General features: G+C 40.3%; 51 protein-coding genes (2 of these 51 cut by a window edge). 36 read left to right on the top strand and 15 right to left on the bottom strand.

Annotation, left to right across the window (positions count from 1 at the left end; translation table 11 throughout):
- The 14 genes from BVC88_RS17275 to BVC88_RS17215 all read left to right on the top strand — a co-directional run.
- Positions 1-1,174 carry the 3' portion of a M81 family metallopeptidase gene (locus BVC88_RS17275; protein WP_075351970.1) on the top strand. Its footprint begins 383 nt before the window's first position, so 1,174 of the gene's 1,557 nt are visible here — the last part of the coding sequence; its start codon lies off the left edge, out of view; the stop codon is at positions 1,172-1,174.
- Positions 1,175-1,326: 152 nt separating this feature from the next.
- Complete coding sequence (locus BVC88_RS17270; RefSeq protein WP_075351969.1) at positions 1,327-1,956, top strand: TetR/AcrR family transcriptional regulator; 630 nt, start codon at positions 1,327-1,329, stop codon at positions 1,954-1,956.
- A gap of 145 nt (positions 1,957-2,101) precedes the next feature.
- On the top strand, positions 2,102-3,361 hold the full coding sequence (locus tag BVC88_RS17265; protein ID WP_075351968.1) for a TolC family protein: 1,260 nt from the start codon (positions 2,102-2,104) through the stop codon (positions 3,359-3,361).
- A 30-nt stretch (positions 3,362-3,391) separates the two neighbouring features.
- A complete protein-coding gene (locus tag BVC88_RS17260; RefSeq protein ID WP_075351967.1) occupies positions 3,392-4,291 on the top strand; it encodes an HlyD family secretion protein in 900 nt (299 codons plus the stop codon).
- A gap of 5 nt (positions 4,292-4,296) precedes the next feature.
- On the top strand, positions 4,297-5,217 hold the full coding sequence (locus BVC88_RS17255; protein WP_075351966.1) for an ABC transporter ATP-binding protein: 921 nt from the start codon (positions 4,297-4,299) through the stop codon (positions 5,215-5,217).
- A gap of 1 nt (position 5,218) precedes the next feature.
- Positions 5,219-5,965 carry an ABC transporter ATP-binding protein gene (locus BVC88_RS17250; RefSeq protein WP_075351965.1) on the top strand — a complete coding sequence of 249 codons (747 nt, stop codon included), beginning with the start codon at positions 5,219-5,221 and terminating at the stop codon, positions 5,963-5,965.
- A 2-nt stretch (positions 5,966-5,967) separates the two neighbouring features.
- Positions 5,968-7,074 (top strand): ABC transporter permease, encoded by a 1,107-nt coding sequence (locus BVC88_RS17245; RefSeq protein ID WP_075351964.1) that lies wholly within the window; start codon positions 5,968-5,970, stop codon positions 7,072-7,074.
- Complete coding sequence (locus BVC88_RS17240) at positions 7,071-8,192, top strand: ABC transporter permease (RefSeq protein WP_075351963.1); 1,122 nt, start codon at positions 7,071-7,073, stop codon at positions 8,190-8,192. Before BVC88_RS17245 ends, BVC88_RS17240 begins: the two co-directional genes overlap by 4 nt.
- 13 nt (positions 8,193-8,205) lie before the next feature.
- Positions 8,206-8,337, top strand: coding sequence for a hypothetical protein (locus BVC88_RS21685; RefSeq protein ID WP_262481242.1), 132 nt, complete (start codon positions 8,206-8,208; stop codon positions 8,335-8,337).
- Between the two features lie 106 nt (positions 8,338-8,443).
- A complete protein-coding gene (locus BVC88_RS17235) occupies positions 8,444-8,902 on the top strand; it encodes a nuclear transport factor 2 family protein (protein WP_075351962.1) in 459 nt (152 codons plus the stop codon).
- A gap of 12 nt (positions 8,903-8,914) precedes the next feature.
- Positions 8,915-9,847 carry an SGNH/GDSL hydrolase family protein gene (locus tag BVC88_RS17230; RefSeq protein WP_245803669.1) on the top strand — a complete coding sequence of 311 codons (933 nt, stop codon included), beginning with the start codon at positions 8,915-8,917 and terminating at the stop codon, positions 9,845-9,847.
- Between the two features lie 31 nt (positions 9,848-9,878).
- A complete protein-coding gene (locus BVC88_RS17225; RefSeq protein WP_075352014.1) occupies positions 9,879-10,475 on the top strand; it encodes an alpha-ketoglutarate-dependent dioxygenase AlkB family protein in 597 nt (198 codons plus the stop codon).
- Positions 10,476-10,540: 65 nt separating this feature from the next.
- Complete coding sequence (locus tag BVC88_RS17220; RefSeq protein ID WP_075351960.1) at positions 10,541-11,017, top strand: acyl-CoA thioesterase; 477 nt, start codon at positions 10,541-10,543, stop codon at positions 11,015-11,017.
- Between the two features lie 269 nt (positions 11,018-11,286).
- A complete protein-coding gene (locus tag BVC88_RS17215; RefSeq protein ID WP_075351959.1) occupies positions 11,287-12,831 on the top strand; it encodes a dienelactone hydrolase family protein in 1,545 nt (514 codons plus the stop codon).
- Between the two features lie 23 nt (positions 12,832-12,854).
- On the opposite strand, the gene BVC88_RS17210 is transcribed toward BVC88_RS17215, so the two are convergent.
- Positions 12,855-13,730 carry a DUF808 domain-containing protein gene (locus BVC88_RS17210; RefSeq protein ID WP_075351958.1) on the bottom strand — a complete coding sequence of 292 codons (876 nt, stop codon included), beginning with the start codon at positions 13,728-13,730 and terminating at the stop codon, positions 12,855-12,857.
- 111 nt (positions 13,731-13,841) lie between these two features.
- Positions 13,842-15,878, bottom strand: a complete 2,037-nt coding sequence (locus tag BVC88_RS17205) for a family 20 glycosylhydrolase (RefSeq protein ID WP_075352013.1) — start codon at positions 15,876-15,878, stop codon at positions 13,842-13,844.
- 269 nt (positions 15,879-16,147) lie between these two features.
- Between BVC88_RS17205 and BVC88_RS17200 the strand changes: the two genes are divergently transcribed.
- From BVC88_RS17200 to BVC88_RS21790, 3 genes are all read left to right on the top strand, one after another.
- The gene (locus BVC88_RS17200) at positions 16,148-17,479 is read left to right on the top strand and encodes a GntP family permease (protein WP_075351957.1); all 1,332 of its coding nucleotides are present in this window, start codon (positions 16,148-16,150) and stop codon (positions 17,477-17,479) included.
- Positions 17,480-17,614: 135 nt separating this feature from the next.
- Positions 17,615-17,797 (top strand): hypothetical protein, encoded by a 183-nt coding sequence (locus BVC88_RS17195; protein WP_075351956.1) that lies wholly within the window; start codon positions 17,615-17,617, stop codon positions 17,795-17,797.
- A complete protein-coding gene (locus BVC88_RS21790; RefSeq protein ID WP_075351955.1) occupies positions 17,785-18,081 on the top strand; it encodes a type II toxin-antitoxin system RelE/ParE family toxin in 297 nt (98 codons plus the stop codon). Before BVC88_RS17195 ends, BVC88_RS21790 begins: the two co-directional genes overlap by 13 nt.
- A gap of 138 nt (positions 18,082-18,219) precedes the next feature.
- Here the strand turns inward: BVC88_RS21790 and BVC88_RS17185 are convergent, their stop codons facing one another.
- The 3 genes from BVC88_RS17185 to BVC88_RS17175 all read right to left on the bottom strand — a co-directional run bounded on the left by BVC88_RS17185 (position 18,220) and on the right by BVC88_RS17175 (position 22,968).
- Positions 18,220-19,017 (bottom strand): SDR family NAD(P)-dependent oxidoreductase, encoded by a 798-nt coding sequence (locus BVC88_RS17185; protein WP_075351954.1) that lies wholly within the window; start codon positions 19,015-19,017, stop codon positions 18,220-18,222.
- A 193-nt stretch (positions 19,018-19,210) separates the two neighbouring features.
- Positions 19,211-20,287: a sugar phosphate isomerase/epimerase family protein gene (locus tag BVC88_RS17180; protein ID WP_075351953.1), complete on the bottom strand. Its 1,077-nt coding sequence runs from the start codon at positions 20,285-20,287 to the stop codon at positions 19,211-19,213.
- 32 nt (positions 20,288-20,319) lie between these two features.
- Positions 20,320-22,968 carry a DUF7133 domain-containing protein gene (locus tag BVC88_RS17175; RefSeq protein WP_245803668.1) on the bottom strand — a complete coding sequence of 883 codons (2,649 nt, stop codon included), beginning with the start codon at positions 22,966-22,968 and terminating at the stop codon, positions 20,320-20,322.
- 203 nt (positions 22,969-23,171) lie between these two features.
- Here BVC88_RS17175 and BVC88_RS17170 point away from each other — a divergent pair, with 203 nt between their 5' ends.
- The 3 genes from BVC88_RS17170 to BVC88_RS17160 all read left to right on the top strand — a co-directional run bounded on the left by BVC88_RS17170 (position 23,172) and on the right by BVC88_RS17160 (position 27,246).
- Positions 23,172-24,305 carry a DEAD/DEAH box helicase gene (locus tag BVC88_RS17170; RefSeq protein ID WP_075351952.1) on the top strand — a complete coding sequence of 378 codons (1,134 nt, stop codon included), beginning with the start codon at positions 23,172-23,174 and terminating at the stop codon, positions 24,303-24,305.
- Between the two features lie 92 nt (positions 24,306-24,397).
- A complete protein-coding gene (locus BVC88_RS17165) occupies positions 24,398-25,237 on the top strand; it encodes a metallophosphoesterase (RefSeq protein WP_075351951.1) in 840 nt (279 codons plus the stop codon).
- Between the two features lie 248 nt (positions 25,238-25,485).
- On the top strand, positions 25,486-27,246 hold the full coding sequence (locus tag BVC88_RS17160) for an arylsulfatase (protein WP_075351950.1): 1,761 nt from the start codon (positions 25,486-25,488) through the stop codon (positions 27,244-27,246).
- A gap of 260 nt (positions 27,247-27,506) precedes the next feature.
- Here the strand turns inward: BVC88_RS17160 and BVC88_RS17155 are convergent, their stop codons facing one another.
- The 3 genes from BVC88_RS17155 to BVC88_RS17145 form a co-directional block, all read right to left on the bottom strand.
- Positions 27,507-28,274: a family 16 glycoside hydrolase gene (locus BVC88_RS17155; protein WP_139316597.1), complete on the bottom strand. Its 768-nt coding sequence runs from the start codon at positions 28,272-28,274 to the stop codon at positions 27,507-27,509.
- Between the two features lie 39 nt (positions 28,275-28,313).
- On the bottom strand, positions 28,314-28,964 hold the full coding sequence (locus tag BVC88_RS17150; RefSeq protein WP_075351948.1) for an NADPH-dependent F420 reductase: 651 nt from the start codon (positions 28,962-28,964) through the stop codon (positions 28,314-28,316).
- A 101-nt stretch (positions 28,965-29,065) separates the two neighbouring features.
- Positions 29,066-29,674: a Crp/Fnr family transcriptional regulator gene (locus BVC88_RS17145; protein WP_175574442.1), complete on the bottom strand. Its 609-nt coding sequence runs from the start codon at positions 29,672-29,674 to the stop codon at positions 29,066-29,068.
- A gap of 287 nt (positions 29,675-29,961) precedes the next feature.
- Between BVC88_RS17145 and BVC88_RS17140 the strand changes: the two genes are divergently transcribed.
- Positions 29,962-30,333: a single-stranded DNA-binding protein gene (locus BVC88_RS17140; RefSeq protein ID WP_075351947.1), complete on the top strand. Its 372-nt coding sequence runs from the start codon at positions 29,962-29,964 to the stop codon at positions 30,331-30,333.
- Positions 30,334-30,554: 221 nt separating this feature from the next.
- On the opposite strand, the gene BVC88_RS17135 is transcribed toward BVC88_RS17140, so the two are convergent.
- Positions 30,555-31,586: a bile acid:sodium symporter family protein gene (locus tag BVC88_RS17135; protein ID WP_075352010.1), complete on the bottom strand. Its 1,032-nt coding sequence runs from the start codon at positions 31,584-31,586 to the stop codon at positions 30,555-30,557.
- 367 nt (positions 31,587-31,953) lie between these two features.
- Between BVC88_RS17135 and BVC88_RS17130 the strand changes: the two genes are divergently transcribed.
- Positions 31,954-33,252, top strand: a complete 1,299-nt coding sequence (locus BVC88_RS17130) for an APC family permease (protein WP_075351946.1) — start codon at positions 31,954-31,956, stop codon at positions 33,250-33,252.
- Positions 33,253-33,288: 36 nt separating this feature from the next.
- Entirely contained in the window at positions 33,289-34,173 is an 885-nt protein-coding gene (locus tag BVC88_RS17125; RefSeq protein WP_075351945.1) for a cation diffusion facilitator family transporter, read from the top strand.
- Here BVC88_RS17125 and BVC88_RS17120 read toward each other — a convergent pair.
- Together BVC88_RS17120 and pta are read right to left on the bottom strand one after the other, a co-directional pair.
- On the bottom strand, positions 34,170-35,366 hold the full coding sequence (locus tag BVC88_RS17120; RefSeq protein ID WP_075351944.1) for an acetate/propionate family kinase: 1,197 nt from the start codon (positions 35,364-35,366) through the stop codon (positions 34,170-34,172). The genes BVC88_RS17125 and BVC88_RS17120 overlap by 4 nt on opposite strands.
- A 184-nt stretch (positions 35,367-35,550) precedes the next feature.
- Complete coding sequence (pta, locus tag BVC88_RS17115; protein WP_075351943.1) at positions 35,551-37,641, bottom strand: phosphate acetyltransferase; 2,091 nt, start codon at positions 37,639-37,641, stop codon at positions 35,551-35,553.
- 510 nt (positions 37,642-38,151) lie between these two features.
- Here pta and BVC88_RS17105 point away from each other — a divergent pair.
- Genes BVC88_RS17105 through BVC88_RS17095 form a run of 3 tightly spaced genes read left to right on the top strand, consistent with a single transcriptional unit; the run spans position 38,152 to position 41,496 of the window.
- Positions 38,152-39,630, top strand: a complete 1,479-nt coding sequence (locus tag BVC88_RS17105) for an APC family permease (protein WP_075351941.1) — start codon at positions 38,152-38,154, stop codon at positions 39,628-39,630.
- Position 39,631: 1 nt separating this feature from the next.
- Complete coding sequence (locus BVC88_RS17100) at positions 39,632-41,080, top strand: aldo/keto reductase (RefSeq protein ID WP_075351940.1); 1,449 nt, start codon at positions 39,632-39,634, stop codon at positions 41,078-41,080.
- A gap of 53 nt (positions 41,081-41,133) precedes the next feature.
- A complete protein-coding gene (locus tag BVC88_RS17095; protein WP_075351939.1) occupies positions 41,134-41,496 on the top strand; it encodes a hypothetical protein in 363 nt (120 codons plus the stop codon).
- Positions 41,497-41,640: 144 nt separating this feature from the next.
- Here the strand turns inward: BVC88_RS17095 and BVC88_RS17090 are convergent, their stop codons facing one another.
- Entirely contained in the window at positions 41,641-42,528 is an 888-nt protein-coding gene (locus BVC88_RS17090) for a bile acid:sodium symporter family protein (RefSeq protein WP_075351938.1), read from the bottom strand.
- 142 nt (positions 42,529-42,670) lie between these two features.
- On the bottom strand, positions 42,671-43,807 hold the full coding sequence (locus tag BVC88_RS17085; RefSeq protein ID WP_075351937.1) for a DUF819 family protein: 1,137 nt from the start codon (positions 43,805-43,807) through the stop codon (positions 42,671-42,673).
- 147 nt (positions 43,808-43,954) lie between these two features.
- Between BVC88_RS17085 and BVC88_RS17080 the strand changes: the two genes are divergently transcribed.
- Together BVC88_RS17080 and BVC88_RS17075 are read left to right on the top strand one after the other, a co-directional pair.
- Positions 43,955-44,797, top strand: coding sequence for a VOC family protein (locus tag BVC88_RS17080; protein WP_075351936.1), 843 nt, complete (start codon positions 43,955-43,957; stop codon positions 44,795-44,797).
- 188 nt (positions 44,798-44,985) lie between these two features.
- On the top strand, positions 44,986-45,165 hold the full coding sequence (locus BVC88_RS17075) for a hypothetical protein (protein WP_075351935.1): 180 nt from the start codon (positions 44,986-44,988) through the stop codon (positions 45,163-45,165).
- A gap of 185 nt (positions 45,166-45,350) precedes the next feature.
- Here BVC88_RS17075 and BVC88_RS17070 read toward each other — a convergent pair whose 3' ends face one another.
- Together BVC88_RS17070 and BVC88_RS17065 are read right to left on the bottom strand one after the other, a co-directional pair.
- The gene (locus BVC88_RS17070; protein ID WP_075351934.1) at positions 45,351-46,640 is read right to left on the bottom strand and encodes a glycosyltransferase family 4 protein; all 1,290 of its coding nucleotides are present in this window, start codon (positions 46,638-46,640) and stop codon (positions 45,351-45,353) included.
- Positions 46,641-46,818: 178 nt separating this feature from the next.
- A complete protein-coding gene (locus tag BVC88_RS17065) occupies positions 46,819-48,273 on the bottom strand; it encodes an NADP-dependent isocitrate dehydrogenase (RefSeq protein ID WP_075351933.1) in 1,455 nt (484 codons plus the stop codon).
- A 213-nt stretch (positions 48,274-48,486) separates the two neighbouring features.
- Here BVC88_RS17065 and BVC88_RS17055 point away from each other — a divergent pair, with 213 nt between their 5' ends.
- The 8 genes from BVC88_RS17055 to BVC88_RS17020 form a co-directional block, all read left to right on the top strand.
- Complete coding sequence (locus BVC88_RS17055; protein ID WP_075351931.1) at positions 48,487-49,272, top strand: enoyl-CoA hydratase/isomerase family protein; 786 nt, start codon at positions 48,487-48,489, stop codon at positions 49,270-49,272.
- A gap of 15 nt (positions 49,273-49,287) precedes the next feature.
- Positions 49,288-50,793: a lipopolysaccharide biosynthesis protein gene (locus tag BVC88_RS17050; RefSeq protein WP_075351930.1), complete on the top strand. Its 1,506-nt coding sequence runs from the start codon at positions 49,288-49,290 to the stop codon at positions 50,791-50,793.
- 139 nt (positions 50,794-50,932) lie between these two features.
- The gene (locus tag BVC88_RS17045; protein WP_075351929.1) at positions 50,933-52,681 is read left to right on the top strand and encodes a tetratricopeptide repeat protein; all 1,749 of its coding nucleotides are present in this window, start codon (positions 50,933-50,935) and stop codon (positions 52,679-52,681) included.
- The gene (locus BVC88_RS17040) at positions 52,674-53,414 is read left to right on the top strand and encodes a DUF4292 domain-containing protein (protein WP_075351928.1); all 741 of its coding nucleotides are present in this window, start codon (positions 52,674-52,676) and stop codon (positions 53,412-53,414) included. The genes BVC88_RS17045 and BVC88_RS17040 overlap by 8 nt, the downstream gene beginning before the upstream one ends.
- A 5-nt stretch (positions 53,415-53,419) precedes the next feature.
- A complete protein-coding gene (locus tag BVC88_RS17035) occupies positions 53,420-54,667 on the top strand; it encodes a murein hydrolase activator EnvC family protein (RefSeq protein WP_075352009.1) in 1,248 nt (415 codons plus the stop codon).
- A gap of 99 nt (positions 54,668-54,766) precedes the next feature.
- Positions 54,767-54,964: a twin-arginine translocase TatA/TatE family subunit gene (gene tatA, locus BVC88_RS17030; protein WP_075351927.1), complete on the top strand. Its 198-nt coding sequence runs from the start codon at positions 54,767-54,769 to the stop codon at positions 54,962-54,964.
- Positions 54,965-54,981: 17 nt separating this feature from the next.
- Positions 54,982-56,409: an Asp-tRNA(Asn)/Glu-tRNA(Gln) amidotransferase subunit GatA gene (gene gatA / locus BVC88_RS17025; RefSeq protein WP_075351926.1), complete on the top strand. Its 1,428-nt coding sequence runs from the start codon at positions 54,982-54,984 to the stop codon at positions 56,407-56,409.
- Positions 56,410-56,415: 6 nt separating this feature from the next.
- On the top strand, positions 56,416-57,671 hold the 5' portion of the coding sequence (locus tag BVC88_RS17020) for a LysM peptidoglycan-binding domain-containing protein (RefSeq protein ID WP_075351925.1). 112 nt of this gene lie beyond the right edge of the window; only the first 1,256 of its 1,368 coding nucleotides appear in the window; its start codon is at positions 56,416-56,418; the stop codon falls past the right edge of the window.

The following is a 57,671-nucleotide window of genomic DNA, read 5'->3' as shown; positions in this document are numbered from 1 at the left end:
CTTGGATGATCCGGAAGGAGACTTTATCGTTCGGGTTCGGGAAGTTGTGGGCTTCGAAACGCTGATCTCTACCTCTATGGATTTACATGGAAACGTATCTCCTCGACTGGCAGAAAACTCTGATTTGATTACTTGCTATCGAATGGCACCGCATGAGGATGCGCTCGATTCCAAAAAGCGGGCAGTAGAAAACCTACTTGATCGACTGGAAAGCGGAAAAGGAAAACCTGCTTTCAAAGCTTGGATTCCTGTTCCGATTTTGCTTCCCGGTGAAAAGACCAGTACGCGGATCGAACCTGGAAAAGGGCTTTATGCTAAAATCCCAGCGTTGACAGAAAAGGAAGGCGTGATAGATGCAGCGATTTGGATGGGCTATCCTTGGGCCGACGAACCCCGAAATCATGGTGTGGTGATGGTCACCGGAGATGATGAAGCAGAAGTAAAAGCTGCGGCTGAGTATTTGGCCAAAAGCTATTGGGATGTTCGAAATGAATTTGAATTCGTTGCACCTGTAGCCACGCTGGATGAGAGTTTGGCGATGGCCTTAAAAAGCGATAAAAAGCCTTTTATGATTTCAGACATGGGTGACAATCCTACCGCAGGAGGTGCTGGAGATGTGACTTGGACTTTAAATGAAATTTTGAAAAGACCAGAATTCAAATCTCCGACTGGTCCTTCGGTAATTTATGCATCGATCCCAGGTCCAGACTTGGTTGAGAAGGCGATGGCGGCAGGAGTTGGAAATCAAGTAACTGGAATGGCTGGAGCGATGGTAGACAATCGTTTTGCACCGCCCTTGGAATTAACCGGAACGGTTGAAGCAATCTTAGAAGGCGACATCGATGCCGTAGTGGAAGTGGTAGTAAAAGTCGGTTCTGTACACGTGATCGTGACTCAAAAACGTAAGCCTTATCATAACGAGTCTGACTTCACCAATCTTGGTTTGGATCCTAGAAATACGAATATAGTCCTAGTGAAGATCGGCTACCTTGTTCCTGAACTTTACGATATGCGGGGAGATTGGATTATGGCTTTGACTCCAGGTGGAGTAGACCAGGATTTGGAGCGTCTAGGCTATAAACGCATCAATCGACCAATGTTTCCACTGGATCAAGAAATGGAAACTCCAGATTTAAGTGCTCGAATCATACCAGCTTCAGGTCAACTTAAATAGCTCATCAATACATTAAATAAAGATGCTGTTCTCAAGTGGAGCAGCATTTTTTTTTGCCTTAATTCTAATATAAAGTAAAAATTATGTTTTAATCATTTGATTAATTCATTTGAATAACATACTTTTGACCTGAAATAAAATTGATTCCAGAAATGTTAGAAAACAGAGCAGGCGAAATAGATCCAAATACAGAGTCCAAAATTAAGAACGCTGCTAGGCGTGTCTTTCATCAAAAAGGATTTTCAGCTACGAGGACTAGGGATATTGCTGAGGAGGCAGGAATAAATTTGGCTCTTCTTAATTATTATTTCAGAAGCAAAAAGAAGCTTTTTGAGATCATCATGTTTGAAACTATGTTCGGTTTTATGCAAAATATGCTGGTAGTTTTCAATGATGAAAAAACCAGCTTACTCGAAAAAACTGAATTAATGGCTGAAAAATATACTGAAATGATTCTCAAGGAGCCTCAGGTGCCTCTTTTTATTTTAAGTGAATTGAGGGATAATGCTTCAGACTTTTTAGAGAAACTTCCTATGGCCAATATAATAATGGAGTCAGTGTTCATTAAACAAATAAAAGATGAAATAGCGGCTGGAAACATTAAAGAGATCAATCCACTGCAATTTATTATCAACCTTTTGGGTCTTGTGATTTTTCCATTTGTAGCCAGTCCATTGATCTACAAAATTGGAAGTTTATCTACCAAAGATTTTGAATTACTGATGCAGGAGCGTAAAAAAATGATCCCAATTTGGATCAAATCGATGTTCTATAAATCGTAGTTTTTTTTGTGAAAAAATTAATCATTTGTTTAAAACAGAAAAATAAATCATATGAAATCGAGCATGACCCAAATTGACACACAGAGGGATGATTATAATCCATGCGAGATTCCATATGGCCTTTAAAAAATAAAATTATAATCATATGAATAAGAGGCTATTTATACTTGTGTTATTTCTTTTCTTTTTTGAAAGAAATGGCATTTCCCAATCCCTTTCTTTGGATAGTTGCCAAGCAAAAGCTCAAAAAGCTTATCCCCTAGTCAGAAAATATGACTTACTGGAAAGTTCAAAAGAGTACTCCTTAGCTAACGCTCAAAAGGGGTATTTACCTCAGGTAACTCTTACAGGATATTCTACTTACCAATCTGAGGTTTTTGCACTCCCATTTGTGATACCTGGAAATGAAATCGAGCCCCTCCGAAATGATCAACATAATATCTATGGGGAGGTGGTACAGCCTATTACGGGCTTATTTACTCAGAAAAACCAAAAGGTCCTTATTGATCAAAGCAATGAAGTCGAAAACCAAAGACTTGAAGTGGATTTGTATCAGATCAAAGACCGAGTCAATCAGCTATACTTTGGCATATTGCTAAACGATGAGCAAATAGCACAGTTGGAATTACTTAAAAAGGATATTCAAACAGGTATTGACAAGACTGAAGTCGCAATTGCAAATGGAATAGCGTTGAGGAGTAGTGCTGACATTTTAACGGTGGAGCTTTTGAAAGTCGATCAAAGAATTAGCGAGTTGCAGTCCAATAGAAAAGGCTTTGTGCAAATGCTTTCCCTATTTATCAATGAGCCAATTGATGAAAACACAAAATTCGAAACTCCTGCAAACGAAGACCCTATTTCTTTGATTAATCGGCCAGAATTGAGGCTTTTTGAATCTCAGCAACGAGCAATCGAGGCACAAAGTAGACTTATCGCTAATAAAACGCTCCCAAATTTTAGTCTTTTTTTTAGAGGTGGAGTCGGTGCGCCAGGCCTGAACATGCTTGACAACAGCGCTTCAGCTTATTACATCACGGGATTAAGACTTAGCTGGAATATTTCAAGCTTCTACACCAATAACAGAGAAAAAAGTATCCTCAAGCTGAATCAAGAGAGTGTTTTGGTACAGAAAGATGCTTTCCTTTTCAATACCAACCTCTCGATAAGTCAACAAGGTGTAGAAATCCAGAAAATGAAAAATCTGATTTCCTCGGACAATCAAATCATTCAAATGAGGGGGAGAATTAAAGAAACGACGAAAAATCAATTAGAAAACGGCACTGCTACTGCAAATGACTATCTCACTCAACTCAATGCAGAGGATCAGGCCAGACAGACTCAAATCTTGCATCGAATCCAACTCCTTCTCGCCCAATACAATCATAAAATTATAACCGGTAATTAATAGATAATCAAATCGAAAACAGGATAAAAAATGAATTCACTAAAAACAGCTCTTCTCGGTTTACTCGCTTCCCTTGTGATGATGTCCTGCACGGATGACACTGACAGTTTTGACGCATCAGGAACATTCGAAGCAGAAGAAGTAATTATTTCTTCTGAGGCAATTGGAGTATTAAAACAATTCAAAATTGATGAAGGACAAACTCTAGCTGCAGGTGAGTTTGTCGGATATGTCGACACTGTTCAACTCCATTTAAAACGCAAGCAAACTCAAGCACAGTATAACGCTCTATTAGGCAAAAAGCCAAATATAAATATTCAGTTGGCAGCACTTGAATCCCAATTGTCAACTGCAAGAAAAGAACGCCAAAGAATCAAAAACCTGGTCGAAGGTGATGCAGCTACGCAGAAGCAATTGGATGATATCGATGCAAGTATCGAGGTAATTCAAAGTCAAATTCGTGCTCAGAAGTCATCGCTTGAAATTACCCGGGATGGGATATCGAATGATGCAGACCCTCTATTCATACAGATAGAGCAAATCGATGATCAAATCGAAAAGAGCAAAATCATAAATCCCATAGCTGGGACTGTACTGGTGAAATATGCTCGTGAAAATGAAATGACCTCCACCGGAAAAGCCTTGTATAAGATTGCAGATTTATCCACTATGATTTTACGTGTCTATATCTCTGGAAACCAATTATCTCAAGTCAAATTAAATCAAAAGGTAAAAGTACTTACTGACGATGGTTCAGGTGGACTTAAAGAAACTGAAGGCATCATCTCATGGATCAATGATAAAGCTGAATTCACTCCAAAGACAATTCAAACAAAGGATGAAAGGGCCAATATGGTTTATGCCATAAAGGTGAATGTGATCAATGATGGTTTTTACAAAATCGGAATGTACGGAGAGGTCAAATTTTAAAAGGCATGCCTGAAGTTATTCTAGAAAATATCAGCAAATCTTACCAGGATGGAAAGGTAAAGGCAGTAAAGAATGTTTCCTTTTCAGTAGAAAAAGGAGAACTCTTTGGTCTCATTGGTCCGGATGGAGCAGGCAAGACAAGCCTATTCCGGGTTCTCACAACACTTCTTACACCAGATTCCGGAATAGCAACTGTATTTGGATGTGATGTAGTGAAGGACTATAAATCTATCCGTCAACATGTGGGCTATATGCCAGGAAAATTCTCCCTCTACCAAGACCTGACTGTGGAAGAAAATCTGAATTTCTTTGCAACCGTTTTTGGTACGACTATTCAGGAAAATTATGATCTGATCAAAGACATTTATGTTCAACTCGAACCATTTAAAAACAGACGAGCAGGCAAACTTTCCGGAGGAATGAAGCAGAAATTGGCTTTATGCTGCGCGTTGATTCATAGGCCAAAAATCCTGTTTTTAGATGAGCCTACCACAGGGGTAGACACCGTGTCCCGTAAAGAGTTCTGGGAAATGCTCCAGCGCCTCAAAAAGCAGGAAATTACAATTTTGGTTTCTACTCCTTATATGGATGAAGCCACGCTTTGCGAGCGAATAGCTCTGATCCAGGAAGGTGAGATCATGTCCATTAATACTCCTCAGGGGATTATCGAAGAGTACCCGAAAAAACTCTTTTCAATCAAATCATCAAATATGATTCAGCTTTTAGATGATTTAAGAAAATATGATTCGATTGATAGTTGCAACGCATTTGGAGAGTACCACCACATCAGCTTCAAGAGTGAAAACACAGAACTTGCCAAGAGTGAACTGACAACATATCTCAAAAGAGATCGAGATTACAAGGATTTAGTAATCAATGATATAAATCCTACGATTGAAGACTGCTTTATAAACTTGATGAATTGAAATGACAGCCGAAAAAGTAATATCAACAGACAGGCTCACCAAGAAATTTGGAGATTTCGTCGCTGCGGATGAGATCAGCTTTGACGTCTATAAGGGAGAGATTTTTGGTTTTTTAGGTGCCAATGGTGCCGGCAAAACTACGGCCATCCGAATGCTCTGCGGATTATCTACTCCTTCCTATGGAGAAGCTACCATAGCAGGCTTTGACATCTATAAAGAGACTGAGAAAATAAAAAAGAACATTGGCTACATGAGTCAAAAATTCTCTTTGTACGAAGACTTGACTGTATTGGAAAACATAAAATTCTTTGGAGGAATTTATGGCTTGTCCGATAAAGAACTAAAATCAAAAAGTAATCAGTTGATCGAAACCTTGGGTATGAGTGTAGAGGCAAAAAAACTTGTCGGAAGTCTACCTCTTGGCTGGAAACAAAAATTGGCTTTTTCTGTAGCGATTATCCATGACCCCAAAATAGTTTTTCTAGATGAGCCCACAGGAGGTGTTGATCCAGTTACACGAAGACAATTTTGGGATTTGATCTACAAAGCATCTTCTCAAGGCATTACCATTTTTGTGACCACACATTACATGGATGAGGCAGAATATTGCCACCGAATATCCATGATGGTAGACGGGAAAATCAAGGCTTTGGATACACCAACCAATCTTAAGGATCAATATCATGCTAATTCGATGGATGATGTTTTTTATGAATTAGCACGAGGAGCAAAACGAAAAGCAGACTAACCATGAAACAGTTCTTCACATTTGTAAGAAAAGAGTTTTACCACGTTTTTAGAGATCCAAAGACGCTGCTTTTGCTATTTGGAATGCCAATCGCACAGATCATTCTTTTTGGTTTTGCGCTCACAAACGAGGTGAAAAACTCCAAAATTGTCATTGCAGACTATGCCAAAGATGTAGCCTCTGAACGAATCATTGAAAAAATCGAAGCTACCAAAAGCTTTGAAATTGAACAGATTTTATTGAGCACCAAAGAGATCGAGGAGACATTCAAAAAAGGAAAAGTCAAATTGGCCATTGTATTCCCTGCCACTTTCAACAGCGACCTGAGCCATCAAAATAAAACTCAAGTACAAATCATAGCAGATGCTTCGGATCCAAATACTGCGACTACGCTGACCAATTATGCCCAAAGCATTATCATGAGTTATCAAAGAGAAGTTCAGGCTATGAACCGGGCTCCTCTGCAGATCAACACTGAAATAAGAATGATCTACAACCCAGAACTCAAGGGAGCCACCAATTTTGTACCCGGTGTTATGGCATTGGTATTACTGCTGATCTGTGTCCTGATGACCTCTGTTTCTATTGTAAAAGAGAAAGAAACCGGGACCATGGAGATCTTACTTGTATCTCCCATGAATCCGCTCTTGGTTATCGTTTCGAAAGCCGTTCCTTACTTCCTCCTTTCCATACTAAACCTGACCGTGATTTTGGTTTTAAGTATTACCATGATGGAAATGCCCATGAATGGGAATTTTCTACTCCTCTATTTTGCAAGTTCTTTACTCATTTTAGCCGCACTTTCATTAGGCTTATTAATATCTAATTCGACAAATACACAGCAAGAAGCTATGCTGATCTCCTTAATGGGTATGGTGATTCCAACGATGATGTTGACAGGCTTTCTCTTTCCATTGGAAAACATGCCCCTTCCTCTCCAGGTAATGGCCAATATTATGCCCTCAAAATGGTATTACATCATCGTGAAATCCATTATGATCAAGGGACTTGGTTTTGTTGCAATTTGGAAAGAGATGAGCATTCTTCTGGGGATGACAATCTTTCTACTTACCATGAGTTTCAAACGTTTTAAAATACGATTAGCATGAGAACCTTGAAGTTTCTACTCCAGAAAGAGTTCCGGCAAATCTTCAGAAATAAGATTATTCTGAGAATGATAATTGGCTTACCTATTATCCAACTTATTGTCATGCCTTTGGCCGCAGATTTTGAATTCAAAAACATCAATATCTCGGTGATAGACCACGACCGAAGTAGCTACTCTAAGCATCTCACCGATAAAATAATTGCCTCCGGATATTTTGTGCTTAATGATTATGGGAATTCATTCGATAAGTCCTTTGAGCAATTTCAGGAGGACAATGCAGATTTGATCATAGAAATTCCGAAAAATTTTGAGCTGGATCTAATCCGGGAAAATACAAATGAGCTATTTATTGCAGTCAATGCAATCAACGGCACAAAAGCTTCGGTAGGAAATGCCTACTTGAATCAAATCATCACTGATTTCAATCGAGAAATTAGGCTAAAAAACAGTACTCCTCCTCGACTTTCCCAAAGCTCCACTATAGAAATAGAAAATCTAAATTGGTTTAATCCATTTCTGAATTACCAGTCCTTTATGGTTCCCGGAATTTTGGTATTGCTCGTCACAATGGTCGGTGCATATATGTGTGCTTTGAATATTGTAAAAGAGAAAGAGGTGGGCACTATAGAGCAAATTAATGTCACGCCTATCAAGAAATTTCACTTCATACTCGGGAAATTAATACCATTTTGGGTCATTGGTATTTTCGTATTTACGCTCGGCCTCTTTGGGGTAGGGCGACTGGTTTATGACATTGTATCCTTGGGGTCACTGTTTACACTTTATGCTTTTTTATCAATTTACCTTATCGCCGTTCTCGGCATAGGTTTATTGATTTCTACATTTTCTAATAATCAGCAACAAGCCATGTCGGTAGCCTTCTTCTTTATGATCATTTTCATTTTGATGGGTGGCCTTTTTACCTCTATAGACAGCATGCCGGAATGGGCCCAATGGATCGCAGCTTTCAATCCCGTCACCTACTTTATTGATGTGATCCGATTGGTCATGTTAAAAGGAAGTGAGTTTAAAGACATCCAAAAACAATTTATAATCATCACAGTAATGGCATTCATCTTTAATACTTTGGCTGTCTATAATTATCGAAAAACTTCATAAACCTTACTTTGCAATGAAATTAATCTTAGCAGGAGCAATTTTACTAGTTACGCCATTTTGTTTTTCTATGCTTTTTGAAGTTCGACAGACCTGTGTTTCCACCAGAAAAGTACATGGAAACTCGAGATTTAAGCTCTCGATCTAATCTCTTTTTAATGAGATGAAATAAAACCTCAAAAATTAAATCTAAATGCTACCCCAAAAAGGAGTAGCATTTATTTATCTTCAATTCAGATTCCTTAAACTTCACCATGAAAAAACTGCTTTTCCTTCTACTTATCTTAGGCACATTCAAAACCACTTTTGCCCAGCAAAATACACTATCGGATGAAGCTCAAATTCAAAACCTGATTCAGGAATCTTTTGACACACTGTTCTCCACATTCAATGCAGATGCTATTGAGAGCTACTACACCAAAGATTTTATCCTTTTGGAGGATGGGGAAATATGGGATAATGAAATTATTAAAAATTACTTCAATGGAGCCATCAAAAAGCAGCCAATTCCAACGCGCGTAAATAAGTTTGAGTTTATCAAAACTGAAGTGAATGGAAATATGGCCTGGATAGCCTATGATAATTATGCAACCATTTCTCGAAATGGAGAAATTATCCGAGAAAACCATTGGATAGAAAGCGCTGTTGCCATCAAAACAAGCGATGGTTGGAGGTTGAAAATGCTTCACTCCACTCCTGCCAAAAAAGAATAAACGTTGGCTTATTTGAAAACCATTTTCACATTATTCTCCATCTCATTAATTTGTTTCAGTGCGGCCTTGGCACAGAGGCAAAATGAGCTACCAGATAATGTCAAGCAGATTTTGTTTTTAGGAAACAGCATCACTTATTCTGGAGAATACATTGCTTTTGTAGAGACATTTTATCGATTGCAGCATCCAGAATCTTCCATAGAATGGTTGAATCTTGGCTTACCAAGCGAAACTGTTTCTGGACTTTCGGAAGAGGGTCATGCCGGAGGAGCTTTTCCAAGGCCCGACTTGCATGAACGATTGGACCGGATTTTCGCCCAAATTAAGCCTGATTTTGTTTTTGTCAATTATGGAATGAATGATGGGATTTACCTGCCTTATGACTCAGCTCGATTTGCGAAATATGCAGCAGGAATGCGTTGGTTAGATTCCAAAATCAAGGCAATTAATGCAAAGCCAGTCTTTTTAACCCCACCGATTTATGACCCAGCCAAAGGGATCCCCTACTCGATTACCTTGGATTTATATACCTCTTGGCTGATTGATCAAGAAAAAGAATCCAACTGGAAAGTAATCGACATCCATTTTCCGATGAAAGCCTACTTAGAGGCCCAGCGCAAAATCGAACCAGCCTATTTCTTGGCAAAAGATGGCGTCCATCCCAATTCAACAGGACATTGGCTAATGGCGAGAAGCATTTTGGAATTTCTAGGCTTGGGAGAAATGGATTCTGAAGGGACATTTGAGGAACGAATCAGCAACTACCCAAAGGGAATGGAACTGTTTATTTTAATTTCCCAAAAGCAGAAAATCCTCCGAGACACCTATTTAACTGCAACAGGTCATTTAAGGCCAGGTTTACCGGAAGGGCTACCTTTAACCGAAGCAAAAGAAAAAGCGGAGTCGCTTGAAAATCAAATTCGAGATTTATTGGTTAACAATTGAGAATTCTTTGCTTTCAAATTTTAATCTATCCATGGATTTATTTACTACCAACACAAATCTTCTTCCTTATGATGGGATCGTCAATTACTTCGGTTTTGTACTTCCAAAGCCAGAAGCGGATCACTTCTATCAGCGCTTGATGGATACGATTGAATGGAAAAACGATCAGGCGATGATGTTTGGGAAATTGATCGAAACCAAGAGAAAAGTGGCATGGTACGGTTCTGAACCTTTTCAATACACCTATTCCAAAATTACCAAGCAGGCACTTCCTTGGACCTCCGAATTAAAAACACTCAAAGAAATCTGCGAAAAGCAAACCGGAGAAACCTACAATTCCTGCCTATTGAACCTTTATCATGATGGTTCTGAAGGCATGGCTTGGCATAGCGATGGAGAAAAAGATTTGAAAAAGAATGGTTCTATCGCCTCGATGAGTTTTGGTGCGGTTCGGAAATTTGCTTTCAAACATAAAGAAACTGGAGAAAAAGTCGAGGTCATTTTGGAACATGGCAGCTTGTTGGAAATGGCCGGCACTTGCCAAACGCATTGGCTTCACCGTCTCCCGCCAACCACCAAAGTAACCCAACCTCGAATCAATTTGACTTTTCGGACCATCATGAAATAGTGGGTAAAAAATGAAATCATCCCCGCAAATCCTTTTAGATTAGATTCTCATTCAAACAAACGAACATGGACTATCCTCACAAAACCACTTTCCAGTTTATCAGCGAACCTTCAGACATCAACTTTGGGGGAAAAGTCCATGGAGGTTCTGTGATGAAATGGATCGATCAGGCAGCTTATACCTGTGCAAGAACTTGGGCAGAAAGCTATTGCGTCACGGTCTATGTGGGTGGTATCCGATTTTACAAACCGATTAGCATTGGAGAAGTCATCAAGATCGAATGTGCGGTGATTTACACCGGCTCCTCAAGTATTCACATTATGGTGGAAGTGTATTCCAGAGATTTTTCAGAGCATGTTTTTGAGAAAAAGACGCATTGCATTATCATCTTCGTGGCTGTGGATGAAAAAGGCGAACCTAAGAAAGTTAAACCTTGGATTCCTCAAACCGATCAGGAAAAACATTTGGAAGAATACGCGATTCGATTGAAAGACCTTAGAGAAAAGATTCATACCGAGATGAAGCCTTTTTTTAATGAGTGATAAAATAATCTGATTACCCGCAAAGATGCCAGTGACCTCTTTTTCATTGGTTATCTGGCTGCAAGACCTATGACGGGTGACGGAAGTACCAGCAATGGTATTGTTTACAATATATTAAATCGCTTTTTACCTTTTAGTGGTGCAATTGTGGATATACATATAAAATAAGTATTGAGACGTTCTGGATTTGTCCTTCCTAATTTTTTGGGAAATTGATGCAACTTATTACTCTTTAATTGCATCTACCTAATTGTCAGACAATCTCCTTTATGAAAACCCTACTAGCAACCTTTATCCTACTTTTAACTTTCAACCCACTTTTTGCCCAGACCTCGCTTCATGAGATTGGATTATCAAATGGTCCCTACGCGGTAGGATTTACTCATTATACTTCTCACGATAGTACCAGACTATACAGCCGGATTTTGGATTATACAAAGGAAAAAATACCTCGTCCCATTACCACTAGTATTTGGTACCCATCCGAAGAAAAGGTAAATGGATTATCTCCTGTGACCGTCAAAGACTATGTGAGAATTTTAGCAGAGGAGGAAGAATGGGAGTATTTACCTGACTATTATCTTTTGGATTGGTTTCGAGACTTGCCCAATTCCCCTCAAAATCAGCAGCACCTTATTGAAAAAAGTACCGCTTACTTCGATTTGACTTGGTCTGATGGAAGCCATCCAACAGTTATTTATTCGCCAAGTTATCAAGCATCTTCGGTTGAAAATTTTGCGCTATGTGAATACCTCGCAAGTCATGGTTATGTCGTTATCTCCAGCCCAAGCAGAGGGGCGGATACGCGATATTTAGAAGGAGGTACTGTAAAGGAGCTGGAAACACAAGCCAGAGATATTGAATTTCTTATTGATAAAGCGATTCAAATCCCATCAGTAAATCCCAAAAAGATCGCTGCAATGGGATTTAGCTTTGGAGGTCTTTCAAATGTACTAAGCCAAACCAGAGATAATCGGATCAAAGCTGTAGTAAGTCTGGACGGATCAATCAAATACGCCTATAAGACACTCCAAGAATCACTATTCTTCAAGATCGAAAATGCGAATGTCCCCTTTATCCATATGGCGCAAAAAGACATTCCAAAGGAAGTTCTTAAATCAGATAATTTGGATGAATCCTTGAATAACGAATTCGCATTTTTTGAAGAATTGAGTCAAAATGATGCCTTTCAGTTGAAATTTTTACATATGACTCATTCCTATTTTAGTACGTTCGGATTACTTTTTGGCAACCGAGACCCAAGACAAGATCATGCAGATTCTTTAATCATGGAATCGTATGGGATAGTTGCTGAGTACACACTGAACTTTCTCAACGCCTATCTCCAAAATCAATCCGAAGCAATCCAGTATTTGAATTCATCACCCGAAGAAAATAAGATCGGAACAGGCTACTTAACTATAAAGAGAAACGAAATCACCAAAAAAGCAAGTTTTGACTTTTCCGACTTCAATGACCTCACAAAAGCAGATGATTATATCTCCATCAATGAAACCTATGATTCGCTTAAATCAATTTATCCTGACTTAGAACTCCCAGAAGGCAAGCTGAATTACCTTGGTTTGCAATTGCTTTACAACAGGGAAACCACTCCGAAAAGTATTCGCGTCTTTGAGTTTGCGACTCAAATTTACCCCACCTCAGCCAACCTTTTTGATAGCCTTGGCGAAGCTTATCTATACCAAGGCGATACGTCGATGTCTATCGTAAACTATCAAAAATCTCTTGATCTCAACCCTCAAAATGAAAATGCAGCAACTGTATTGAAACGTTTGAAAGGAGTTAATAATTAAGCGAATCAGAAAAATCCTTCACATTAATGTTCCTTTTTACCAAACATTTTCTTGAACAAACTCACCACCAAAAGAACTACCAATCCTACAGCCAATCCAATCAAAAACTCTTTGATAATCGATGGCCAACTTTCCAGCAAGTGATGAAAAAATTCAATATTATGCGCAAAAATCCCTCCTGAAACCAAGAGTAAGGCAATAGTACCAATCACTGTCATGCTCTTGATAATCTTAGGCAAGGCACTGACTAATACCCTTCCAACTTTGTCTGAAAAGCTATTTTCTTGTTCATTTAAATTAATCAACCGTACTCCAAATTCATCCATCCGGACAATCAACGCCACCAAGCCATACACTCCAACAGTCGCCAAAATTGCAATAATTGAAACTACTGCAATTTGTGTAGAGATGGGTTTTTCGACCACAGTACCTAGTGCTATTATTACAATCTCCACCGAAAGGATAAAATCAGTCAAAATTGCTGACTTTACCTTTACCTTTTCAGCAGCAATAACTGCTTCAGTAGTCAAATCCTCCACAGCTGTTACAGCCTTAAAATGCTCATGCGGAAAGAAATATTCATAGATCTTTTCTGCCCCTTCGAATGCCAAATAAAGTCCACCCAACACCAAAATAACCGTTACTGCGGTTGGCAAAAAAGCACTCAATAAAAAGGCAAAAGGGAGAATAATCAGCTTATTCAAAAAGGACCCCTTGGTGATGGCCCATAAAACCGGAAGCTCTCTGTCTGTTACAAAACCGGAAGCTTTCTCTGCATTTACTGCCAAGTCATCCCCGAGGATCCCGGCTGTTTTCTTTGCTGCCACTTTACTCATCACAGCTACATCGTCCATGACAGTGGCGATATCATCCAAAAGCGCAAAGAATCCTGAAGCCATATATAGTTTTGAAGGGAGTTAAAGATTTGAAATTCGAATGTGAAGATAGAGTAGAACTTGGATCGCACCAAAAGGGATTTGATCTAGCGTTTAATCCCGCTAAGTAAGAAGCTACTTCTCAAGCTTATCCAAAAACAGTTTTTCTACATAAAACTGCCAATCGGAAAAATCTCTGGCCTGATTCGCCAAATGTACGTGGTGATCTTGATCCAAAATATAATCAGCCGGTTTATTCAAACTTCTTGTTTTCCCATAAACCTCCTCCAAATTACTTTGAATTGCATTCCATTCTTCCGCCATTCCTGCAAGCTTTTGGGCTGCCATAGCTCGCTTTTCTCCCGATGGATCATCCATCTCCGCCAAAGTAATCAGCGCCCGATTGGAAAACTGAACCGCCTGTGCAACCTGCTCATAGACCTCCAAGGTGTAAATGTTTCGATTTGCCAACTTCTTAGATTCAGCTATTCGCTCCAATACCAAATCAACTTTAGCAAGACTCACTTCGGCTTTTGAAAGCTTCTCTGAATATTTTGAAGCCCAAGTTCCTGCTGAATCCGGATTCGGGAGTTCAATCAAGGCCTCATTCATCGGATCGCTCAACCTTCTAATCCGGTTTCGATCTTTTCCATCGAGCAAGGCATTTTTCCAAAAATCAACAGGCTCCTCCAAGTCATCAATAAAAGCCAAGTATGCTGAAGCTAAGTCCGCTCCAAACTGACGTTGGATAAATGACTGATGAACTTCAGCTATGCTCCTAGCTCCTCCCGACCAGGTATATTCCGCGAAGGTGGCGATCCCGCGCTGATACAATTCAAAATGTGGGGAATCATCATCCCAAAGGGTAAGCAACAATCCTGAAGTTTTATTTTCAATGGAGCTCAAAGCAAAATCACGGATATTTTGAGCATTACTTTGCTCCTGCGGCATCAGATTCCAGCGAGTCTGTCCTGCCGTCGCACCCATTACCTGGAAGCCATTGGATGTAAACCAATTCATCGCTTTCGCATTTCCCGGTGATTCTGGCATATCGTAGTTCCAGCGCATATAGACACAATTTTTTGGAAAAAGGTCTACGTATTTATTCAGGTTTTCAGCCTTTTCGGCCCAAATACTATCCACTTGGCTCGATGAAAGATCCCGGTTATAAATCGTGCCATAGAGCTCCGCATTTTTCAGTGGCATATCATCCCAAAAGATTGGTGTCAACCCTTTACGCTCAGCGTACTCACTCACCCGATTGAGCCAAAGCAGTTGTAATTCTAAAGCAGATTTCCCGCTATTTCGCCCAGTAGTATTCACCTCATCTCCTCCCACATGTAGGTAGTTGGCATGAGGAAAAGCTTTTAAAGCATCAGTATACAAATCAAACTGAACCTGATAGGTCTTTTCATCCAAAGGATTAAATGCCCAGTCGCTCTCGGGATCATCTCGAAGATTCAGATATTCAGGATGCTTTAGGATAAAAGATGCATGACCAAGACCTTGAACCAAGGGACTCATTCGAATATTTCGAGCCATGGCATAATCGGCAATCTCTTTCCATTCAGCAATGGAAAAGGCATCGGAGGAACCCACTTTTGGTTGAAGTTCGTAGGCTAGTTTATCCTCGATCTCAATGATGATAGCATTGATTTTCCAAGAAGCCAAGCGATCGATCAACTCGAAGTAATAATCCTTTTTCTCCAAATGATGCTTCACGTCAAGGTGTACAGCCCGATAAGCCAAAGCAGGTTCATCGAAAATCTGACCACCGGGAAGGTTTACATTTTGGTCCTGCGCATCTTGGATTATTTGTCCCAAAGTCATCAGCGCATTCCAAAGCCCCACTTCAGTTTGGGCTTTAATTTTAACTTCATCATCAAAAAGATCTAATTGATATACCTCGGTATTCCCAATCAAATTGGGGTCAAGTTCGAATTGAATTAATTCGCCTTCGAAAGACTCAAGTCCCTTTCCATCAATAAAACTCGTCTTCGACAACTCAAACTCTGATTGGATCAAGCTAGGACTTAGCTCTGTCGAGCGGCTTAGGCTCATCACTTTTGGCGATGGCAAAAGATCAAAAACAGCTGTAATTTTTTCTTTTTTCTGACAGGAAAAATTTACTAAAAAAAGAATAGCGAGAACTAAAATAGATAGCTTCTTCATGGGATCAATATTAGTAATAGGCGAAAGGAATTTACTCAGACATAAAAAATTCCCTTTTACAATTTGCCGAAATAATTTTTCAATCCAAGACAGTTCAGTACGCATACGCAGCTTATCTGGCTCTTTTCTTAAAATTATTTTTCAAACCGTTATTTCAAATACTTGATCAGCGGATACTAATTCCCAGCATTTTTACTTAGATTTTGAATTGATACCGAGGCAAATGCTGATTTCAGCTTTCGCTTCACCCACCCAAAAAACCGATTTGAATGCTGACACTTTTAATTATCCTTTTTGCCTTAGCGCTTATTTTGATCGCTATCATCAAGTTTGATATCCATCCTTTTTTAGCCCTCTTTGTTGGGGCAATTATCTACGGACTAATGATGGGTATGACCCCAGAATTGATCATTAAGTCGATTTCAGACGGATTTGGAGGGGTGCTGGGAAGTGTCGGTTTGTTGATTTTACTGGGAGTAATTTTGGGAACTTTCCTGGAAAAAACAGGCGGTGCGATGGTCATCGCAGAAAAAATACTGAAATGGGTTGGGGAAAAATCCGTGAATTTATCCTTGATGCTGAGTGGTTGGATCCTTTCGATCCCGGTCTTTGGGGACAGCACGATTATCATGCTCAACCCGATTGCCAAATCACTTTCTTCCAAAAGTGGAATCTCCTATGCAGCCACCATCGTGGCAGTTTCGCTCGGAGCAATGGCCAGTCATTCACTTGTCCCCCCCACTCCTGGTCCAATTGCTACGGCTGGGATTCTAGGTGCCGATTTGGGTCAGGTGATTTTCTATGGCGGCCTAGTTTCTCTATTAACCTTGATTCCACTTTATATTTTCGTGCAAAAGTGGGTGATCAAAATTCCTTTGAAGCCTGTTCTGGTAGCCGATGAAAAAGAATTAAAGAAGGAAGATCGCCCGAAATTCATCAGTTCTCTGATTCCAATTCTAGTACCCTTGACTTTGATTATTATCGCTTCGATTGCCAATTATCCTTCCAAACCATTAGGCGAAGGAGGCATAATCAAGGCTATCCAGTTTCTGGGAACCCCAGTTATCGCGCTCTTGATTGGAGCGATTTTGTCTTTTACCCTTCCGAAGAAATTTGATCGCAAATTACTCTCATCTTCAGGATGGGTAGGAGAAGCGATTTTATTAGCGGCTCCGGTCATCTTAATTACCGGCGCAGGTGCTGTTTTTGGAAAGATGTTACAAAATTCCGGTGTTGGTGATTTAGTAACCTCCACGATGAGTGATGCCAACTGGGGAATTTTTCTTCCTTTTCTGATTGCCTTTGGTTTGAAAACTGCGCAAGGTTCCACAACCGTTGCAATGATTACGACCGCCTCGATCATCGCTCCGATATTAGGACCGCTTGGTTTGGATTCTGAGACGATGAAAGTCTTCACTACCGTAGCCATTGGAGCAGGTGCATTGGGTATTTCCCATGCCAACGATAGCGGATTCTGGGTCGTGACCCAACTATCAGGGATGAGTACCAAACAGGGAAATCTATCCCACAGCCTTGGTACCATGATCGCTGGAGTGACGGCGATTACCTTGGTTTATATATTGAGTTTGGTGGTGGGATGAGGAAACTTATTTCCAACGCTGGTGATTTATTAAAAAAGAGAATAAATTCATAACAATGATCCATCAATTTGAAGTATCCCCATGACGAATTGCCTAAATTACTTCATACTGATTTTCGATTAACTTCAGCTAAAAATGAAAAAGCGTAAAGTACTTGAGACCTTAGAGAAACTTCCAGAAGACTTCGATATGGAAGAATTAGTCGAAAAACTACTGTTTATTCAACAAGTAGAAGAAGGTTTGATAGACTCCAAACTAGATCGAACCTTGTCTTTAGAAGAAGCAAAAGAAAAATTAAGCAAGAAATGGCAATCCTAGAAATAAGGATTACCGAATTAGCCTACTCTGATATCCAAGAGATCGAATCATATCTATTTAAAAGTTCACCCAGTATTGGAAGAAGTTTTACGGAAAAAATCTTTCGGAAAATAGAACTTCTTTACGATCATCCTGAAATTGGTAGGATAGTTCCCGAGTTTCGGGAAAGTTCAATACGAGAGATTTTTCAAGGAAAATATAGGATAGTATACCTAATTCTAAACTCCAATAGAATCGATATTCTGCGCATAATACATGGATCGAAGCTTATTGACCTAGGGTGATTCACTCTATTCATTTTTCATACTCTTTAATTCAGAATACCAGTTTAAATTCTGAAATAGGAGAATAAGGACTGAATAATTAATGACTTTTTTTTTACTTGAAAAGTAGAAGTAGAACTTAAAATCCAAAGGGATTCCCTACCTCGCAGTCCAACCACCATCCACGGTCAGCATAGAACCCACCATATAAGTGCCGGCAGGTGAAGCTAAGAATATCGCAGCGCCTTGAATCTCCGCAAGTTTACCCCAACGTCCCAAAGCAGTAGCACCGATAATAAACTTCTTACCTTCTTCTGTATCAGCTATTGGGAGATTCATTTCAGTTAAAAATGGACCTGGACAGATCGCATTTACAGTAATTCCAAAAGGTGCCAATTCCAAAGCCAAACCTCGGGTCATTTGTACGACCGCGCCTTTACTGGAAGTATAGGGGGTTCGATTAGCCAATCCTACCAGACCAAGGGTACTAGCCAAATTGATAATGGCCCCTTTGCCAGCTTTCTTCATAAAAGGAGTTACAGCTTTACAAGCGAGCCAAGTTCCATTGACATTAATCTTCATGACTTTATCAAAGTCTTCATAAGTCAACTCATCAATTGCCCCACGGATATTGATTCCCGCAGAATTGATCAGGGTATCGATCCTGCCAAACGTATCAAAAGCCAATTTTGCCATTTCTTCCATTTTGGCCTGATCTGTCACATCTCCTGCAAAGGCAATCGCTTTCACACCATATTCTTTCTCAATTTCAGCAGCAGCGGCTTCCCCTTCTTCCAGCGTTCTGCTCACGAGCATGATATTGCTTCCCGCAGATGCTAATCCTGCAGCCATTGCCTGGCCTAGGCCTTTGGAACCTCCGGTGATGATGGCAGCTTGTCCGCTTAGATTGAAAAGTTTTACTCCTGGTAATTGGGTGAAATCTGTTGCTTGATTCATGGTTTTTTCTAGGTTTTCGGTTGTCGGTTGTCGCTTTTGGAAGGATTAAATAACCTTCTAAACTTTTAGAAAATCATTCAAATCCGAAGCAATCTGTTCGTATTTCTCTTCTCGATTTGATTTTTTAATCTTTTATTCTCTCAATCTCTTATCTCAAAAACATGGTACTGTGTACTTAATTCCTTGTAATACACTAAATTATTTTTCGCGAGACCTTCAAGCACTCCAGCACATTCGTTTCCTCAAAAGCCAATCTTCCCTCCGGATCAAGATTGCTTGTACTTGGAAGATCGGATTTGAATACGTGCTTTTCAACCATTGCCATGGTTTTTTCGAAATCTTCTCCTTTCATTTCTTCAAAAGTAGCCCAGTAATCATCTTTCATACAGGGGATTTTCAAAGGGTCCCGAGTGATCATTTCCAAGCTAAAAGTGATGGCTGGATTGTATTTTCGGCAAAGCTTTACCCCTTCTTTCACATTCACGATTCCTTGACCAAGCGGAACTTCAGAAAGCAAAAAGCCATCCGTATATTTTTTCACGCCCATGTCTTTAATATGTGTCGAAAAAGCAAGCGGAGCCAAAGTCCGGATCACTTCCATCGGATCTTCAAGCAATGAAACATTATTCCCAAAATCCAAGGTTACTCCCAGCCATTCGCTGTCAATATCACGAATGATTGCGGCTAGTTCAGCAGCTTTCCAATCCTTGTGATTTTCGACCGCAAGTTTCATTTTATGCTTTTCTACAATGGGAATCGCTAAATGAATGGATTGCAAGGCTTGAGTTTTGAAGGCCTGAAACTCCTGAGCCGAGTGAAAATTTTCATACCGACGACCAGAAAGACAAACCGTTCGAAGGATTGTGGCACCTGCTTCTTTGGCCGCTCTAACTTCCGTTTCAAAAGCAGCAACTTCCGATGAAGACTTTGGAAGCCCAATGCTTCCCTCCAGATACATCCCCATGTTTTCGCGCTGATCCCTCACTTTTTTAGCAAAGTCAACTGCCCAACCATTCACTCCAACCTGAATTCCCCCAGCTCCGATCTGGTGGCAATGCGCCATTAAATCCAGCGCATCCTGAAATCCCGGATAGCTTGAGCTTTCGACTTTCGAATGCCATCTCGTCCCATAAGAATGAACGACAATTCCCATTGGGACATCCTTCAAATATTCTGGCAACAGTTGGAATGGAAATGCCAAAGCGGCTAATCCAAGTCCTGAAGTTTTCAAAAAACTCCTTCGGTCTTCCTGAATTCTATTTGTCTTCATGTTCAATGGGGCTAGGTTTTGGGTGAAATAGTTTAATCAGTTTTTGGAGGTGGAAGCGACTCGATATGTTTATTCAATTCGGCTGGACTCCAAGGATAAACTCTTCCCTGTGAAGTATGTCGAGTTCCACCAACTAAGCCACGTGTGATCGCAGGAGCTTGATTTCCCCATTCATTTCTAACATAAGTCAAAATGGCTGCGATACTTTCATCATCCATCGTGGAATGTGAAGGCATTACCGGTAAAATCTCCGGCGCATCATACTTCTTACCAGCTACTTCAATCGGTCCTTCTATCCCGTGAAGGATAATCAAGGCAAGTCTTTTTTCATCGCCTAATACCCAATCCGAAGCCACAAGAGGTGGAGCCATCCGGGGAACTCCCTTACCATTCGAACCATGGCAACCAGCACAACTCACGAGGTACTTCTTACGGCCTTCGGCAAATTGGATCTGTGCTTTTTCATCCAGAGAGCTAGCTGTAATGATAATTTCACTTGGCACAAAACCAGGCCAGCTAAAGCGTCTTTTTAGCATTTCCAGTTTGTTCTGATCGATAGGCAGATTAGCCTGCTTGAAAATAGCTGGCTCACTAGCAAGTGTAACAGGCTTTTGATTTTGAGCATTCCCAGCTTGGATAGCCATACCGATTAAAACCGTTTGTTGCTTCCAGTTCATTTCTGAATCTTTTCCCTGGACCATCGCCAAAAGCGATTTGATTTCCTGAGAATCTCCTCGTTTCATAATCGATGAAGTCAAAGTCTCCAGAAAAATCTCCTTGCTTTGAGCTGTGTTTTCCCAATCTGGGGCAGTCCAAAGTCTAGCTAAAAAACCATATTCCCGATCGGTGAGACTACTCATCACTGCATCTTGAATCAAAGCTTGATCTCCAAAAGAGTTTAGCACTATTTCTAAAACCTGCCCAGCAGTTACTTCTCCAATTGCCGCGCTGCTTAAGGCCAATTGCAAAGCTGTGGTCACATCTTTGGTTTTAGCCAGCTCAATCATTTTGGATTCCAGTTTTAGTTTAGTCTCTGGATTGCCCTTGGCGAAAGTCTCCAACAAGCGAAGGGAGGTGTTTTTCAACAAAGGATTTTGGTCCTCCAGCGTTTCAAAAAGTAAGTCAGCATCCAACCCATTCATTCCCTCCAGTGTCCAGAGGGCATGAAATCTTCCCAGTTCAGAATCTCCGGATTTTGCGAGATTCATTAATTCCGGAATTGTAGTCGGATCATTTCGCTCCACCAAAATTCGCTGAGCCATGTCCCGATGCCAACCATCTGGATTCGAAAGTCGAGAAATGAGTTCTGAATTACTTTCATTAGCAAGTTTTGGAAAAGGTTCTGGCTTCCAATCTTCTGGAACGATTCGCCAAATTCTACCCAAATGCACTGGCAATTCCAATCCCCGCTCGAGAGTTTGCTCCTTCAAATAAGGTGTCATATAGGAACTGTGTTGCACAACTCCACGATACATATCGGCTATATAAAGTGCTCCATCGGGGCCCATTGTCCCATGCACTGGTCTAAAACGCTCATCGGTCGAAGCCATAAATTCGCGTCCAGAATTTGGATCATGAGCCTCTAAGAGGATTCCATTCTGATTGACCACGTTTCGCTTGACTATATTTCCGGCATTTTCCATGACGAAAATATTCCCAAAGTATTCCGAAGGAAAAAGATGACTTCGATTGACAGTTGGTGAGCAAGCAGAAGTAAACTCCAACAATTTCCCGTCTTCAGTCAAAGTTCCTGGAATGTATCCTCGATTGATGGCTGGATTACTTCGAATAGGGAAAATCTTTCGATCTATGGTCAAGCCATGATCGATTCCTGTCGAAGGCTCATGATTAGGATTTCGCGAGAGGTAATTTGGAGGAACTAAATCTCCGTGAAGCTGCGACCAATTGTAATTATAGATCAGGCGGCCCTGATCATCCTGCGAAATCCCCCATTGACCACGGAACTCAGTGCTATCCCGAATCCAATTTTCCCCGTCTGTTCGATACCGAAGTCTGGACTTAGCACTGTAATACCAATTATCCACATTCCGCACAAAACCATTATCCGAATGCTCCGGAACTCCATTCGAAGCGTAAGTAGAATCCAACAAAATCTTGGTATCAGCCTTTAGGTCGCCGTCTGTGTCCTGCGTCACCCAAAGTGAATTATTCTCAGCCACCAAAGCTCCCCCTTTTATAAACCCAATAGCTCTTGGCATCACCAGATTATCGAGGTAAATGGTCCTTTTATCCATTTCTCCATCCCCATTCTCATCCTCCAAAATCGAAATTCGGCCAATGGGTTGATCTTCTTCACTACCTTCAAGATCGGTCATGTAGCCTCGCATTTCCACTACCCAAAGTCTGCCATTTTCATCAAACTGAATCAAAACAGGATCTTCGATAAGGGGTTCAGCAGCTACCAGCATCACTTTGAATCCCGGCTCGATCTGAAAGGTCTCCATTTCCTCTGCTGCAGTTCGAGCCGGAGAATCCGCAGTTTCCGGGATCGGTCCTTTTTTGCTACAAGAAAAAGCTAAGATTAGGAAGGGTAATAAAAGAATGCTTCTGAAGTGCATTGCAATAGCATATTTTGGGTTTAGTTGCTGATTAAAAGTTTTCTTCAATTCAAAAAACCATTCAGCAACTTCTAATTTGGCTTTTATTCCGCTGATTGACAAAAATGTATGAGGTTTAAAGGTAGATTTTGGATGAGTGGAAAAATGAAATTATTAAATACAGCTTCGCTGAAATAGACCTTCGGCGAAATAGGCTTCGCGAAATAGGACTAAAATCCAATATTTCATCGAGCGCAGCGAGATCTATTTCTACCGTATTTCAACTTTATTTCCATAGTATTTCACAATTGAAGTAACTTTGATTCATGAAGTTTTCCGAACTAGGCCTTTCCAAAGAGCTACTTACCGCCACCGAACGTGCAAATTATTCCAATCCCTACCCGATTCAAATTCAGGCGATTCCTGCTCTGATCAAAGGAAGAGATCTCCTTGGAATCGCCCCAACTGGTTCTGGAAAAACAGCTGCTTACATATTACCCATTCTTCAGTTTTTGCAGAAAAACCCAGGCACAAAACATCGAGCTGTCCCAGTCTTGGTCTTGGTTCCTACCCGGGAGTTGGCAGCTCAAGTAGCGGAAGTAGCGGATAATTTTTCAAGATTCTTGAGTAGAAAAGTGAAGACACTAGCGGTTTATGGTGGAGTTTCTATCAATCCCCAAATGCAAAAACTGATCGGGACGGACATTCTTGTCGCCACTCCGGGGAGGTTATTGGATTTGCTTTCACAAAATGCACTACAGCTTAATCAAGTCGAAATCCTGGTTTTGGATGAAATGGATAAGGTCTTGAATATGGGTTTCCGAGAGGAGATCGATCAGATTTTAGCAGAACTCCCAAAAAAGCGGCAAAACATCCTTTTCTCCGCAACCATGGAGGAAACACTCGAAGAGATGATCGCCTCTCTTTTGAATGAACCGATAAAGGTCTCTGTGGAACCTGAAACTATCGATGCCGACCTGATTGAGCAATATGCCTATAGGATCTCTGCAGAGCGAAAAGGTCCTTTTCTACGTTATTTGGTGAATTCGGGTGACTGGACTCAAATCCTGATTTTCGTTTCCTCTATCCGAACGGCTGATAATGTGGTGACGAAGTTGAATAAAAATGGTATCGATGCCATTGCTTTTCATGGGGATAAAAGTCAAGGTGCACGAACTGAAGCTTTGGCGAAATTCAAATCTGGCAAGACCCGAATCTTGGTTGCAACAGACCTCGCTGGCCGAGGAATTGATATCAAATTTTTACCCTTGGTCATCAATTACGAATTACCAAGATCCCCGAAAGACTATGTGCACCGTATCGGTCGAACAGGTCGTGCTGGAGCCACTGGAGAAGCCATTTCGCTTATCACCGAAGAAGATCTTCATCACTTCAAGATTATTCAGAAAAAAATGGGGAAGCATGTGCAACTGAGAAGTACCGATGAGATGGAGTTTTAAGTGAAAAGGCTAAATTCAAAAATCTGAAACCCATCCAAGAAAAAGATTGGAAAGGGATACAGATTGTTAATTTGAAGTTTATTTTAAACTGGATGAATCGTAGAAACTTTATCAAATCAGGTATAGGATTAGGAGCAACTGCCGCACTTACCGGGATTTATTCTTGGCAGATTGCCCCTTACAACCTGGAATTTGTGAAGTTGAACATGCCAATTAAAAATCTCCCTCAAGAACTTATTGGAAAAACACTGATTCAGGTGTCTGATATGCATGTAGGCAATCGATTTGACTGGAATTACATAATCGAATCACTAGAATTAGCTAAATCCTTCAAGCCTGATTTTGTGGTTTACACAGGAGATTTTACTTCATTCGAAAATAAGGAGCAGTACATTCAATTGCAGCAGGTTTTAAAATCAGCTGTTTTGGGCAAAATTGGCACATTTGCAGTTTTAGGGAATCACGATTACGGGCATGGATGGTCAAATGAAACAGTAGCCTCCACTACCTGTGAGATTCTAGAAAAAGCAGGAATCAACCCTTTGAGAAATGGAATCGGACAATCAGATGGAGTCAATTTCTTAGGAATGGATGATTACTGGGGATTAAATTTCGGGCCTGAGAAAATGATGGCAATGCATGATCCAAGTGCAGCTAACATTGTGCTTTGCCATAATCCAGATGTTTGTGATTTGGATGTCTGGAACAATTATCAAGGTTGGATTCTTTCGGGACATACCCATGGAGGCCAAGTCAAAGCACCCTTTCTTCCTCCTCCGATTTTACCTGTAAAAAATCGAGCTTATTCCGCCGGAGAAATTGACCTGAAGGATGGTCGAACTTTATACATCAATCGAGCACTGGGACATATGTACCCCATTCGTTTTAATGTGAGACCCGAGATCACTGTTTTTGAATTGACAAAAGGCTAGTTGACTTGAAAAGCGAAATTGGGTGCTACCTCCTAGCGTATTTTCTAGTATATTTTTTTCCGTATAACCGTTTTCTTACCAGCAGCCAAAGAAAATAAGGTTTGAAGTTCAATAAATCAGCTGTGGACAGTGGACAGTGGTCGGTCGACGATTAACCGCCACTTTCAAAGCTCATTTTTGATCTTCTGGTTAAATTGCGGGTAATCAGATAATTTTTTTAGATTGATAGACAATCAGACTTTAGCCTTATGAATCAAACTTTTCGAATTCTCATCCTAGGTACTTTTACACTTTTTGGATTTAAAAGCTTTGCGCAGCAAAAAGAAAAAAGCCCAAATGTGATTCTAATCATCACCGATGATCAGGGCTATGGGGATTTTGGATTCACTGGAAATCCTCACGTAAATACTCCAACACTCGATGCGCTGGCAGCTGAAAGCATCCGATTTACCAATTACTATGTTTCCCCAGTCTGTGCCCCTACTCGCTCGAGCTTGATGACTGGAAGGTATTCATTAAGAACCGGAGTGCGGGATACCTACAATGGCGGTGCGATGATGGCAAGTTCGGAGATCACTATTGCAGAACTACTGAAAGACAAAGATTATGCAACCGGTATTTTCGGCAAGTGGCATTTGGGAGACAACTATCCCATGCGCCCCAGCGATCAGGGATTTGATGAATCGCTAATCCATTTAGCTGGAGGGATGGGTCAAGTCGGAGATTTCACTACTTTTTTTCAAGGGGATCGAAGCTATTTCGACCCGGTGCTTTGGCATAATAACCAGCAACAAAAATACCTTGGCTATTGCTCAGAAATCTTCGCCTCCGAAGCCATCAAGTTTATCGAAGCGAACAAAGACCAGCCTTTTTTCACCTATTTATCCTTTAACGCTCCTCATACACCGCTTCAAGTTCCAGAGGAATATTATCAAAAATACAAGGATATCGACCCAAGCGCTGGCTTTGGCGAAGACGGAAAACCATTCTATCCCATGTCGGAAAGGCAAAAGGAAGATGCCCGAAAAGTCTATGCGATGGTGGAAAATATCGATGATAATTTGAATCGGCTTTTTCAGAAACTGGAAGAACTTGGCATTGCCGAAAATACGATTGTGATTTTCATGACCGACAATGGTCCCCAGCAGCAGCGCTATGTCGGGGGAATGCGAGGTTTGAAAGGAAATGTTTTTCAAGGAGGTGTGCGCGTTCCACTTTTGATTCGATATCCAAATCGATTTCAAGGAAACCGGGATATCGATGCACTTTCTGCTCATTTAGATATTATGCCTACTTTGGCGGGTTTGATCGGTTTTGAAGTGCCAAAAGACCGGAAAATCGATGGCAGAAGTTTGCTTCCTTGGATGGAGGGAAATACCCCTGCAACCGATGAGAGAATTTATTTTTCCTATTGGACTCGGAAATATCCAGAACGCTATCAAAATATTGCCATTCAAAAAGAAGGCTGGAAATTGGTTGGAAACACAGACTATAATGCGCCAGATGGGAGTTTTGAATTATTCAATTTGGATCAGGATCCGTACGAACAAAATAATCTGGTAGATAAAGAAGCCACTAAAGCTCAATCGCTTAAAGCTGAGCTAGACCTGATTTACAATGAACTGATCCAAGAAGAAAACTTGATCAATCAGCCACTGATAGAGGTTGGAAATCCCGCAGAAAACCCCACTATTCTGAATCGAAACGATGCGTCGGGAGAGCGCGGGATTTGGGCACAGGAGGATACTTATGGATATTGGAATGTGAAAATGGAAGAAGGGATTTATGACATTTCGCTCAAATTTGTGAAGCCAGTGGAGACTAAAGGCAAAGTGACTCTTGAGTTCGGAAATCAGGTCATTATTTTTAAAGATCAATCCGAAGAAAATTTTGATCTGTTGAAACTTAAGAATGTTTCTTTCAAATCCGGGATTGGCCAATTACTCCCTTTTTATGAAGCTGGTGGTAAGCGTTATTTTCCTTTTTGGGTGGAACTCAGTAAGAAATAAGATGATTGTCGGGGATGATACGGATATGCTTATATACTTTCTTGTTGTGGCCAGATGACAGAAGAGAAGAACCTTTCGCTTGGCGTTGAACGGTCAAGTATAAAAGCAGTAGCGGATTAAAAGCAAAATACTTTCAATCCGCTACAAAGTCAACAGATAGCAATTAGCTCTCAATATCCATGTCACCCGCTATTGCTTTTATACAATGTTGTGGGCATGTGCATTTTCTTTAGGGGTTGTTTATTCAAATTGAGTAACCATTAAATATCATCTATTTTCTGTCCAAATTCCTTTTTGTCTTTAAAGGCTCGTTTGGTCACTTTCAAATCCTTAAAATAACCAATTGTCGCAATGTCTACATATAGTCCAACATAACCCTTCTGATTTTTTCCTAACATCTTATTAACGATGAAAGAAGAATATTTCATGTCATTGATAATCATTTCAGCAGTTTCACCATTCACCTCAATCCGCATGGTAATCCACTCTTCCATCGCTACAGGGGCAGAACCTTCATAGGTTCCTGCCGGGAAATTATCCCTTAAGGTCTGAAATTTATAATCAGGGTATGAAAAATATTGAACAGCATGATTTCTGGCATATTGGTTATTTATTCTTCCTACTTTAGGTCGGAGATAAATAGATTCAAAGGCGGAATCATCTTCTTTTATTCTAAAATATACTCCAATAAAACCTGCAGCTGGAGCATAAGGCGAAGGGTCTTGGAATTTGCTGTACATTTTTACTTCTATCGTTCCGTTTTCAAAGTCATCTAAGCCCAAAAGCCGAGCATAGTGGGTTTCGTCAACAGTTTCTTCCAACCGATTGGCATCAAATGGAAGGGCCTCTAAATCCCGTTCAATTTTCAAAACCTTTTTGCCCTGAAATTTTACAATCTCACCGGTGACATTATGAAGCTCAAAGGTTTGTTTGCCCAGCTTCAAAGTCTGCCAATTTTCAGAACTCTGGGCTACAACGCCATTGTAAATTCCCAAAATTAAGCTTAGGCATGTGAATAATTTAAACATCTTCATTGATTCATTTTTTTAGGTTAATCATTTATGCTCTTACAATTTCAGCAAAGCCTCAGTTTTTGTAACCACTCTGCCCAACGCACCGAATTCATGTAAATCCCCAAATACTTCAATGCGGATAGATTGTTCTAAACCACCTACCTTTACTGCATCAAAGCCATTGTATTCTATTAATTGCTCTATATCCGTATCTATAGAGGTGTGATTTGTAGCATAAAATAAAACTGATTTTTCAGGTGAATGAAAAGCTGCACTTGCTAATGAAGCTGCACCTAATGTACCGAATGCTTTGACCAGTTTTGCTCCCTTTGGTAAGATAGCAGTATTAAGCTGTCCAGCGGATTCTTTTTCACCAATATTTTTTTTGAAACCGCCATTTTCATCCGGGGCAATTGGATTTGATGGATCAATGATTATTTTCCCTTGTAGTTCTGTACTAAATTGTTCGAACAATTCCTGAATGGTGTTGAACCAAACAGACAACACAATGATATCTGCATTCTTAATGGCTTCACTTATTTCGGTCGCTGTTGCCAGTGTTCCCAATTCCTTTGCCAATGCTTTTGCATCTTCCAACTTTCGGCTTGCAATAATTACGGGCTGATTCCCTTTGACGAAGTTTTGGGCTAAAGTTTTCCCGATATTTCCTAAGCCGATGATAGCTACTTTTGATGTTGTTGGCATACTATTTCTTTTGAAGTTTAACAATAAATTGATAATGCAAAGTTGTGATATAAAGAGCTCTCACTACAATGAACTGGGTCAAGAAATAGTATTGATGTAGTTTAAGATTTTTTGGTTTGCTTGTTTCTTAAACGACTTAAAAACTCGGGTGTAATGCCTAAAAATGAAGCAATTTGTGTTTGTGGAATTCGGTTGGCCAGGTGCGAATAACTTTCTATAAATGATAAATACCTTTCTTCGGCAGAAGAACTAATATTTTGCAATAATCGCTTCTGAAGCGATACAAAGCTATTTTCAATCAGTACCCTAAAAATACGGTCGAACTTAGGAGCTTGAATATAAAGTGACAGCAAATTATCGTGGCTTATTTGTAATACCATTGTGTCTTCCAAAGCATCAATATTGAGTTCAGAAGGTGTTCGTTCGTGAAAACTACCAATATCGCTCAACCACCAATTCTCGGAAGCAAACTGTATAATGTGAGTATTTCCTTTGTCATCAACTTTGTACATACGCACACAGCCTCGAACTATAAAATTGAACTGGTTACATACATCACCTGACTGCAATACATACTGCCGTTTTCGGTACAATCTGGGTTTGAACAAGTCGAACACCAATTGTTTTTCTTCCTTATTAAGAGGAATTAGATTTTGAAAATAACCTAACAAAGGTTCAATTTGTGTTTGTATAATTTTTTCTTCATTCATTCTTTGTCGGTACGAGGATGTTTTATCAGTTCGCTGCATTGCCCACAACATAATATACCCGCAATTGCGGGTATTTCCTTTTTAACTTTTCTAAACCTAAAAACTTTTTTCTATAAAATAGTTATCTATTTTTCGCCTAATCAGTAATTAACCGACAACAAACGGATACAATCGGATACAAATGGGTAGCTACCGATTTTGACTTTACCGACCCTGCAACTTTGGACCATAAGTTTTTCCTCTGGCGAAAACGACAAACAAATTTCCTAACCAAAACAACAAACATCATGAATGCGCTAAGAAACAAAGTTCAGCTAATCGGTCGTTTAGGCGGCAAAGTAGAAATCAAAAACCTAGACGGTGGCAAGATCCTAGGTAAGGTATCCCTCGCTACCAATGAGGTGTACAAAAATCAAAAAGGTGAGAAAATCACCGAAACCACCTGGCATAACCTCGTGATCTGGGGTAAGAATGCTGAGATCCTGAATAAATATACCGACAAGGGTTCGGAGGTCGCCATCGAAGGCAAAATCAGCAATCGGGACTATACTGACAAGGAAGGCGTGAAGCGCTACATCACCGAGATCGTAGTTAACGAAATTCTGCTAATGGGTAACTCCGAGAAAAAAGAAAAAATGGAAGCAGATCTTCCTTTTTAAAAATCCGGATTTTTCAATTAAAAAGGCAGGGAGTTTGTTCTTCCTGCCTTTTTTATTTTGGTTGTGACACAAGTTCAATCCAGTGGTGCTACCCCTCAGCTCGGCCGAGTAAAATCATTGCTCTTGACTGGGTGGGATTTACCTCCCCTACTCCCTACAATTGTCGGGGATTACTCTTAGGCTAATATTATCCTACCAGAGGGGGTTGGTTAAGTAGTCGCCTAGCTTTTGATGGAATCCCCTTCTTTCAATCCTTTTTTGTGCCAATACGAAGCCAAAATTGAACCTGAGATATTCATCAAGGGCCCAAATACTGCAGGAGCCAAACCCAGTGTAGCAATCTTCCCCATCTCCTTAGCGATGCCAGCTGCAAGTCCAGAATTTTGCATTCCTACCTCCAAGGCAATGGTGCGGGAATCTCTTTCACTCATTCTGAAAAGCCTGGCATATCCATAACCAATTGTATATCCTGAAATATTGTGAATCAAAACAATCAGAATTAACAATCCCCCGATATCCAACAAGCTATCTCTTCCTGCAGCAGTGATGATCACAATAATCATCGCAATACCAAACATGGACACCAAAGGCATTGCCACATCCAGCCATTTAGCTTTTCCTTTTAGCAGTCTATTAAAAAGTAATCCCGCTCCGATCGGAATGATGACCATTTTAAAAATGTCCCACATCATTTTTAAGACATCGATCTCTATAAACTCACCAGCCAGAAGCCTCATCAATAGTGGGGTAAATAAGGGGGCAAGAAGAGTTGAAATAGCAGTGATGGTGATCGAAAGCGCCAAATTCGCTTTTGCGAGATAGCTCATCACGTTAGAAGCCAAACCACTTGGGGAGCAGCCAACCAAGATTATCCCAGCAGCAATTTCAGCAGAAAATCCGCTGGCACTTGCCAGCACAAAACCTATCAATGGCATGATTAAAATTTGTGCAGAAAGCCCGATAAAGACTCCTTTGGGTGTTTTCACCACGCCATAAAAATCACCCAAACTCATCGAAGTCCCCATCCCAAACATGATAAGTTGGATCAAAGGAGTAATCAAATTGGAAAGTTTATAATCGCCAACCTCCACAAAATATACCGGGTAAAACATGGCCATTGTGACCGAAGCAAAAATGATCAGTGAAAAAGAGAAACCTTTAAGCTTTTCAAATCCACGAAATGAGATTGCTAAAAAGGCTAAAAAGGCGATCCAAAAAGGTCCTGATGTTGCAATTCCTTTCGTGAAATACATCACTAGCCCAAAAGCCAAAAAAACAAAACTTACTACTAAAGCGATTTTATAGCCTTGATTTTTCAAATCTGAGGAAAATTAAAAAGGGTGAATAATTCCCTGTCAAAATATCAATTTATCAGAAGAGGTAATGCCTTAAGCAGAATCTTTCTCTTGATTAAAGCATATCCTATCCCATTGAATGCGAGCTAAATTAACTAAGAATCACTAGTCGGTCTTATAATTCTGGTTTTTAAAGTATTCAAAGGAATATTTTAAATGATGGTAATTAGTTTCAAAAAGGAGAAGCAGTTTAATCAAATTGAGATTTCCCAAATTCTTTTTTTGAATTATCTTCCCAAAAATCTTTTTACAAACCCCAGTTTTCGTGCAAAAAAATTCCGTCGGAGAAATTCAAGAAAAATTACCTCGAAACCTCGGCCTTTGGGGAGTATGGATGCTGGTAGTAAATGGGTTAATTGGAGCCGGAATATTTGGGCTTCCTTCAGGCGCAGCCAAACTAGCAGGAGAATATAGTGTGTTAGTTTATCTTTTTTGTGCACTCTTGATCTTGCCAGTGATCTTAAGTTTTGCGGAAATCGGAAGTTATTTTCGTGGTACAGGCGGCCCGATTCGATATGGGAAGTTAGCTTTTGGGTCATTTGTTGGCTTCCAAGGAGGATGGTTATATTATTTAGCCCGATTGATTTCCTTCGCTGCAAACACAGTTTTACTCACCGATAGTATTGCCTATTTCTTCCCTATCATGGGGGATGGCATAGGCAGATTGGTTTCCTTGGGACTGACCTGTGGTTTGCTTAGTCTGATAAATATTCTGGGTTCTTCTGAGTCTATCAAATCGATGACGCTATTTACCATCATCAAATTCTCGGTATTGATTGGGTTGATCTTTGGTGGATTTATTTTGATTGGGGGCGACGTGATTCCAAGTTTTGACAGTCCACTTGCAGCTGGCTCAGATCTGGGAGCGGCGGCTTTATTATTAATTTATGCTTTTGTAGGGTTTGAAGGAGCAATTGTACCGGCAGGTGAAGCAAAGCGACCAGAGCGAGACATGCCTTTGGGATTATTACTGGGCTTGGCTATCGTAGCCATCATCTACATGCTGATTCAATTGGTATCTCAGGCGGCTGTTCCAAATTTGGCTGAAAGTACAAGTCCACTTTTGGATGCTTCCTCTGCACTATTTGGAAATACCGGAGCAGTGATCTTGATGATAGGAGTAGCCACTTCTGTTTTGGCTAACCTCATCAGCTCGATGTTTTCTGCCTCTAGAATCACTTATGCGTTGGCATTGGAAAAATCCCTACCAGCATGGTTTGGAGAAGTGAATCCAAAGTTTTTGACGCCAGCTAATTCGGTATTATTCTTTGGTATCGCAGCATTCGCTTTGGCAGCGATGGGTTCTTTCACCTTCTTGGCAGCTATGACGGTGCTCTCCAGATTGTTTTTATTTATCATGACTTGTGCCGCAATTCCAGTCTTGAGACCAAGATTTCGAGACCAGGGCTACTTCATTTTGAAAGGTGGATATCTGATTCCGGTTTTAGGAATCTTAGCTTGTCTCTGGCTGATGCTTCAGGTAAGTTGGACTTCAGTTTGGCTCACGGCAGTTCTGATTGGAATTGGAACGGGCTTGTATTGGTTGGGTAAATCTCAAAAGTAAACCCTATCCTTTCCCAATATTTCCTACTTTCGCATCATGTCACGACCTACGCTTGCCATACGAACTGTCATTTTTAGCATGGTCAGTAGTGTGTTTTTGGCAGTAATCAAGTTTCTCGCAGGGATTTTCGGAAACTCCTATGCTTTGATTGCCGATGGAATCGAATCGGTAGTGGATGTATTTTCTTCTATTTTGGTCTTGGTAGGTTTGCGCTATGCCGAGCGACCTGCTGACGAAAACCATCCCTATGGTCATGGGAAAGCCGAACCTTTGATCACGTTTTTGGTGGTAGTATTCCTGGTAATGTCCGCAGCTACCATAGCTTGGCAAGCGATTTCGCACATTCAAACTCCTCATGAACTTCCAAAACCCTTTACGCTTATTATCTTGGGGGCAATTATCATTTGGAAGGAAATTTCATTTCAAATCGTAATCAAACGAAGTAGAAAATTGAAAAGCTCTGCCCTGAAAGCTGAAGCTTGGCATCACCGCTCAGATTCCATCACTTCCATCGCTGCTTTTATAGGGATTTCAATAGCTATTTTTGGTGGAGAAGGATTTGAAATAGCTGATGACTATGCCGCTTTGGTAGCGGTGGTTTTCATTCTTTACAATTGCTACCAAATCTTCCGTCCCGCGCTCGGCGAGGTGATGGATGAGAATGTTTATGAAGACCTTACGGAGAAAATCCGAAAAATTTCAGTAAAAGTCAAAGGTGTAAAAGACACTGAAAAATGCTTTATCCGGAAGGCTGGAATGAAGTATCATGTGGATCTACATGCGATTGTAGATGGGGAGATTTCAGTAACAGAAGGGCATGATATTTCGCATCAATTGAAAGATCGACTCCATGAAGAAATTCCGGAATTAGGACACATATTGATACATGTTGAGCCTTTCGTTCCAATTCAAGCGGATTAGTCTAACAACTGAAAACATTGCCTGGCAATTTCCAACTCTTCGTTAGTTGGAATAATAAGAATTTTAACTTTGGAATTCCCTTTCTGAATCTCCCTCAGGCCTTTAGCATGAATTTCATTTTTGGATTCATCCAGATTAATTCCTAGAAAATCCATTTCCTCGCAAACCAGTTTTCGGGTTAGATCATCATTTTCTCCAACTCCTGCAGTAAAAACGATCGCATCTAACCCATTAAGAATTACAGCAAATGCGCCGATGTATTTTTTAATTCTATAAGCGTAGAGATGATAAGCCAAAATAGCTTTAGGATCTCCTTGGCCATATTTTTCCCGAATATCCCGCATATCACTGAATCCGGTCAGACCAAGCATTCCACTTTTTTTGTTTAGGATTTCGTTCACCTCATCCAAGCTAAATCCCAGGACATTGACTAAATGATAAATAACTGATTGATCAATATCTCCTGCTCGAGTCCCCATAATCAATCCATTCATCGGACCAAATCCCATACTGGTATCGATGCATTTTCCAGCATGGATAGCAGCCATGCTGCAGCCATTTCCCAGATGAATCGTGATTATTTTCGAATCTGGTTTTTCCAAAAGACTATCGGCGATTTCAGACACAAATTTGTGACTGGTCCCATGAAAGCCATAAGATCGAATTCCGTGTTTTTCATAGAATTCATTTGGAATAGGCATTCGAAAAGCCAATGGCCCCATGGTCTGGTGAAATGCGGTATCAAAAACAGCTACTTGCTTTGCATTTTTGAAAATCTGCTCGGCCACTTCTATTCCCAGGTAATTTGCAGGATTGTGTAAAGGAGCCAAAGGAAAAAGCTCCCGAATTTTGATTTTGGTTTCTTCGGTGACAAGCTGAGTTTTCGAGAATTTCTCCCCACCATGCACCACCCGGTGACCTACGACTTCCACTTCCAGCGGATCTGTCAACACTCCAAAATCAGGATGAGTCAACCAAGCTGCCACAGCATGAAGTCCAGCAGCATGATCCGGGATAGTCAAAATTTCTGATTTTTTAAATTCTCCTGTTTTCAAGAAAGCCCGATAATCCAATCTAGACCCTTCCAAACCAATTCGATCAACCATCCCCGAACAAATGACTTTAGCTTCTGGCATAACTATCAATTGATATTTGATTGAACTGCTCCCAGAGTTGATGACAAATACTTTCATATGATTATAATTGTTTTTTTATGGTCATATGGAATGCCCTAGATAATCATTCCCCTGTGTGAGAAGTTTTCTCATGGGCATTTCATATGATTATAATTTGATTATTGATGGCCACATGGAATCTTATCAAGCATTATAACCATAACTCTGTGTGTCACTTTGGGTCATGCTCGATTTCATTGAATTAGGATTCTTGGGCTTGGATGGCGGTGATCACAACCGTATTAAATATATCAGCTACTGTACAACCACGACTAAGATCATTTACAGGTTTATTTAGACCTTGAAGCATCGGGCCAATCGCTAAAGCTCCAGTCTCTCGCTGCACAGCTTTGTATGTATTATTGCCAGTATTGAGATCCGGGAAAATAAGAACACTCGCCTGACCTGCTACTGAAGATTTTGGAAGCTTCTGTTTCCCTACCCCAGGGTCTACGGCAGCATCATATTGGATCGGCCCTTCAATTTTCAAATCCGGTCTTCTGGATTTGACAAGATCTGTTGCTCTTCTGACTTTTTCCACGTCTTCTCCTGCACCGGAAGTGCCAGATGAATAAGAGAGCATGGCTATTTTGGGCTCAATTCCAAACATCAAGGCTGATTCAGCTGAGGAAATAGCAATGTCTGCAAGTTGCTCTGAGCTGGGATTTGGGACCACGGCACAGTCTCCAAAAACAGATACTCTGTTTGGAAGACACATAAAAAATACAGATGATACTGTCGATACACCAGGCTTGGTCTTGACAAACTGCAAAGCAGGTCTTATGGTATGTTGAGTGGTATGAATAGCACCTGAAACCATGCCATCAGCCTCTCCAAGGAAAACCATCATAGTCCCAAAATAAGAGATGTCAAGCATCAGGTCTTTCGCCATTTCCAAAGTCACTCCTTTACTTTTTCGAAGCTCATAAAGAGTCTTAGCATATTTCTCTAACCGAGGTGAGGTGGCAGGATTTTCAATTTGCACTTTCGTCAAATCAAGGGAAAGATTAAGTCGCTTCACGGAGGTCTCGATAGATTCACGATTTCCCAGGAGAGTCAAACTGACCACCGATTGCTGAATAAGCCGATCTGCTGCAATCAAAATCCGATCATCTTCACCTTCTGGCAAGACGATGTGTTTTTTATGTTCTTTGGCCCGCTTTACCAATTGGTATTGAAACATCCTAGGTGTAAGTGTATCGGAATGAAACAAAACAAGTCGCTGGCTCAAAGCTTCTTCATCTACTGCCTCTTCGAAGAGCCGAATCGCCAAAGTGATTTTTTCTTTATCATCCGCAGAAATTCGTGCATGTATTTCATTGATTCTGGTGACTACATTGAAGGTCCCTTCATCTACCTGTAATACAGGCAAAACAGTTTCTAAACCTTCAAGAAGCTTAATAATCGGAGCCTCCGGCAAAATCCCCCCAGTAAGTACCATCCCTGCAATTTTCCCAAAATTCCGGGAAACATTGGCTTGAAAAGCGCCCAGAATCAAATCTCCTCGATCTCCCGGAGTTACTACCAAGGTGTTCGGTTCCAATCGATGTAGAAAATTCCGTAACTGCATGGCTCCAACGATAGATTTATCGACTCGATTGGAAAGTAGATCTTCTCCGAAAAGAACTTTCGCACCCAAAGAATCCCGAATCTCTCCCATGGTAGCATTACTCAGTTCCTCCCGCATAGGAATAGCCGTGATTAGAATCTCCTTCGGTAATACTTCTATCAATCGTTCAGTAATTTCTTTCTCTTGGCCTGGCGCCACTTTGTTTGCTACCAAAAAGAGAACCTGGACACCTCTGTTCAAAAACCCATTAGTAGTCGCTTGCGCCATATCCACTATTTCCGAAACGGATCTTTTGGCTCCATTCAGAATTATTGCTGCAGGGATCCCCAGGTTTTTGGCAATAGAAATATTTCCATCAAACTCCACATTGGTGTTGACATCCAGAAAATCAGTTCCCTCCACCACGGTGAAATCTGCCTTTTCCTGTAGTTTTTTGAAATGATCTATCACTGAATCAATCAAAAATGATTCATTCCCCTTGTTGATCTCTTTGATTGCCCTTTTTCTCGAAAAGACAAACATTTCATCATAGGATTGTGCAAGCTTGAAATGTTCTTTGATCAGTTCTAGCCTACGGTCTTTGTCTTTCATTCCTCCCGAAACAATCGGTTTGAGGTAGGCTAGCTTGTCTGTCTTGCTTGCCAAAAGATTCATCAATCCTAAAGCGATAATGGACTTTCCCGAATAGGGTTCTGTGGTGGTGAGGTAAATAGCGTTGGTCATCAGTAGAAAAGAAATAGTTCTTCGGGAAATCTGCTTATCCCGATCTACAAATTAGGTAATTACTCTTTGGAAATATCCTGACAAAGATCATATCAAGCCATTTTTTGGGTTGATCCTTTTTAAAAACATGGATATTGGTTATTGCACCAATAAGGAAATTCCCTGAGTTTTTTTGGCTGGAAGACGGATGACCGAATACCGAAATTTGCCAAAGCTGAACTTCCATCGCATTTATAGGCAGTAAGATCAAGCCACTGGTGAGAAAGGGAATAATCATATTTGTCTATCCGCTTTTATACCAGTAATTAGCTTTAATTTTTAAAATTTAGGTTAAGGCCTGATTTTGGTATGCATCGGTCATCCGACATCGGACAACCGTCTAATAAAGCAAAGAAAATAATGCTACTGGCATAATTGCGGATAATCAGATAATCATATTTAAAAAGCTAAAAATCGGGGTTCCAAATTTCTTCTAGACTGATTTTTTTTATCTTCCTCCTTTCAAAGCGAATGAATTCTTCCAAAGCCCACCTCACCCGAAATCTCAGCCTCTTAGGACTTACAGCTACTGGAATCTGTTCCATGATCGGAGCATCGATCTATGTGGTGCCTTTTATGATTCAGCGGAATGTCCCTGGAATCGGTCCATACGTACTTCCGGCATTTCTTTTCGCAGCAGTCCCTGCACTTTTTGCAGCTTTAGCCTATGCGATTTTGGCGACTGCAATGCCAAGAGCGGGCGGATCCTATCTTTATGCAAGCCGCTCCCTTAATCCTTATTTAGGGTTTGTTGCCAGCTTTTCACAATGGTTTGGATTATCCATTGTCATCGGCGTCATAGCTTATGTGATTGTTCCTTTTTTCAGGGATTTTTTCGCAGCAATAGGATGGGAAAGCCTTGCAGCTCAACTAGAGATCGGTTGGATTCGGGTTACTATTTCTCTTGGGATTCTATGGGTTTTTGTATGGGTAAATATTCGAGGAGTTAAACTCTACGAAAAAACACTGATTCCCCTGATGATCTTGATGTTTGGTCTGGGAGCAGTAGTCATTATTTCCGGATTAAGTTTCGATCAATCTGATTTTGCAAAAGCTATTTTTGAGAAAGAAGGCAAAAGCATACCTATAATTGAAAACAGCTTTGACTGGTCGGTTTTTCTTACTGCAGCAGCGCTACTTTTCTCCAGCTTTATAGGTTTTGACTCGATTGCTCAAGCAGGAGGAGAAGCAAAAAATCCCACCAAAAACCTCCCCAAGGCAATTGGATTGGCTATTTTCGGAGTTGGCCTATTTTATATTTTATTCTCATTTGCGGTTTATCATGCTGTTCCATGGGAATTTGTAGCTAGCGAAGCATTATCTAAAGACATTACCGCAGCTGGATTATTAAGCTACGTGCTTCCTTCAAGTTTGGGAGTTTTGATTTTATTCGGAGCGGCAATTGCCTTGCTAAATGATCTTCCAGCTATGATTCTTTCCGTCTCCAGATTGATTTTTTCATGGGCAGAAGATGGAATCTTTGCAAAAGACTTTTCATCTATTCATCCAGTTCATCACACGCCACACCGTGCAATTCTACTCAGTGGAGCTATGGCGACCATGGGTATTTTAGGAAGTCACTTTGCAGGAGATTTCTTTCTAGGAATTGACATTATGGTGACATCCATGTTGGTCAATTTCCTGTTGATGTCGATATCACTCCTCTTTTTACCTAAAAGAAACCCGGTACTAGCAGCCAAAATCAGCATCTTCAAATCCCGAATCACCCAACAAATCATTGCAATATTTGGGATCATGTTCCTGTCAGGATTTCTGATTATTCATACTGCAAAAGATATCAATGCCGAAGTTTCTGCATGGTACTTTCATTCAACTCCGGTTTGGCTTATAGTGATGGCCGGGGCATCAATTTTCTTTTTCTTCCGCTGGAAAAAACTTCAGCGGCAAGGGATTAATACACAAGAACGATTTTCAAAACTACCCGATTAAGATGATTTCAAAATACACTGAACTTGCCCCAGGATTGACCATTTGTAAAGCCTTGACTGGACTTTGGCAGATTGCTGATTTGGAGCGCGATGGAAATAAAATAGACCCTATCTCAGCAGCCAAAGCAATGAATGATTACGCAGAAGCTGGGTTTACCACTTTTGACATGGCAGATCATTATGGCTCAGCTGAGGAAATTTCCGGAGTTTTCAGAAAGACTTACGGAGAAAACAAGGCCCAACTTTTCACGAAGTGGGTTCCTAGTCCGGGGGATATCACCAAGTCACAAGTGAGAGCCGCTGTACAATTGGCACTTACTCGGATGCAATCCGAACAATTGGATTTGATGCAATTCCATGCCTGGAACTATGCTCATCCTTCTTGGGTAGATTGTCTCTTTTGGCTTCAGGAATTAAAAGAAGAAGGATTGATCAAGTATCTCGGGTTGACGAATTTCGATGCAGCGCATCTTCAAATCGTGGCAAATTCCGGGATAGAAGTAGTCAGTAACCAAGTATGTTATTCCCTTTTGGATCAGCGAGCCGCTGGAAAAATGACAGCAGTTTGCGAAAAACACGGAATTAAATTATTGGCCTTCGGAACTGTTGCCGGCGGATTTCTTTCCGAGAAATGGCTAAACCAGCCTGAGCCCACACTTAATGAATCCTTGACTTGGTCTCAGATGAAATACAAGCGATTCATCGATACTGCTGGAGGTTGGCAAAGCTTTCAAACCTTGCTCCAAACTTTGGATCAAATCGCAAAAAAGCATCAGGTCGGAATCGCTAATATCGCGAGTAGCTTTATCCTGAATCAACCTGCTGTGGCTGGAGTAATCATCGGCGCTCGACTGGGGAAAAGCGAACATATACGAGACAATGAAGCGCTATTTTCTTTTGATTTGGACGAAAAAGACAAACAACGAATCAAAGAAGTCATTGGAAGTTTCCAAACAATTCCGGGTGATTGTGGAGATGAATATCGGAAGCCTCCCTTCCTAACTGCCTCGGGAGATTTGAGCCATCACGTGAAAAGCTTTCCCTCACCCTATCCGACTTTAAAAGGAAGTGATGAAAGGATAAAAGCTTTGAGCGGGACAATTTGGGAAGAAATCGCGGGGTTTAGCCGAGCAGTCCGAAAAGGAAATCGAATCTTGGTTTCTGGAACAACGGCTACTCATGGCCCAAACGCGATGGGTGGGACAGATCCTGCAGCACAGACTCATTTTATCATCGACAAACTTGAGGGAGCGATTCAAAGTCTCGGCGGGAAACTAGATCAAGTAGTCCGAACTCGAATTTTTATCCGAAACATAGCTGATTGGGAGGCAATAGCCAGAGCTCACGGAGAGCGATTTGCAGATATTCAGCCTGCAAACACGATGGTCAAAGCAGAATTGATAGGTGAAGAGTATTTGGTGGAAATCGAAGCAGAGGCGATTATTGAATGAGGATTGAAAAAAACAGGATATCTTCTTAACTTATTTTGCTAGAACCACATCTTATGAAAAATCCACGAATCACATTTATCGCTATTTCGCTTCTCGCGCTCACTATTGCATTTAACTTTCCTAAGGCAGATTTAACCGGAACTTGGGATCTCGATGTCCAAACAGATATGGGAAGTGGCAATCCTACTTTTGTACTCAAGCAAACTGCTGATGGGAAAATTACCGGAACATATACCGGACAATTGGGAGATTCAGAATTAACTGGAATGATCAAAGCAGATGACACCTTTCATATTGAGTTTGATATCCAAGGAAACAAGATTGAATACGATGGGAAAGCTGAAGGTGGCAAGATCAGTGGAAAAGTGAAGCTTGGTTCAATGGCTTCCGGGACTTTTACCGGAGTAAAGAAGTAAGCGAAATATCAAGATCAGTTTTCAACAACAACTTACCTAAACTCTCAGGAAACATTGGTTTTAAATATGTTTTCTGAGAGTTTTATTTTTTCAGGCTTATCCCAAGTTTCAAATTCAAGAATTTATTTTTTGGCAATTTGTACATCAATTCTTTCTTACTTCTTCTTCTAAAATCATCTTTTTTCGATTCCCCCAATAGATCAAGGCTCCAGCAGTTCCAAACATCAACAAACCATAAATTACCGAAGGGATTGGCATTACGCTATTGCCGATTAGAGTTGCGGCAATGGTAATTCCGAGAGTTCCATTTTGGATCCCGGATTCAATAGAAATCGTCCGGCTTTGTTTTTCACTGATTCCAAAAGCTTTTGCCATATAGAAGCCAAGCGCAAGGGTGATGATATTCAACGAAATCGCCACAGGTCCAGCTTTAACAAAGTATTCGACAACATGTGCCCGTTCCTTCAAGATCGCCGCCAGAATTATTAAGACGAAGAAAAGGGCTGACAACTTCCGTAAGGGCTGATCCATTTTCTTTGCAAGATCAGGGGATTTTTGAAGCAAGACCATCCCAATAATCACAGGAATAATAGTAATCGCTAAAACGGAAATGACCGTACTTAGCACATTCAATTGCTGCTCACTTCCATCCGGAATAAAATGAAGTATGGCAAAGTTCACGATAATCGGAATGGTAAAGACCGTAAGAATCGAAGAAAAAGCTGTCAATGTAACAGATAAGGCGGTGTCTCCTTTGGCCAAATGCGCAATCAAATTGGAAGTGGCACCACCTGGACAAGCCGCCAGAATCATCATTCCAACCGAAAGTTCGGGACTAAGATTAAAAAGTTTACATAGGCCAAAAGCAATTAAAGGAAGTAAAATCATTTGATTCACTAAGCCAATTGCCACAGCTTTAGGGTAGATTAAAATTCGCTTAAAGTCAGCAGGAGTCAGGGAAAGCCCCATTCCAAACATAATTACCGCAAGGGAAAGCGGGAGAAAAACCTGTGTCAATACATTTGCTTCCATTTTGTAAAAGTTTTAAAATTTTGTACGCTAGACTTTTAAATAGGCATTCGACAAAATAATCATCCTAATATAATCTAACCCCTCTCCTCGACTCACTAATATTAATACTCCTGTCTTAATACTTGAAACTAAAATCTTTACTCTAAAGTATTCCTGCTATAAAAAATCCAGCATAGGTACCAAGAGCATTTCCAAGACTTCCTACCAAAACTCCGGGAATCAACAAATCCGGGCGATCCAAGCTTTCTGCTGCTGCAATAGCTGTAGTATTTCCACCAACATTCGCTTGTGAAGCCACAGCGATTACATCCCAATCTATTTTCAGCAAAGCACCGACTCCAAAAATGAACAACCCATGGATCAGCATTAGCAAACTCACAAATAGAATTAGCGTACCTGCGAGTCCGCCCAAACCGGAAAGTGTATTTAGATCACAAAGTGTTCCGATGGTCGCCAAAAAAATTAAGATGATAAAAAAGCCAATCGTATGTGCACCCTGAAGTTTTTTAACGATTGGGATTTGAGCCAAAATCAATGCTAAAGTAGTTAGAACAATGATCTCAGGAACTTGAGGAAATAGGCTAATCATCCATTTGGAAAAAGCCATCGCCAGAAAAGCCATCCCTAAAATCGCAGCGAAACTTGGAATAGATATAGACTCGGATTTTTTGATTTTTTCCAGCTTGCCAGAATTTGGTATTAGTTTTTTTCTGGGAAATAAGGATTGCAAATACTTTGGCAAAATCAGACAAATTATGATCCAAGGTGTGCCGATCAGATTGTCGACCACTGTACTGGCAGCGTATTGATCAGGTTGGGAGTTGACTTGGTAATGAAGAGCTACCGCATTGAAATTGATACTTCCCCCAATATAAGTCCCGGTAAACATTCCTGCTAGGGCATTTGCCAAAGGCCCAATCTCCCCGGCTGGCTGTACCACAAACCAGGAAACCAAAACCCCAATCATTGTCCCAATTCCTCCGATTATAAACATCAGTAAAATTGGTCCACCGGCATTTTTTAAGCTTTTCAAATCGACCTCCAATAGCGCAATAAAAATCCCCATCGGGGCCAAATAAATAAATACGCTATCATAAATCGGATGACCTGCAGTGGCAGTTGGGATGATTCCAATGTTGGCAACTATTGCGGTAATGACGATTACAAGAATAGGCGTTCCAATAGTTTTCCATCCCTTGAACGTGGCTAACCAAGTTGAAAAAAGCACCAAAAAGCATAGCATTCCGCTGACATAAATCGGGTCACTCGTCCAAGTCATTTGGGAAAATAGCCAAAAAATTCTATTTCAACTCTTCAAATTTTATAAAGTGACTAGTCTTTAAGCTACAGTAGATAAGTTTAACCTAAAGGGTTTGATTGAGAAACCTAAAAAAATTAATTTAAAGGATATTATAATTTTATTTCTATGAAAAAGTTTTTAATCGGAATAGGACTCTTGCTTGGCTTAGGTTCATGTACACCAGGCGTAGCTCCCCCCATCGGAACTGAAATTGCCGGAACAGAATATACACATGGCAAAGTGGTTTGGTATGATCTAGCCTCGCCAAACCCAGAATTATCTGCCTCTTTTTACTCAACAGTATTTGGATGGAAAGTAATTCCTTATGGAGAAGGCAGTAAAATGGTTTGGGTTTTCCAAAACGAAGGAAAGCCAATAGGATTGATGGCGAACTACAAATCAAAAAATAATACGGGGGAATGGATCGGATCCATCTCCGTAGATGATGTAACAACCACCACAGAGATGGCCAAAAGCATGGGTGCTAAAGTACTTCGAAATCCGGTAGCTGTGGAAAATCTCGGATCGGTTTCTTTTATCGAAGATGCACAAGGTGCACACATATCTTTCATCAAAATGGCAAAGGGTGATCCCGTGGCAGGTTTGGCTACTATTAATTCCTTTCTCGGATTAGAACTTTGGTCAAATGACCCATTTGATTCCAAAGCATTTTATTCAGGAATAGTGGGTTTTTCAGCGGAACCTCTTCCTTCAGTTTCTCCCAACTATCAAATGATGAAAAAGGACGGTAGAAACTGTATTGGATTATTGCCCAACCCAGCCCAAGGGATCCGTTCTCACTTTATTCCGTATGTAAGAGTTGCAGATGTAAAAGCTACAATTGAAAAGGCCAGAAATGCCGGAGCTCAGATCCTAATCGAACCATCTTCTGAAATAAGAGGAGGCACGGCTGGTTTATTTTTAGATCCAACAGGTGCACCGGTAGCTGTTCAAGTTTACAACCCATAAAAGTAGAATCATGAAATCGAGCATATCGCAAGTGGCACTTACTGGTATGATTACCAGCTTTGCAAGATTCCATTGAACCAAAAAAGACTAATTATAAACAGATGAAATGCCAATAAGAAAAGTTCCCAATCTGGGAAATGACTATCCAAGGCATTCCATATGACCACTGAAAAACAATTTACAAACAGATGAAAAAGAAAATCGGAATATTCGCTTTAATCATTTTGGCAAGCTGGACCTTTCAAGCTTGCTCAAATATGTATGTATCTGGAGGAGTTGGCATGAGCTTCACTGGAGGACCCTATGGACCTACATTAAGACCGACAATGAATGTTGGAGTCTATGGTGGTGGCCCAGTTAGATGGTAATCTCCGGGAAATAGTTTGGAGAAGCTGCCTCAGGCAGCTTTTTTTATTCCCCTTAAAAAAGAAATGACTCAGGGAATCATCCTCAAATCGGGACACTTGATTTCCAACTTAGGAAACACCCTTTTCCTTTAGCTAATCAACTTTGTCTTGAAGACTTTTTTAGACTGGCATCAAATCACTTTAGGTCAAGAAACAGAATTTCCATTCAAAATTTGGGTCAGCTGTTGAGTAAGATTTTTTCTGGAAAAACGATCAATTGCCGAGACAGAAAAATCTAACTCAACACTATCGGCCAATTTACGGAGTGCGATTTGGATGGATGCATGTGCAGTGTGAGGCAAAACCTGTCCTGCGCCTCCCTCCTTTAATATCACAGCAGAATCTCCTTTTGGATCTCCGAGCGCTAAAATTGGAAGACCTGTCGCCAAGTATTCGAATACTTTTCCCGGAATATTTCCCTTGGCATTTTTAGTGTCGGTTAAGATCAGGATTAAAGCATCAGCTTTTTGGTAAAAGTCGAAAACTTCAGTATGGCTTACATAACCAGGGAATTTCACGGTTTTTGAAAGCCATGCATCACCTGCCACATATTCTTTTACTTGATCACTAACTCGGCCTACGAATGTGAATTCCACTCTATCAGAGGTCTGTTCAAACTCTTCTTTCATGGCATTCAAAAGTGGAATTGGATTTCGGATTGCATCGATAATCCCAGTATATACCAAATGCAATTCTCCTTTTTGCTTTACTTTTCGCTTAAAATCAACAGGTAAATCCTCCGTGTCAAAACCGTTTGTAAGTAATTTAACCTCTCGGTTTCCTAAGCTGGAGAGATCGGTTTGAAATGTCGGAGAGATAGTAATGATTTCATCCGCTTCGTTCAAAACGCTTTTCTCAAGTGCTATATGTTTTTGTCGAATTCGGTTAGTCATCGGAAGCGTATCTAGAAACTCCCACCCGGACCAAGGATCACGGAAATCAGCAACCCATATTATCCCATGCTTTCGCTTCAGTTCCAAGCCAATCAAATGCATGGAATGAGGGGGACCTGTGGTGATCACTAAATCGAATTGATCTTTTTCGATCAAATCTGATAGAAATTTTACTGAAGGCTTTACCCAAAAAATCCTCGGATCAGGCACTAAAAGATTTGCTCTAGCCCAAATAGCAGCTCGTTCGATCAAACCTTTTTCCTTTTGCTCCATGAGTCTTCCAGGATGAGTCTTCTTTTTTCTTCTGATTTTATTCAAAAGTTGATAAGGTTCCCAAATTGGAAATTTTAAGACTTCAAGACTCTTGGGGATCTGTTTTAAAAGAGACTCATCCTTCAAGTCAAAATCTGGATTCTCTGGGGTAAAGATGACTGGTTCCCAACCGAATTCAGGCAGGTATTTGGCAAATTTTAACCAACGCTGCACGCCGGAGCCTCCACTTGGTGGCCAATAATAAGTGATGATGAGAACGCGCTTTGACATAATATGATCACAAGATAATCGGAGATCCTAGAGTTTGAAAAAATAGAAGTAGGATTCGAGACCTAATTTCTTGTGAATTGAGGAAGAAGCCAAGAAAAAAGAGCCGAAGTATCTGAATTTTTTTCAGTCCTTCGGCCCTATTAAATCTAAAATCTTACTTCTTAAATGTTACTTGATTTTATTCTCCTTGAGCAAGAGAATATCCTCTTACACCGTCAAAAGTATATAGATGCTCGGTTTTGATAAAATCAAAACCAAGGTCTTGGATCTGCTTCAATAATTCCAAAACAGTATCATGAGTGATTACTTCCTGATCAGCAGTTTTGAATCTACATCTCCAATGATCGGTACAGAAAGTCTCACGCATTCCCTCAGGGAATACTTTCACACCTCTATTTGTAATCAACTGCAGCTGCAATCCATTTGCATTCGCCTTTCTAAGTCGCTCTCCAATTACATTGAAATCACGATTATCCTCATCCCAGTCGATAAATACATCAACACCGATTAATTCTTTCTTCTGTTTTTTGTAAGGCTTTAGCTTGATCACCATCGGCTCGGTATCTTCTTTGTCGTATTCTACCGGGGTCATCTTGACAGGCTTTTGACCCAATCGATCGATTACAGCCTGAGCAAATTCCTGAGTTCCTACCTTTTTGGAGGACAATCCTTCTTGATAGATATCACCAGTATGGATTCCATCTTCCAAAGTTCTCATCCAAGCGTTAGAGATTTTCTCTGCCATCTCTGGCATGCCGATATGAACCAACATCATGATGGCGCCATTCAACAATCCTGAAGGATTGGCGATGCCCATTCCTGAAATATCGGGTGCTGAACCGTGAATTGCTTCAAACATGGCTACTTCTTCGCCAACGTTTGCTGATCCACCAAGACCAACCGAACCAGTGACCTGAGCAGCTACATCAGAAATGATGTCTCCATATAGATTAAGTGTGACGATCACATCAAAGATTTCAGGGCGATCCGCGATCAGTGCCGTTCCGATATCAATGATTTTATGATCATTTTGGATTTCAGGATATTCCTTAGCGATTTCGTCGAATTTTTTATGAAAAAGACCATCAGCCAACTTCATGATGTTGTCTTTGGTCATACAGGTCACCTTCTTTCTGCCATTTTTCTTAGCATACTCGAAAGCATATCGGATGATTTTCTCCGACCCTGGCTCAGAAATCAATTTTAAAGTTTGGTAGACTTCCTGAGTCTGTCTATGCTCTATCCCAGCATAAAGATCTTCTTCATTTTCCCGGATGATGACTAAATCAGTCTTTGGGAAATGAGTTTTAACAAAAGGTGAAAACGCACGACAAGGGCGAACATTTGCAAAAAGTCCAAAAGACTTTCTCGTGGTCACATTCAAGGACTTAAATCCTCCTCCTTGTGGGGTAGTAATAGGTGATTTTAAAAATACTTTGGTCTCCCGAAGCGAGTCAAATGACTTTGGCTCCATCCCTGAGCTAATTCCTTTAAGATAAACCTGCTCACCTATTTCGATGACATCGTATTCAAGTTGAGCTCCCGCTGCTTCAAGGATATTCAAGGTGGCTTTCATGATTTCCGGCCCAATGCCGTCACCGTAAGCCACAGTAATTTTTCTTTTGGAAGACATATTTAATAAATTATTTAGTTGAAAATTAATACTGCAAAAGTATATAAAAATGAGGAAAGAGGGAGTTGAAAAATCCCAAAATTCCACTTATGGAAGCTATAAAAAACCCTTTTAAAAAAAGAGACTCCGAGATTCAGTCCAGTTTTTCTATTCGCTTTGATTTGGGATTGATTCACCTGCTTGTATATTTGTTTAATAACCACCTTTGCAATTATGGCTGATTCCACAAATATTCTTACCGAAGAAAAAAATGGTGTTCTCTATTTGACTATCAACAGAGAGGACAAAATGAATGCTTTGAACTTTGATACCCTAGAGGAATTAAGATCGATTTTTGAAGAAGTAGTGGATAACAAAAGCATAAAAGCTGCCATCATCACCGGAGCTGGAGAGCGTGCTTTTGTAGCTGGGGCTGACATTAGTGAGATTGCAAATCTCAATGAAGTAAATGCAAGAAAATTTGCTGAAAATGGCCAAGAGATTTTTGCCATGATTGAAAATTGCCAGAAACCGGTAATCGCAGTGACTAACGGTTTTACTCTTGGAGGAGGTTGTGAACTTGCAATGGCCTGTCATATGAGAATCGCGACAGCGAATGCTCGCTTCGGTCAACCTGAGGTTAATCTTGGAATTATCCCAGGCTATGGAGGCACACAGCGCTTAACAATTTTGATAGGCAGAGGAAAAGCAAATGAATTGATGATGACCGGAGATCTGATCGACGCTAATGAAGCCAAAGCGCTTGGATTGGTAAATCACATCTTGCCTACCAAAGCTGAAGCAATGGAAAAAGCTGAAGAATTGATTGGGAAAATCATGAGTAAAGCACCACTTGCAATTGGTATGATCGTAGACTGTGTTAACGCAGTTTATCTTGCTGAAGAAAATGGATACCAAACGGAAGCCAATAGCTTTGCCAGATGTGTCAAATCCGGTGATTACAAAGAAGGAACTTCTGCTTTTCTGGAAAAAAGAAAGCCTTTCTTCAAAGGAGAATAAGCGCTCTTAGTTCGAATGAGCAATCTCAAAAAACTTGCCGGCCAAACAGCCATTTATGGATTGAGTAGTATTCTTGGCAGGTCCATTAATTTTTTACTGATCATCGTCTATACTGCCTATCTGAGCAAAGAAGAGCTCGGAGCATTTACAGGTATTTATGCTTTGATCGGATTTTTAAATATAGTCTTCACCTATGGTATGGAGACTGCTTTTTTCAGGTATGCCACTGGTAAAAACCTAAATCCTGAAAAAGTCTATCACACCACACAATCACTGCTTATAACAAGTTCACTTATTTTAGGATCTGGACTTTACTTATTAGCACCAGTGATTGCCGAGGCGATGAATTATCCTGGTCAAGCCTACCTTTTCAGATGGACCGCTATTTTGCTGGCTTTCGATGCAATTTTAGCTATTCCCTTTGCCAAACTTAGACTCGACAATAAAGCTATTGCATTTGCTGGAGCAAAAATCCTCAATATCCTTCTTAATGTAGCTTTGAATCTGACCCTGATTATAGGTATTCCTTACTTGATGGATTTAGGTACCATCCCCGAAGGATTTTTAGGATACCGGAGAGATTGGGGAGTCGAATACATACTCTTATCAAACCTCATTGCGAATGGATTGATTATCCCTTTCGTATGGCTAAAGGCCGGTTTTTTTCAATTCAAATTAGACAAAGCCATCCTTCGTCCCATGTGGGGCTATTCGATTCCTTTGCTATTTATGGGTCTCGCAGGAGTTACCAACGAACTTATCTCTAGACTTCTATTTGAATATTTAATTCCCGCAAATTTTTATCCAGGTTTAAGTAGCCGTGAAGCCGCTGGGGTTTTTGGAGCAAACTTCAAATTGGCAATTCTTATGAATTTGGTGATCCAAGCTTTTAAATACGCCGCAGAGCCATTCTTTTTCAAACAATCCGGAAGTAAAGATTCGCCATTGCTTTATGCAAAAGTCATGCATGCATTTATTCTGTTCTGCACGATTTTGATGATAGCCATTTCGGTAAATTTAGATTGGCTAGGTCCATTATTTCTAAGAAGGCCTGGTTACGAATCCGGCTTATTTATCGTCCCGACTTTGCTTATGGGATATCTTCTGCTGGGAGTTTACTTCAATCTTTCGATTTGGTTTAAAATCACGGATAAAACCAATTATTCATTTTGGATTACTTTAGCTGGAGCCATTATAAGCATCGCCATCATTGTTTTCTTAGTTCCTGTCTGGGGTTTTATGGGTGCGGCACTGAGTACTTTAGGAAGCTATTTAATCATGTGCATTATCTGCTTTAAGTTTGGTCAGCAATATTACCCGATCCCTTATCAGACCGGAAAAGACCTTAGCTATTTAATTGTTGCCTTCGGATTAAGTTATTTTGGTTTCTACCTTAATCTGGGAGAACCGATTCTTTCCTTTTTTGTCAAAAACAGTTTAGTCCTGGCATTTCTCCTCTTGATATTTATTTTGGAGAGAAATCAGCTCAACATCTATTTTAAAGGATCTAACAAAAAATAATCTTTCAACCTTTCTAAAAGATCAAAAAAGAAATTTGATCGTTAAGATGTTAGAAAATGATTTTGAACCAATCAATACAAAATCCCCTTATTCAAGACAACCTGTCTAATTGCCCAAAAGGCATTATGTTTGTGAATTGATGCAGCATTCAATTATCCCCGTGAATTTCAAAAATATACTCGTTTTAGTTTTTCTGGTTCTAATCGGTAGTAATTCAGCTTTTCCGCAGGAAACACTATCTAAAAAAGATCGGAAAGCACAAGAAAACAAAACCAAGTCCACTCGTTATTTTATTGAAGGAGAAAAGTTTCTAGTACTTAATGAACTGGAAAAAAGCTATTTCTACTTTCAAAAAGCATTGGAGTTAGGTCCTGAAGAACCGGCAATTCATTATAAAATTGCTGAGGTTTTGGTAAAGGCAAATGAGCCTGCAAAAGCACTCCCGTATGCTGACAAAGCCGCAGAGCTGGATAGTGAGAATAAGTATTACTCGCTTATGCTTGCAGAAATCTACACCAACCTTAAGCAACCCTTAAAAGCCGCAGAAATTTTGGATCGTCTGACTGCAGATGGTGAGTCAAATCAACAATACAATTTGGATTTGGCCTCGATCTACCTCAATGCAGGGGAACTTGAAAAGGCACTTATTGTGCTTGATCGTGCGGAAGAATATTATGGTGTTTTAGAACCTATTACAGTACAAAAACAACGAATCTATCTGAAAAACAACAAGCTTGATCAAGCAATAGAAGAAGGAGAAAAGCTAATTCAAGCCAAACCTGGAAATCCCACCTACGTGTTGAATCTAGTTGAAATACTCTACAACAACAATCGAGTAGATCAAGGGCTGGATTTGGTAATGAAAGAGATCGAAAAGTATCCTAATCAGCCTGAATTACAGATGGCAGCACATTCGCTTTTGAAGGAAAAGGGGAGAAAAGAAGAGTCATTAAACTATCTATATCAGGCATTTTCCAGTCCGGATCTCAATCCAGAAGTTAAGTCCAGAGCTTATTTAGCTCAATTGACAGAATTGAAAACTATTGAGCGAGAATCTGTTTTAGATAGTCTGGAAACCTTAATGATTGAATTTTCTCCGGAAGACGCTTCGATTTATGGAGCTTTAGGTGAACGCAGAATCCAAGAAGACCAACAGCAAGAAGGTATTTCATATTTCAAAAAATCTCTTCTTCTAAATCCCAAAGACGCAAAAATGCTAGAGCAGGTGATATTGGGATCATTTGGCGAAAATGCTGACTTCCAAGAAGTAGAAAAATTCACAATCATGGGTGTGGATGAATTTCCACAAAGCCCTGAATTTTGGTTTTATGATGGAGTGGTCAAATCAGCTCAGAAAAAAGACACAGCTGCTGTAGCTTCCCTTGAAAAAGCACTTGAACTTAATGCCGGAAGAAATCAGCAGTTGGATCAAGTGGCCTATGGCTCTTTGGGCAGTTCCCTTTATAATCTTGGCGAAAAAGAAAAAGCTTTCAAAAATTTCGATGAAGCACTAAAGCTAAACCCGAATGACGAGCAGGTCTTGAATAATTATGCATACTTTCTTTCACTTGAAAAAGTGAATCTTGAGAAAGCAAAAGCAATGTCTGCAAAAGTTGTTACCAGGTTTCCAAATAATGGCACTTTCCTTGATACATATTCATGGGTTCTTTTTCAGCTTGGAGAATATGAAGAAGCAAAAAAATATATGGATTTGGCACTTCAGAACGAATTAGAACCAAGCGGAGTAATGTTTGAGCATTATGGTGATATTCTATATCATTTAGGTCAAAAAACAGAAGCGATTACCTATTGGAAAAAGGCTGAAGGAAGTCCTGAAGCATCCGAAACACTTTCTCTTAAAATAAAAGAAGGAAAATATCATGAATAAATTTTTTGCAGGACTGGTATTCTTTGCCCTTATCGGTTTGATTTCGTCTTGTTCCAAAAAAGTAATTCCTTTTCAGGGAGATGGTATTACAGGAGATTTTTCGCCAGTATATGCAGAATATGACTACTTGAATGCCAAGGCAAAAGTTGTGATCGAGGAAGAATCTGGTAAAATCACCAGAGGGTCCTTAAATGTCCGCGCCAAGAAAGATAGTGTTCTATGGTTTACAGTTTCACCTGGGATGGGAATGGAAGCTGTCCGGGGTTTTCTTACTCAAGAGAAAATTCAAATTAAAGATCGTATTGGCAAAGAAGATATTAATTTGACATATGATGAATTTGAAACTATTTTTGGTCTTAAACTTTCATTGGATTTATTTCAAAACTTGCTTTGGGCAAATACCCCATACCCTATTGACTATCAAGACAGACTTGTACGAGTAGGTAAGATTTTCGAACTTACTCAAGTACGAAATAAGGTTCGATATTTCAGTAAAATTCAAGGAAGCCATGGTAAGGTTGCCGAGCTAGTCAGTAACTCACTTGATGATCGGGGGTCATTACTAGCCAGCTTTTCAGGTTTTCAGGAAATCGAAACACAGCCTTTTCCTATTGCAATCTTGATTAAGCTTGCTTATCAGCTACCTGAAGGATCACAAAATACCATAATCAATGTGGAATGGACTAGTATTGATCCTTTCTCAGAGCCACTGAATTTCCCCTTTAAATTTTAATGGGAATGTTGAAAAAAACCATCATTTACACTTTTTTCCTTATAGGAATAATATGCTTTGGCACAGTTGACCTTTCTGCACAAACTAAGAAAACGAGAGAAGAGCTGGAAAAAGAAAAGGCTGATGTGCAAGCCAGACTTCGGGAGTTTGATGCGATTCTAAAACAAACGACAGCAATCAAAAAGACAACGCTTGGAGAACTAAATGCTATCACTAGGCAATTTCAAACTCAAACCAGATTAGTAAATACACTCGATCGAGAGGTAAAATTAATAAACCAAGAAATCAACGAAACCGAGGAAAAGATCGCATCTCTTGAAGAAGCACTCAAGGATCTTAAAGCAGAATATGGAAGGATGATCTACAATGCCTCGAAATTGAATCGGGGGCTATCAATTGTAGCTTTTGTGTTTAGTTCAAATAACTTCAATCAGCTCTACTCTAGGCTAATGTATTTAAAGCAGTATACAGACAGTCGAAAACAACAAGCTATCCAAATCGAAAAATTAAGTCTCGAGCTAGCCGAACAACGGAAGACGCTAGACCAGAGAAAATCCGAAAAAGAAAACGTTTTATCAGAAGAAAAGAAAGAAAGAGCTGAACTAGAGCGGTTGAAGCAAAGCCAGCAAGGTGTAGTAAATAACCTTTCGAAGAAAGAAAAGGACATTAAGCGCCAGATCACCGCAACAAAAAAACAGCAAGATCAATTAAATAAAATGATCAAGCAGGTGATCGAGGAAGAAATTCGCCGCGCAGAAGCCGCCTCTCGAAAGGAAAATAGCAACACTACCAAATCTGCAGGAAGTAGTATGCCAATGACACCAGAAGCTGCAGCATTATCAAGTTCGTTTGCGGGAAACAAAGGTCGACTTCCATGGCCAGTGGAGACAGGCTTTATTACTCAGCGATACGGTACTTATCCTCATCCCACATTGAAAGGTATCACCATGGAAAATGATGGAATAGATATCCGTACTCAACCAAACTCCAACGTCAGAACGGTATTCGATGGAACCGTGACGAAAATTACGACCATGCCAGGATACGGAGGCACAGTTATTATTAAGCATGGGGAATATTATACCATGTATAGCAAGCTAAAAACCATTTCTGTAAAAACAGGTCAAAAAGTGAATGCAAAAGACGTAATTGGGCAAGTAGCTACAGGTCCTGACGGAGAAGCAGAAGTTCACTTTCAAACTTGGAAAGGCCTTCAGGTAATGGATCCTAGCACATGGGTTACATCCAAATAGCAATAAGATTCGTATATTGTTAAAAAAGAACTTCTGCTTTGCGTTAGCGAATGACAGTTATATCTTTGTCTCTTAATTTACCATTAAACAAACACCATTATGTTAACATTAGGTTTTATTCAAAATATGGGTCCAGGCTCAATGATCTTGATCGTTTTGGTCATCCTCCTTTTGTTTGGTGCAAAAAGAATCCCTGAACTTGCAAAAGGCTTAGGCCGAGGCATCAGAGAATTTAAAGATGCCACCAAGGATATCCAAAATGACCTCGAAGAGGGCATGAAAGACAAGAAAAAGTAATACTCAAACCAATTACATTGGGAAAATTCAGTTCATTCGACGAGATCAGAAAATCCATCGATAAAAAAGAAGCTAATTGTCAAACGATAGTTGGCCATTATTTACAAAACATTAAGACGAAGGCGCATCTCAACGCCTTCGTCGAAGTTTATGAGCAATCCGCTCTAGAGCAAGCCGTTCTAATTGACGCAAAAATCGCCCAGGGTAACGCTGGTAAACTTGCAGGAATGGTAATTGGAATCAAAGATGTCCTTTGCTATAAAGGACATGAAGCAAACGCATCTTCCAAAATACTTAAGGGCTTTGAATCCCAATTCACCACGACAGCGATCCAGCGGCTCATTGATGAAGATGCTATAATTATCGGCAGGTTAAACTGCGATGAATTTGGAATGGGAAGCTCTAATGAGAACTCAGCACATGGAAGAGTTCTCAATGAAGCGGATGAATCAAGAGTTCCAGGTGGATCTTCTGGAGGTTCAGCTGTTGCAGTTCAAGCTAATCTGTGTACAGCTAGTTTGGGGACCGATACAGGTGGTTCTGTAAGACAGCCCGCTGCATTTACAGGAGTGATCGGGATGAAACCAACCTATTCAAGAGTTTCCAGATGGGGCTTGATAGCTTATGCATCTTCTTTTGATGTGATTGGTGTATTCTCCACAACGGTGAAAGACAATGCCTTGGTCATGGAGATCATGGCAGGTCACGATGAGTTTGATAGCACTTCCTCGAAAAAGCCTGTTTTAGCCTATAGTGAGTTACTTCATTTTGAGAAAAAAGCTAAAGTGGCCTATCTCAAAGAAACCATCGAATCCCCTTCCCTTCAGCAGGAAATCAAGGATAATACGATGGCCGTTTTAGAAAAATTAAAAAGTGAGGGACACGAAGTCGAAGAGGTAAATTTCCCTTTGTTGGATTACATACTACCTACATACTACATCTTAACGACCGCAGAGGCAAGTTCGAACCTGTCAAGATTTGATGGAGTAAAATATGGATACAGAACCCAAAACGCTCATAATCTGGAAAGCATGTACAAGCTAACACGAAGTGAGGGATTTGGAGAAGAGGTCAAAAGGAGGATTATGCTCGGCACTTTTGTTTTAAGTGCTAGTTATCATGATGCTTATTTCACTAAAGCGCAGAAAGTAAGAAGATTAATTAAAGACTTTACGGAAAATCTTTTGACAGATTTTGATTATATTATCATGCCGACTACTCCATCTACTGCGTTCAAATTTGGAGAACATAGTGGGGATCCGGTAGCGATGTATTTGGAGGACTTGTTCACAGTTCAAGCTTCTGTTTCAGGTGTTCCTGCTATTTCAATCCCAAATGGTAAGGATGCCAACGGAATGCCTATTGGACTTCAGATCGTTTCAAATTCCTTTAAGGAAGCTGATTTGTATGCTTTTAGTAATTATTTAACAAACCTAACTTCTTAAAAAGATATGAAAAAGACAATGTTCAGCAAAATCCTCCTTGTATTTATTACTTGCTCGATTCCACTGACTGAGGCTTTTTCACAAGACGAGCAGACCGTAGCATCTGCACCTACAGAGGAAGAGGTATTACCAAACTACAAATACGAATACATACCAGATTTTACTTACGAAGAAATCAATGAGCGAATCAAGTCAATGGATGTAGAGATGTCCTTTGAGCTAAATGATCGTATTTTTTCTTTCATCCAATATTTTACAGTTCGAAATAGGGATTACACTAAAATGGTAATGTCCCGAAAAGAATTGTTTTTTCCGCTTTTTGATGAAACCATGGAAAAGCATGAAATGCCATTGGAAGTCAAATATTTATCTATCATTGAATCAGGATTGGATCCTCAGATTCGGTCTAGGGTCGGAGCAATGGGACTTTGGCAATTTATGCCAGCAACAGGTCGGATGTATGGTATGCAAGTGAATTCTGATGTTGATGACAGAATGGATCCAATTCAATCAACAGAGGCTGCAGCAAAATATTTAAAGTCGCTTTATCGGATGTTTGGAGATTGGGAAGTGGCAATGGCAGCCTATAATTGTGGCCCAGGCAACGTTAGAAAAGCCATTCGAAGATCTGGTGGAAAGAAAACATTTTGGGAAATCTATAATTATTTACCGCGTGAAACTAGAGGATATGTGCCTCAGTTTCAAGCCATGTTATATGTCTTAAACCATCTTGAGGAGCACAACTTCCAATTAGAAGATCCTACCTATGCATTGGATCACGAACAGATAAGATTCAATAAAGCATTCAGCTTGGACAAACTAGCAGAACTTACGAATCTCTGTGTGTCTGATTTGGAAAAATTAAACCCTTCGATTAAAAATAAAAAAGTCCCTGAAAGTAATCGATCAATGGCGATCAGGGTCCCTAAAAGCAAATCATCTTATATTAAGGAGAATTTAACATGGATAGCTGATTCATTGAATAACGAACCATTAATGCTTTTAGCTTCAGTAGAAAATGAATCGAACCCTACTCCTGCCAGTTTTGCTACATATCGAGTAAAATCAGGGGATGTATTAGGATCTATTGCAAGCAGACATGGAGTAACCGTCTCACAGATCAAACAGTGGAATAATTTATCCTCAAACCTCATCAAAGTAGGTCAGCAACTTAAAGTAGCACCGGGAGAATCAAAGACCATAGCTCAAGTAAGCACTGCTCCGACAGGACAAACCCTCTATACAGTTCAACCAGGAGATTC

Source organism: Algoriphagus marinus, assembly GCF_001936475.1.
Taxonomy (GTDB): Bacteria; Bacteroidota; Bacteroidia; order Cytophagales; family Cyclobacteriaceae; genus Algoriphagus; species Algoriphagus marinus.
The sequence above is the reverse complement of the archived record's forward strand: the minus strand, read 5'-3'. Positions and strand labels throughout refer to the sequence as shown.

Coding starts and splice junctions, on each gene's coding strand:
- BVC88_RS17270 (WP_075351969.1), top strand. CDS start 1,327: ATGTTAGAAAACAGAGCAGGCGAAATAGATCCAAATACAGAGTCCAAA.
- BVC88_RS17265 (WP_075351968.1), top strand. CDS start 2,102: ATGAATAAGAGGCTATTTATACTTGTGTTATTTCTTTTCTTTTTTGAA.
- BVC88_RS17260 (WP_075351967.1), top strand. CDS start 3,392: ATGAATTCACTAAAAACAGCTCTTCTCGGTTTACTCGCTTCCCTTGTG.
- BVC88_RS17255 (WP_075351966.1), top strand. CDS start 4,297: ATGCCTGAAGTTATTCTAGAAAATATCAGCAAATCTTACCAGGATGGA.
- BVC88_RS17250 (WP_075351965.1), top strand. CDS start 5,219: ATGACAGCCGAAAAAGTAATATCAACAGACAGGCTCACCAAGAAATTT.
- BVC88_RS17245 (WP_075351964.1), top strand. CDS start 5,968: ATGAAACAGTTCTTCACATTTGTAAGAAAAGAGTTTTACCACGTTTTT.
- BVC88_RS17240 (WP_075351963.1), top strand. CDS start 7,071: ATGAGAACCTTGAAGTTTCTACTCCAGAAAGAGTTCCGGCAAATCTTC.
- BVC88_RS21685 (WP_262481242.1), top strand. CDS start 8,206: ATGAAATTAATCTTAGCAGGAGCAATTTTACTAGTTACGCCATTTTGT.
- BVC88_RS17235 (WP_075351962.1), top strand. CDS start 8,444: ATGAAAAAACTGCTTTTCCTTCTACTTATCTTAGGCACATTCAAAACC.
- BVC88_RS17225 (WP_075352014.1), top strand. CDS start 9,879: ATGGATTTATTTACTACCAACACAAATCTTCTTCCTTATGATGGGATC.
- BVC88_RS17220 (WP_075351960.1), top strand. CDS start 10,541: ATGGACTATCCTCACAAAACCACTTTCCAGTTTATCAGCGAACCTTCA.
- BVC88_RS17215 (WP_075351959.1), top strand. CDS start 11,287: ATGAAAACCCTACTAGCAACCTTTATCCTACTTTTAACTTTCAACCCA.
- BVC88_RS17210 (WP_075351958.1), bottom strand. CDS start 13,730: ATGGCTTCAGGATTCTTTGCGCTTTTGGATGATATCGCCACTGTCATG.
- BVC88_RS17205 (WP_075352013.1), bottom strand. CDS start 15,878: ATGAAGAAGCTATCTATTTTAGTTCTCGCTATTCTTTTTTTAGTAAAT.
- BVC88_RS17200 (WP_075351957.1), top strand. CDS start 16,148: ATGCTGACACTTTTAATTATCCTTTTTGCCTTAGCGCTTATTTTGATC.
- BVC88_RS17195 (WP_075351956.1), top strand. CDS start 17,615: ATGAAAAAGCGTAAAGTACTTGAGACCTTAGAGAAACTTCCAGAAGAC.
- BVC88_RS21790 (WP_075351955.1), top strand. CDS start 17,785: ATGGCAATCCTAGAAATAAGGATTACCGAATTAGCCTACTCTGATATC.
- BVC88_RS17185 (WP_075351954.1), bottom strand. CDS start 19,017: ATGAATCAAGCAACAGATTTCACCCAATTACCAGGAGTAAAACTTTTC.
- BVC88_RS17180 (WP_075351953.1), bottom strand. CDS start 20,287: ATGAAGACAAATAGAATTCAGGAAGACCGAAGGAGTTTTTTGAAAACT.
- BVC88_RS17170 (WP_075351952.1), top strand. CDS start 23,172: ATGAAGTTTTCCGAACTAGGCCTTTCCAAAGAGCTACTTACCGCCACC.
- BVC88_RS17165 (WP_075351951.1), top strand. CDS start 24,398: ATGAATCGTAGAAACTTTATCAAATCAGGTATAGGATTAGGAGCAACT.
- BVC88_RS17160 (WP_075351950.1), top strand. CDS start 25,486: ATGAATCAAACTTTTCGAATTCTCATCCTAGGTACTTTTACACTTTTT.
- BVC88_RS17155 (WP_139316597.1), bottom strand. CDS start 28,274: ATGTTTAAATTATTCACATGCCTAAGCTTAATTTTGGGAATTTACAAT.
- BVC88_RS17150 (WP_075351948.1), bottom strand. CDS start 28,964: ATGCCAACAACATCAAAAGTAGCTATCATCGGCTTAGGAAATATCGGG.
- BVC88_RS17145 (WP_175574442.1), bottom strand. CDS start 29,674: ATGAATGAAGAAAAAATTATACAAACACAAATTGAACCTTTGTTAGGT.
- BVC88_RS17140 (WP_075351947.1), top strand. CDS start 29,962: ATGAATGCGCTAAGAAACAAAGTTCAGCTAATCGGTCGTTTAGGCGGC.
- BVC88_RS17135 (WP_075352010.1), bottom strand. CDS start 31,586: ATGTATTTCACGAAAGGAATTGCAACATCAGGACCTTTTTGGATCGCC.
- BVC88_RS17125 (WP_075351945.1), top strand. CDS start 33,289: ATGTCACGACCTACGCTTGCCATACGAACTGTCATTTTTAGCATGGTC.
- BVC88_RS17120 (WP_075351944.1), bottom strand. CDS start 35,366: ATGAAAGTATTTGTCATCAACTCTGGGAGCAGTTCAATCAAATATCAA.
- pta (WP_075351943.1), bottom strand. CDS start 37,641: ATGACCAACGCTATTTACCTCACCACCACAGAACCCTATTCGGGAAAG.
- BVC88_RS17105 (WP_075351941.1), top strand. CDS start 38,152: ATGAATTCTTCCAAAGCCCACCTCACCCGAAATCTCAGCCTCTTAGGA.
- BVC88_RS17100 (WP_075351940.1), top strand. CDS start 39,632: ATGATTTCAAAATACACTGAACTTGCCCCAGGATTGACCATTTGTAAA.
- BVC88_RS17095 (WP_075351939.1), top strand. CDS start 41,134: ATGAAAAATCCACGAATCACATTTATCGCTATTTCGCTTCTCGCGCTC.
- BVC88_RS17090 (WP_075351938.1), bottom strand. CDS start 42,528: ATGGAAGCAAATGTATTGACACAGGTTTTTCTCCCGCTTTCCCTTGCG.
- BVC88_RS17085 (WP_075351937.1), bottom strand. CDS start 43,807: ATGACTTGGACGAGTGACCCGATTTATGTCAGCGGAATGCTATGCTTT.
- BVC88_RS17080 (WP_075351936.1), top strand. CDS start 43,955: ATGAAAAAGTTTTTAATCGGAATAGGACTCTTGCTTGGCTTAGGTTCA.
- BVC88_RS17075 (WP_075351935.1), top strand. CDS start 44,986: ATGAAAAAGAAAATCGGAATATTCGCTTTAATCATTTTGGCAAGCTGG.
- BVC88_RS17070 (WP_075351934.1), bottom strand. CDS start 46,640: ATGTCAAAGCGCGTTCTCATCATCACTTATTATTGGCCACCAAGTGGA.
- BVC88_RS17065 (WP_075351933.1), bottom strand. CDS start 48,273: ATGTCTTCCAAAAGAAAAATTACTGTGGCTTACGGTGACGGCATTGGG.
- BVC88_RS17055 (WP_075351931.1), top strand. CDS start 48,487: ATGGCTGATTCCACAAATATTCTTACCGAAGAAAAAAATGGTGTTCTC.
- BVC88_RS17050 (WP_075351930.1), top strand. CDS start 49,288: ATGAGCAATCTCAAAAAACTTGCCGGCCAAACAGCCATTTATGGATTG.
- BVC88_RS17045 (WP_075351929.1), top strand. CDS start 50,933: ATGCAGCATTCAATTATCCCCGTGAATTTCAAAAATATACTCGTTTTA.
- BVC88_RS17040 (WP_075351928.1), top strand. CDS start 52,674: ATGAATAAATTTTTTGCAGGACTGGTATTCTTTGCCCTTATCGGTTTG.
- BVC88_RS17035 (WP_075352009.1), top strand. CDS start 53,420: ATGTTGAAAAAAACCATCATTTACACTTTTTTCCTTATAGGAATAATA.
- tatA (WP_075351927.1), top strand. CDS start 54,767: ATGTTAACATTAGGTTTTATTCAAAATATGGGTCCAGGCTCAATGATC.